At 72.0% G+C, this 55573-nt stretch carries 55 protein-coding genes (1 of these 55 cut by a window edge); 37 read left to right on the top strand and 18 right to left on the bottom strand.

Going from position 1 to position 55573, the window contains the following annotated elements:
* The 3 genes from ACWC5C_RS34855 to ACWC5C_RS34845 form a co-directional block, all read left to right on the top strand.
* Positions 1-102 carry the 3' portion of an SseB family protein gene (locus ACWC5C_RS34855; protein ID WP_450882104.1) on the top strand. 297 nt of this gene lie to the left of the window's left edge, so the window shows 102 of its 399 coding nt (coding positions 298-399); its start codon lies off the left edge, out of view; its stop codon occupies positions 100-102.
* A 91-nt stretch (positions 103-193) separates the two neighbouring features.
* The gene (locus tag ACWC5C_RS34850; protein WP_450882102.1) at positions 194-595 is read left to right on the top strand and encodes a DUF3662 domain-containing protein; all 402 of its coding nucleotides are present in this window, start codon (positions 194-196) and stop codon (positions 593-595) included.
* Between the two features lie 152 nt (positions 596-747).
* A complete protein-coding gene (locus ACWC5C_RS34845) occupies positions 748-1596 on the top strand; it encodes a DUF4142 domain-containing protein (protein WP_385441548.1) in 849 nt (282 codons plus the stop codon).
* Between the two features lie 9 nt (positions 1597-1605).
* Here ACWC5C_RS34845 and ACWC5C_RS34840 read toward each other — a convergent pair whose 3' ends face one another.
* Positions 1606-1824: a ferredoxin gene (locus ACWC5C_RS34840; protein WP_450882100.1), complete on the bottom strand. Its 219-nt coding sequence runs from the start codon at positions 1822-1824 to the stop codon at positions 1606-1608.
* Between the two features lie 5 nt (positions 1825-1829).
* On the bottom strand, positions 1830-3020 hold the full coding sequence (locus tag ACWC5C_RS34835) for a cytochrome P450 (protein ID WP_450882098.1): 1191 nt from the start codon (positions 3018-3020) through the stop codon (positions 1830-1832).
* A gap of 166 nt (positions 3021-3186) precedes the next feature.
* Here ACWC5C_RS34835 and ACWC5C_RS34830 point away from each other — a divergent pair, with 166 nt between their 5' ends.
* The 14 genes from ACWC5C_RS34830 (at position 3187) to ACWC5C_RS34765 (ending at position 13119) form a co-directional block, all read left to right on the top strand.
* Complete coding sequence (locus ACWC5C_RS34830; protein WP_450882096.1) at positions 3187-3495, top strand: gas vesicle protein GvpO; 309 nt, start codon at positions 3187-3189, stop codon at positions 3493-3495.
* Positions 3496-3669: 174 nt separating this feature from the next.
* On the top strand, positions 3670-4050 hold the full coding sequence (locus tag ACWC5C_RS34825) for a gas vesicle structural protein GvpA (RefSeq protein WP_450882094.1): 381 nt from the start codon (positions 3670-3672) through the stop codon (positions 4048-4050).
* Between the two features lie 2 nt (positions 4051-4052).
* Positions 4053-4769, top strand: a complete 717-nt coding sequence (locus ACWC5C_RS34820) for a GvpL/GvpF family gas vesicle protein (RefSeq protein ID WP_450882092.1) — start codon at positions 4053-4055, stop codon at positions 4767-4769.
* A 12-nt stretch (positions 4770-4781) separates the two neighbouring features.
* Positions 4782-5036: a gas vesicle protein GvpG gene (locus tag ACWC5C_RS34815; protein ID WP_450882090.1), complete on the top strand. Its 255-nt coding sequence runs from the start codon at positions 4782-4784 to the stop codon at positions 5034-5036.
* A 2-nt stretch (positions 5037-5038) separates the two neighbouring features.
* A complete protein-coding gene (locus ACWC5C_RS34810; protein WP_450882088.1) occupies positions 5039-5410 on the top strand; it encodes a gas vesicle protein in 372 nt (123 codons plus the stop codon).
* On the top strand, positions 5407-6222 hold the full coding sequence (locus ACWC5C_RS34805; protein WP_450882086.1) for a GvpL/GvpF family gas vesicle protein: 816 nt from the start codon (positions 5407-5409) through the stop codon (positions 6220-6222). Before ACWC5C_RS34810 ends, ACWC5C_RS34805 begins: the two co-directional genes overlap by 4 nt.
* Complete coding sequence (locus ACWC5C_RS34800) at positions 6219-6428, top strand: gas vesicle protein (RefSeq protein WP_385441568.1); 210 nt, start codon at positions 6219-6221, stop codon at positions 6426-6428. The genes ACWC5C_RS34805 and ACWC5C_RS34800 overlap by 4 nt, the downstream gene beginning before the upstream one ends.
* 51 nt (positions 6429-6479) lie before the next feature.
* A complete protein-coding gene (locus ACWC5C_RS34795; protein WP_450882084.1) occupies positions 6480-6791 on the top strand; it encodes a gas vesicle protein K in 312 nt (103 codons plus the stop codon).
* A gap of 127 nt (positions 6792-6918) precedes the next feature.
* Entirely contained in the window at positions 6919-7782 is an 864-nt protein-coding gene (locus ACWC5C_RS34790; RefSeq protein WP_450882083.1) for an isocitrate lyase/PEP mutase family protein, read from the top strand.
* A gap of 17 nt (positions 7783-7799) precedes the next feature.
* A complete protein-coding gene (locus tag ACWC5C_RS34785) occupies positions 7800-8192 on the top strand; it encodes a hypothetical protein (RefSeq protein WP_450882081.1) in 393 nt (130 codons plus the stop codon).
* A gap of 1 nt (position 8193) precedes the next feature.
* A complete protein-coding gene (locus ACWC5C_RS34780) occupies positions 8194-9225 on the top strand; it encodes a bile acid:sodium symporter family protein (RefSeq protein WP_450882228.1) in 1032 nt (343 codons plus the stop codon).
* Positions 9226-9308: 83 nt separating this feature from the next.
* Positions 9309-11069 carry an NAD-dependent malic enzyme gene (locus tag ACWC5C_RS34775; RefSeq protein WP_450882079.1) on the top strand — a complete coding sequence of 587 codons (1761 nt, stop codon included), beginning with the start codon at positions 9309-9311 and terminating at the stop codon, positions 11067-11069.
* 36 nt (positions 11070-11105) lie between these two features.
* Complete coding sequence (locus tag ACWC5C_RS34770; protein WP_450882077.1) at positions 11106-12158, top strand: AEC family transporter; 1053 nt, start codon at positions 11106-11108, stop codon at positions 12156-12158.
* Positions 12159-12282: 124 nt separating this feature from the next.
* The gene (locus ACWC5C_RS34765; protein WP_450882075.1) at positions 12283-13119 is read left to right on the top strand and encodes an undecaprenyl-diphosphate phosphatase; all 837 of its coding nucleotides are present in this window, start codon (positions 12283-12285) and stop codon (positions 13117-13119) included.
* A gap of 54 nt (positions 13120-13173) precedes the next feature.
* Here ACWC5C_RS34765 and ACWC5C_RS34760 read toward each other — a convergent pair whose 3' ends face one another.
* On the bottom strand, positions 13174-14757 hold the full coding sequence (locus ACWC5C_RS34760) for an AbgT family transporter (RefSeq protein ID WP_450882073.1): 1584 nt from the start codon (positions 14755-14757) through the stop codon (positions 13174-13176).
* Complete coding sequence (locus ACWC5C_RS34755) at positions 14757-16052, bottom strand: amidohydrolase family protein (protein WP_450882071.1); 1296 nt, start codon at positions 16050-16052, stop codon at positions 14757-14759. Before ACWC5C_RS34755 ends, ACWC5C_RS34760 begins: the two co-directional genes overlap by 1 nt.
* 124 nt (positions 16053-16176) lie before the next feature.
* Here ACWC5C_RS34755 and ACWC5C_RS34750 point away from each other — a divergent pair, with 124 nt between their 5' ends.
* The 6 genes from ACWC5C_RS34750 (at position 16177) to ACWC5C_RS34725 (ending at position 20525) form a co-directional block, all read left to right on the top strand.
* On the top strand, positions 16177-17247 hold the full coding sequence (locus ACWC5C_RS34750) for an Lrp/AsnC family transcriptional regulator (protein ID WP_450882069.1): 1071 nt from the start codon (positions 16177-16179) through the stop codon (positions 17245-17247).
* Positions 17248-17718: 471 nt separating this feature from the next.
* Positions 17719-18162 (top strand): hypothetical protein, encoded by a 444-nt coding sequence (locus ACWC5C_RS34745; protein WP_450882067.1) that lies wholly within the window; start codon positions 17719-17721, stop codon positions 18160-18162.
* On the top strand, positions 18162-18929 hold the full coding sequence (locus ACWC5C_RS34740; RefSeq protein ID WP_450882065.1) for a transcriptional regulator: 768 nt from the start codon (positions 18162-18164) through the stop codon (positions 18927-18929). The genes ACWC5C_RS34745 and ACWC5C_RS34740 overlap by 1 nt, the downstream gene beginning before the upstream one ends.
* Before the next feature lie 130 nt (positions 18930-19059).
* Positions 19060-19452: a roadblock/LC7 domain-containing protein gene (locus ACWC5C_RS34735; RefSeq protein WP_450882226.1), complete on the top strand. Its 393-nt coding sequence runs from the start codon at positions 19060-19062 to the stop codon at positions 19450-19452.
* Positions 19453-19510: 58 nt separating this feature from the next.
* Positions 19511-19885, top strand: coding sequence for a hypothetical protein (locus ACWC5C_RS34730; RefSeq protein WP_450882063.1), 375 nt, complete (start codon positions 19511-19513; stop codon positions 19883-19885).
* 103 nt (positions 19886-19988) lie between these two features.
* On the top strand, positions 19989-20525 hold the full coding sequence (locus ACWC5C_RS34725) for a hypothetical protein (RefSeq protein WP_450882061.1): 537 nt from the start codon (positions 19989-19991) through the stop codon (positions 20523-20525).
* A 12-nt stretch (positions 20526-20537) separates the two neighbouring features.
* Here ACWC5C_RS34725 and ACWC5C_RS34720 read toward each other — a convergent pair whose 3' ends face one another.
* Complete coding sequence (locus tag ACWC5C_RS34720) at positions 20538-21668, bottom strand: DUF5954 family protein (protein ID WP_450882059.1); 1131 nt, start codon at positions 21666-21668, stop codon at positions 20538-20540.
* Positions 21669-21857: 189 nt separating this feature from the next.
* Here ACWC5C_RS34720 and ACWC5C_RS34715 point away from each other — a divergent pair, with 189 nt between their 5' ends.
* From ACWC5C_RS34715 to ACWC5C_RS34700, 4 genes are all read left to right on the top strand, one after another.
* On the top strand, positions 21858-23195 hold the full coding sequence (locus ACWC5C_RS34715) for a gluconate:H+ symporter (protein WP_385441600.1): 1338 nt from the start codon (positions 21858-21860) through the stop codon (positions 23193-23195).
* Positions 23196-23261: 66 nt separating this feature from the next.
* Entirely contained in the window at positions 23262-24395 is a 1134-nt protein-coding gene (locus ACWC5C_RS34710; protein WP_450882057.1) for a PP2C family protein-serine/threonine phosphatase, read from the top strand.
* A 57-nt stretch (positions 24396-24452) separates the two neighbouring features.
* Complete coding sequence (locus tag ACWC5C_RS34705) at positions 24453-25679, top strand: cytochrome P450 (protein ID WP_450882055.1); 1227 nt, start codon at positions 24453-24455, stop codon at positions 25677-25679.
* A gap of 52 nt (positions 25680-25731) precedes the next feature.
* Entirely contained in the window at positions 25732-26853 is a 1122-nt protein-coding gene (locus ACWC5C_RS34700; RefSeq protein ID WP_450882053.1) for a PP2C family protein-serine/threonine phosphatase, read from the top strand.
* A gap of 23 nt (positions 26854-26876) precedes the next feature.
* On the opposite strand, the gene ACWC5C_RS34695 is transcribed toward ACWC5C_RS34700, so the two are convergent.
* Positions 26877-27311, bottom strand: a complete 435-nt coding sequence (locus ACWC5C_RS34695) for an ATP-binding protein (RefSeq protein ID WP_450882051.1) — start codon at positions 27309-27311, stop codon at positions 26877-26879.
* Between the two features lie 153 nt (positions 27312-27464).
* On the opposite strand from ACWC5C_RS34695, the gene ACWC5C_RS34690 reads away from it, so the two are divergent.
* Entirely contained in the window at positions 27465-28232 is a 768-nt protein-coding gene (locus ACWC5C_RS34690; RefSeq protein WP_385441610.1) for an IclR family transcriptional regulator, read from the top strand.
* Between the two features lie 64 nt (positions 28233-28296).
* On the top strand, positions 28297-29796 hold the full coding sequence (gene glpK / locus ACWC5C_RS34685; protein ID WP_450882048.1) for a glycerol kinase GlpK: 1500 nt from the start codon (positions 28297-28299) through the stop codon (positions 29794-29796).
* Positions 29797-29802: 6 nt separating this feature from the next.
* Here glpK and ACWC5C_RS34680 read toward each other — a convergent pair whose 3' ends face one another.
* Genes ACWC5C_RS34680 through ACWC5C_RS34670 form a run of 3 tightly spaced genes read right to left on the bottom strand, consistent with a single transcriptional unit; the run spans position 29803 to position 32634 of the window.
* Positions 29803-30636 (bottom strand): class I SAM-dependent methyltransferase, encoded by an 834-nt coding sequence (locus ACWC5C_RS34680; protein WP_450882046.1) that lies wholly within the window; start codon positions 30634-30636, stop codon positions 29803-29805.
* A 25-nt stretch (positions 30637-30661) separates the two neighbouring features.
* A complete protein-coding gene (menC, locus tag ACWC5C_RS34675; RefSeq protein ID WP_450882044.1) occupies positions 30662-31771 on the bottom strand; it encodes an o-succinylbenzoate synthase in 1110 nt (369 codons plus the stop codon).
* Entirely contained in the window at positions 31768-32634 is an 867-nt protein-coding gene (locus tag ACWC5C_RS34670; RefSeq protein WP_450882042.1) for a chorismate synthase, read from the bottom strand. Before ACWC5C_RS34670 ends, menC begins: the two co-directional genes overlap by 4 nt.
* Before the next feature lie 82 nt (positions 32635-32716).
* Between ACWC5C_RS34670 and ACWC5C_RS34665 the strand changes: the two genes are divergently transcribed.
* Positions 32717-34309, top strand: a complete 1593-nt coding sequence (locus ACWC5C_RS34665; RefSeq protein ID WP_450882040.1) for a PucR family transcriptional regulator — start codon at positions 32717-32719, stop codon at positions 34307-34309.
* A 13-nt stretch (positions 34310-34322) separates the two neighbouring features.
* Here the strand turns inward: ACWC5C_RS34665 and dapE are convergent, their stop codons facing one another.
* Positions 34323-35399 (bottom strand): succinyl-diaminopimelate desuccinylase, encoded by a 1077-nt coding sequence (gene dapE / locus ACWC5C_RS34660; protein WP_450882038.1) that lies wholly within the window; start codon positions 35397-35399, stop codon positions 34323-34325.
* On the bottom strand, positions 35396-36877 hold the full coding sequence (locus ACWC5C_RS34655; protein WP_450882224.1) for an amino acid permease: 1482 nt from the start codon (positions 36875-36877) through the stop codon (positions 35396-35398). The genes dapE and ACWC5C_RS34655 overlap by 4 nt, the downstream gene beginning before the upstream one ends.
* A 553-nt stretch (positions 36878-37430) precedes the next feature.
* On the opposite strand from ACWC5C_RS34655, the gene ACWC5C_RS34650 reads away from it, so the two are divergent.
* The 3 genes from ACWC5C_RS34650 (at position 37431) to ACWC5C_RS34640 (ending at position 43823) form a co-directional block, all read left to right on the top strand.
* Positions 37431-41381: a Pls/PosA family non-ribosomal peptide synthetase gene (locus ACWC5C_RS34650; RefSeq protein ID WP_450882036.1), complete on the top strand. Its 3951-nt coding sequence runs from the start codon at positions 37431-37433 to the stop codon at positions 41379-41381.
* Complete coding sequence (locus tag ACWC5C_RS34645; protein ID WP_450882034.1) at positions 41378-42778, top strand: M1 family metallopeptidase; 1401 nt, start codon at positions 41378-41380, stop codon at positions 42776-42778. Before ACWC5C_RS34650 ends, ACWC5C_RS34645 begins: the two co-directional genes overlap by 4 nt.
* A gap of 133 nt (positions 42779-42911) precedes the next feature.
* Positions 42912-43823, top strand: a complete 912-nt coding sequence (locus ACWC5C_RS34640) for an endonuclease/exonuclease/phosphatase family protein (RefSeq protein WP_450882032.1) — start codon at positions 42912-42914, stop codon at positions 43821-43823.
* Positions 43824-43847: 24 nt separating this feature from the next.
* Here ACWC5C_RS34640 and ACWC5C_RS34635 read toward each other — a convergent pair whose 3' ends face one another.
* The 6 genes from ACWC5C_RS34635 to ACWC5C_RS34610 all read right to left on the bottom strand — a co-directional run bounded on the left by ACWC5C_RS34635 (position 43848) and on the right by ACWC5C_RS34610 (position 50672).
* Entirely contained in the window at positions 43848-45170 is a 1323-nt protein-coding gene (locus tag ACWC5C_RS34635; protein WP_450882222.1) for an alpha-L-fucosidase, read from the bottom strand.
* Positions 45167-46021: a carbohydrate ABC transporter permease gene (locus ACWC5C_RS34630; protein ID WP_385441633.1), complete on the bottom strand. Its 855-nt coding sequence runs from the start codon at positions 46019-46021 to the stop codon at positions 45167-45169. The genes ACWC5C_RS34635 and ACWC5C_RS34630 overlap by 4 nt, the downstream gene beginning before the upstream one ends.
* Positions 46014-47021: a carbohydrate ABC transporter permease gene (locus ACWC5C_RS34625; protein WP_450882030.1), complete on the bottom strand. Its 1008-nt coding sequence runs from the start codon at positions 47019-47021 to the stop codon at positions 46014-46016. Before ACWC5C_RS34625 ends, ACWC5C_RS34630 begins: the two co-directional genes overlap by 8 nt.
* A gap of 53 nt (positions 47022-47074) precedes the next feature.
* A complete protein-coding gene (locus ACWC5C_RS34620; RefSeq protein ID WP_450882028.1) occupies positions 47075-48295 on the bottom strand; it encodes an ABC transporter substrate-binding protein in 1221 nt (406 codons plus the stop codon).
* A 434-nt stretch (positions 48296-48729) separates the two neighbouring features.
* The gene (locus tag ACWC5C_RS34615) at positions 48730-49410 is read right to left on the bottom strand and encodes a response regulator (protein WP_450882026.1); all 681 of its coding nucleotides are present in this window, start codon (positions 49408-49410) and stop codon (positions 48730-48732) included.
* A 35-nt stretch (positions 49411-49445) separates the two neighbouring features.
* Positions 49446-50672, bottom strand: a complete 1227-nt coding sequence (locus tag ACWC5C_RS34610; RefSeq protein WP_450882024.1) for a sensor histidine kinase — start codon at positions 50670-50672, stop codon at positions 49446-49448.
* A 220-nt stretch (positions 50673-50892) separates the two neighbouring features.
* On the opposite strand from ACWC5C_RS34610, the gene ACWC5C_RS34605 reads away from it, so the two are divergent.
* The 3 genes from ACWC5C_RS34605 to ACWC5C_RS34595 all read left to right on the top strand — a co-directional run bounded on the left by ACWC5C_RS34605 (position 50893) and on the right by ACWC5C_RS34595 (position 53667).
* On the top strand, positions 50893-51669 hold the full coding sequence (locus ACWC5C_RS34605; RefSeq protein ID WP_450882022.1) for a class I SAM-dependent methyltransferase: 777 nt from the start codon (positions 50893-50895) through the stop codon (positions 51667-51669).
* A 62-nt stretch (positions 51670-51731) separates the two neighbouring features.
* Positions 51732-52100, top strand: a complete 369-nt coding sequence (locus ACWC5C_RS34600; RefSeq protein WP_450882020.1) for a CATRA system-associated protein — start codon at positions 51732-51734, stop codon at positions 52098-52100.
* On the top strand, positions 52045-53667 hold the full coding sequence (locus ACWC5C_RS34595) for a CATRA conflict system CASPASE/TPR repeat-associated protein (protein ID WP_450882018.1): 1623 nt from the start codon (positions 52045-52047) through the stop codon (positions 53665-53667). The genes ACWC5C_RS34600 and ACWC5C_RS34595 overlap by 56 nt, the downstream gene beginning before the upstream one ends.
* On the opposite strand, the gene ACWC5C_RS34590 is transcribed toward ACWC5C_RS34595, so the two are convergent.
* Positions 53624-54748, bottom strand: coding sequence for a DUF3533 domain-containing protein (locus ACWC5C_RS34590; RefSeq protein WP_450882016.1), 1125 nt, complete (start codon positions 54746-54748; stop codon positions 53624-53626). The genes ACWC5C_RS34595 and ACWC5C_RS34590 overlap by 44 nt on opposite strands.
* Positions 54749-54830: 82 nt before the next feature.
* On the opposite strand from ACWC5C_RS34590, the gene ACWC5C_RS34585 reads away from it, so the two are divergent.
* The gene (locus ACWC5C_RS34585; protein ID WP_450882014.1) at positions 54831-55496 is read left to right on the top strand and encodes a TetR/AcrR family transcriptional regulator; all 666 of its coding nucleotides are present in this window, start codon (positions 54831-54833) and stop codon (positions 55494-55496) included.
* Positions 55497-55573 lie beyond the last annotated feature (77 nt).

Genomic DNA, 55573 nt, shown 5'->3' with positions numbered 1-55573 from the left:
CCCTCCGAGGAGCTTTCGCTGACCATCGACGCGGGCGCCCCGGAAGCGGTCACGCTGACGGCCACCGGGGTCAAGACCCTGCTCAGCCGCGCCGCCGGCTGAGCACTTACTCCATGTTCACCCAAGAAGCGGGTGTATGTGCGGACCGTAGTCGCGCACATACACCCGCTTCTTTTCGGGCACACGTCCGCGCATGGACACGCTGACCCGGATCGAACGAGCCATAGAGCGCTTCGAGGACGCACTGCTCGCCAAGGTGTTCCCCACCGAGCCGGTGGAACTGCTGGGCGCCCTGCGGGAGGAATGTGACAGCCAGGCGGTGGTGTGCAGCTCCCGTCGGGTGGTCGTGCCCAACGCCTATGACGTCGAGTTGTCCGACGAGGTGTACGAGGAGCTGTCCCGGCACGGCAAGCAGGCGGGCCAGACGCTCACGGACGCTCTGATGCGGCACGCGGAGGAGCACGGGTACGAGTGGGCGGGTCCGCTCACCGTCCGTGTCACCAAGTCGAGCCAGGTACCCAACGGCCGGTACCGGGTGGCCGCCACCCCGCTGCCCCACATCCGCGCGGACGCCTTCGCCGGTAACCCCAGGTAACCGACCTCCGCCCAAGTGCGGGTAAAAAACCGCGAGATGTTTGAGCGACGGAAGTGAACGGTCCGTATTCACTGGTGTCAGCCATCATCTGACATCAGCTCGACGCGACACCTGCTCCGTACAACGACAAGCGGTCCCCGCCAGGAGGCTCCATGCGATCACGGTACTTTGTGACAGGCACCTCACTGCTCATCGGCTCGGTAGTGGTCACCCTCGCCGTGATCGTCTCCCCCGTGATGACGGGGTTGACGCAGGAATCCGCCACGAATCTCAGCAAGATGCAGGACAACCAGTTCGGGCCGCTCAGCGGGGCCGACAAGGACTTCGTGGTCAAGGTGCGGCTGGCCGGGCTGTGGGAGTACCCGGCCGGGAAGATCGGGCTCGAGAAGGGGACGACGGAGCAGATCAAGACCGCCGGCAAGCACCTGCTCGACGGCCATCAGCTGCTGGACGCCATCAGCCGCGAGATCGCCCCCAAGCTCGGCATCACCCTGCCCAACAAGCCAACGCCACAACAGCAGAGCTTCGTGGACACGATGAACGCGAAGACCGGCAAGGACTTCGACACCTACTACGCGAACATCCTGCGCGTGACCCACGGCCAGATCTTCAGCTCCATCGCCAAGATCCGGCAGACCAGCAAGAACTCGCTGGTGCGCAAGCTCGCTTCGCAGGCGAACAACACCGTGCTCGACCACATCACCCAGATGGAGAAGACGGGGATGGTGAACTTCGACTCCGCCGTCGCGGACATCACCACCACCCCGACCCAGGGCCCGGAGTACACCAAGCCGCCCCAGCCCGCCCCGGGCGAGCCCACGTTCATCGTCGGCACGTCCAAGCCCACCCCTCCGCCGAACGCCGTCAGCACGGCGGACAACGGCGGCGAGCAGAGCCTCGACCCGAACGTGGTCAACGGTGCCGGGGTGGGGGCCGCGAGCGGGGAGGGCGGAGTCACCACGCCGCCCGCGGTGTCCTCCGCGCCGCCCGTCGTTCCGTAACACCGCCGGTCAGGGACGTGGTCCGACCACCGTCGCATCCCCGTCGACGATGGTGATGGCCATCGCCGGGCAGGAGTCCGCCACGTCCAGCACCCGCTCCTCCGCCGGAACCTCCTCGCTCAGCGGACGCGCCCGCTCATCGTCAAGGACGAACAGATCGGGCGCGATCCCGGCGCACATCCCGGACGCCATGCACCGGCCGCCGTCGACCTCGGCCTTCCAGGTCACCCGGCTCACCACCCCACCGGCATGACCCGCGGCCCCCGAACCAGCATCTGGTCCTTCCACACCACGTCCCCGGCCAGACGCAGGTTCGGGAAGCGGCCGACGAGCGCGCCGAGCGCCTCCTGCAGCTCCAGCCTGGCCAGCGACGCGCCCAGGCAGTGGTGCACCCCGTGGCCGAAGCCCAGGTGCTGGGTGGCGGGGCGGGCCACGTTCAGCCTGCCGGGTTCGTCGAAGCGCAGCGCGTCGCGGTTGGCCGAGCCGACGGCCACCAGGACGGGCTCCCCGGCCCGTACCAGGGTGCCGCCCACCTCGATGTCCTCGGTGGCGTAGCGGGCCTGGGAGGCGCCGACGCCGAGCGGCACGAACCGCATCAGCTCCTCGACGGAGCCCTTGAGCAGCTCGGGCTCCTCGCGCAGCCGTCGCAGCTCATCGGGGTGGTCGAGCAGCACCATCACGAAGTTGGGGATCTGGGTGGCCGTGGTCTCGTGTCCGGCGACGAGGATGCCGACGCACAGATCGACGAGTTCCAGCTCGGAGAGCCGGTCGCCCTCGTCCCGCGCCTCGATCAGCGAGGTCATGATGTCGTCGCGCGGGGCTTCCCGGTGTTCCCGCACCAACCGGGCCATGTACGCGCGCAGTTCCTCGCGGTTGCTCTCCCACTCGGCCGCGGTCAGGGAGCTGGTGGACAGGGCGGCGTCGCTCCACACCCGGAACTTCGGCCGGTCCTCCTCCGGCACCCCGAGCAACCGGCAGATGACGGCGACCGGGATGGGCAGCGCGTAGCGGTCCACGAGGTCGGCGGGCGGCCCGGCGGCCTCCAGCTCGTCCAGCAGCTGGTGGGTCAACTCCCTTACGTACGGCCGGAGTTTTTCCACCTGGTGGACGGTGAACGCCTTGGCCACGAGGGTGCGCAGCCGGGTGTGGTCGGGCGGGTCCATGCTCAGGATGCCGCCCTCCGCGCGCCCCTCGCCCTGCCGTGGCGTATCCCGGTTCAGGGCCTCCGCGCGGCTGAAGCGCCGGTCGCCGAGGACCAGCCGGGCATCGGCGTACCGCGTGGCCAGCCACGCGGGTTCGCCGTACCGCAGGCGCACCCGGAGCAGTCCTGAGCGGTGGCGCGCTTCCTCATAGGCCTCGGACAGCTCCAGGCCGTCGGGGTGGTTGAAGGGATAGGCGATGGGTGTCGTCTCCGCTGTGGTCACCGTTGACCTCCCTGGCGTAAGCACGTGCTGACAAAGCTAGGCGGGTCCCCTTGATGCGGGCAACGGCGCCTCGACGGCCTCGGTCTCATGCGCGTGGAGGATCCGCCGGTCATGAGCTTTGGCGATCCGTACACCACGGGCTCCGCCGACTTGGCACGGTAGGACCATGACGAGCAATGATCCGGACACCCCGGAGACGAACGACCGGCCTCGGCGGGTGCCCGCGGCCCAGGCCATGCGTGGCGCGGCGCAGCAGCTCGGCGAGTTGCTGGGCACCGCGCCGGAGTCCGTCTCCGCGCTGCAGCCGACCCAGGACGGATGGCTGGCCGATGTGGAGGTGGTGGAGCTGGAGCGGGTGCCGGACACCATGACGATCATGGCCTCGTACCGGGTGACCCTGGACTTCGAGGGAATGCTCCTGGGTTACGAGAGGCTGCGCCGTTACGCACGCGGCCAGCTCGATCGCGGCCGCTAGCCACTTTTTCCCGCTGTTCCTGTCCGCCCGCGCCCCGCGCCGCTGTGTCCCAGTGGCGCGGGGCGCTTGTCGTTGTGCGGCACATGTGTTTCCCCCGGATCAAGAGTGAACACCGGTGCCCTCCCGCCCGTACCAGCAGTCGGGCAGACCGAGCGAGCGAGAGGACGACCACACGTGACCGTCATGACGCAGACCGGCGGAGTACCAGCCACGACCGCGACCGGTTCAGGGACCGGAAGCCTTTTCGACATCCTCGAACTCATCCTGGACCGCGGCCTCGTCATCGATGTCTTCATCCGGGTGTCCCTCGTGGGCATCGAGATCCTGAAGATCGACATACGCATCGTGATCGCCAGCGTGGACACGTATCTGCGCTTCGCCGAGGCGTGCAACCGCCTCGACCTGGAATCCGGCCGCAAGGCCCCGGACAAGCTCAGCGACATCGTCGGCACCATCGTCGAGGGCGGCGCCCGGGGCAAGACCGAGGGCGCGCTCAGCGGTGCCATCGACGCCATCGGCAATGTGTTCGGCGGCGACGATGACAAGGACAAGTGAGCATGCATCTCTACCTCTACGCGATCACCCGCTCCGACCATCCGCTGCGGCTGGAGGGGCTGCGCGCGGTGGGCGGCGTGTCCGGCGTGCCGCGCGCGGTGGCCAGTGGCCCGCTGACGGGTGTGGTGAGCCCGGCGCCGGAGACCCTGCGCCCCAAGCGCCGCGACCTCGCCGCCCACCAGGAGGTCCAGGAGCGGCTGATGGCGGACGGGGCGGTGCTGCCGATGCGGTTCGGGCTGCTCGCCCCCGACGAGGCCGCGGTCAGGTCGGCGCTGGACGCCAAGCGCGCCGAGTACGTACGCGGCCTCGATGAGCTGGACGCCACCGCGGAGTTCAACCTGAAGGCGGCGCGCTCCCAGGACGATCTGCTGCGGGAGGTGCTTGCCGAGTCCGACGACGCGCGGCGGCTCAACGAGCGCACCCGCGACGGCCGGGGTTCGTACGAGGACCGGGTGGCCCTCGGCGAGCTGATCGCCCGCCAGCTGGGGGCGCGGCAGCGCAGACTCGCCGAGCAGGTCGTCGGCAGCCTGTCCGGGATGGCCCGTGGCCAGGTGGTGTCGTCCCCGGCCGGGGACGACTTCGTCAACGCCTCGTTCCTGGTGGAGCGGGGGCGCGCCGACGAGTTCTCCCGCGCGGCGGAGCGGTTGGCCCAGGGCTTCGGGGACGGCTACGACTTCCGGCTGCGCGGCCCGCTGCCCCCGTACAGCTTCGTGGCCTGAGGGCGGGGCGCCGTGGGACTGCTGACCGGGCTGCTCACCTTTCCGCTCGCGCCGGTGCGCGCGACCGTCTGGGTGGCCGAGCAGGTGCTCGAGGCCGCCGAGCGCGAGGCTTACGACCCGGCGCCGGTCCGGCGCGCCCTCACCGAGCTGGAGCAGGAGCTGCTGGCCGGGCGGATCGGCGAGGACGAATACGACCGCCGCGAAGACGAGTTGCTGGACCGGCTGGAAGAGCTGGAACGGTACAACGAGCAGAGACGAGCCCCCTGACGATGACAGAACCGGTAGCGAGCAGGCTGGGCCCGCCGCGCCTGCCCGCCGCGTATGACCAGCGGGACGCCCCGTCGCTGGCCGACATCCTGGAACGGGTGCTGGACAAGGGCGTGGTGATCGCGGGCGACATCCGGATCAACCTGCTCGACATCGAACTGCTCACCATCAAACTCCGGCTGCTCGTCGCCTCCGTCGACAAGGCGAAGGAGATGGGCATCGACTGGTGGGAGCACGATCCGTCGCTGTCCTCGCGCGCCCGGCCCCCCGCCGTGGAAGGCGGCCTCAGTGAGGAGAACGCGCGGCTGCGCGCCGAGATCGAGGCGCTGAAGGCACAAACCCAAGACAGGGGCGACAGGAGCGTGGACGGGTGACCGATTTCGCACAGCACATGGTGTACGCCTACGCGGTGCTCCGCCCCACCCCCGAGGCCGCGCGGGCGGTCGCCGCGCTGCGCGGGGTGGCCGGTGAGCAGGTGGGTCTCGTGGAGACCGGGGACCTCGCCGCGGCGGTCGGCCCGGTTCCGGCCGAGGAGTTCGGGGAAGCGCCGCTCAAGGCGCGCCTGGAGGAGCTGACCCGGCTGGAGTCGCTGGCCCGGGGGCACCACGGGGTGGTGTCCGCGCTGGCCCCGCTGGGCGCCGTGCTGCCGCTGCGGCTGGCCACCGTCTACCGGGACGAGGACCGGGTGCGGCAGACGCTCCAGGAGCGCCGGAACGAGTTCCTGCCGCTGCTGGAGCGGCTCACCGGGCGCGTCGAATGGGGCGTCAAGGTCTATACGGCCGCCGGTGGGGAGACGGCGGACGCGCCGGAGAGCGACGCGGGGGACGCCGGGCTCAGCCCGGGCCGGGCCTATCTCGCCGCGCGCCGCAAGCGGCGGCGCGGTGCCGAGGACGCCTGGCAGGCCGCGGTGCGGACGGCCGCGCGCATCGCCGACGAGGCCGGGGAGATCGCCGTGGAGCGGGTCGCCCACCGGCCGCAGCGCGGCGAGCTGGCGAAGGCGGAGGGCGGCGAGAACATCGCCAACGACGCGTATCTGGTGCCCGCCGACCGCGCCGCGGACTTCCGCGCCCGCGTCCTGGCCGCCGCCGAGGGCCAGGAAGGGGTGCGGGTCGAGGTGACCGGCCCCTGGGCGCCATACTCGTTCGCCCTGCCGCCCGCCCCGGCCGCCCACCGGGAGTCCGCGTGAGCACCGCGCTGGACGAGGAGGACGCCCGGGCCCTCGCGGGCCGCGAGGTCGCCCTGATCGACATCCTCGACCGGCTGCTCCAGGGCGGGGTCGTGCTGACCGGGGACCTCGTGCTGTCCATCGCGGACGTCGATCTCATACGGATCGACCTCCGCGCGGTCATCGCCCCCGTCGACGCCGAACACCCGGCTCCGCCACTGCTCTGATCCGGCGCTGCTCTGATCCGCCGCTGCTCCGACCGGAAGGAACCCTGCCGTATGTCGGCCACTCCCGCCGCCTCCCGTCCCGCCCAGCGCCTGCGCACCGATCCGGACTCGGTGGAACGCGATCTGGCCCAGCTCGTGCTGACCGTGGTCGAGCTGCTGCGCCAGCTGATGGAGCGCCAGGCGCTGCACCGGGTCGACAAGGGGGACCTGACGGAGGAGCAGGAGGAGCGGATCGGGATGACGCTGATGCTCCTCCAGCAGCGCATGGAGGAGATGTGCGACCGGCACGGGCTGCGGATGGAGGACCTCAACCTCGACCTCGGCCCGCTGGGCAGCCTGCTGTCCCCGGCGGGCCCGGCGTAGGGCGGGGCGGCGGGCGGCGTCTCATCCGCACCGCCAGCACCTCAAGGTACCCTCCACCGCCCCACAAGGCCGTCCCGGCAAATTCTTCCCTGGACCAAAATAGGTCCCGAAACCGAAAGGGAAGATCATGCTGTATGGCCATGCCTTGCGAGAAGATATCGGATCTCCTCGCACCACACCTCTCATCGGCATCTACGACATGTACTCCGCGTCGATCGCGGCCCGCCACTACAACGGCTTCTTCGTCTCCGGTTTCGGATTCGCCGCCTCGTATTACGGGCTGCCCGACATCGGATTCATCGCCTGGCCGGACATGGTGAACTTCGCGGAGCGGCTGCGGCTGGCGTTCCCCGAGCACCATCTGCTCGTGGACATCGACGACGGCTATGTGGACCCCGAGGTCGCCTGCCATGTGGTGCAGCGGCTGGAGCGCGGCGGCGCGTCCGGGGTGATCCTGGAGGACCAGAAGCGGCCGCGCAGGTGCGGACATGCGGACGGCAAGCTGGTGCTGCCGCTCGAGGAGTACCTGGAGAAGCTCAACCTGGTGCTGAGCAGCAGGAAGGACATGCTCGTGGTGGCGCGCACGGACGCCACCGACGAGGCGGAGATCCTGCGGCGGGCCGCCGCGCTGGCGGAGACCGACGCGGATGTGGTGCTCGTCGACGGGGTGCGCAGCGTCGAGTGGATCCGCCGGATCCGTACGGTCGTCGGTGACAAGCCGCTGCTGTTCAATCAGATCGCGGGCGGGAAATCACCCCGGCTTTCACTTTCCGAGCTGACGGATCTCGGCGTCGATATCGCGATCTACAGCACCCCGTGTCTTTTCGCCGCGCACGGCGCGATCGAGGGTGCGCTGGTCGATCTGAAAATGGCGGACGGCCGGCTGCCGGATACCCGGGAGACCGACTTCATCGGCGTGCGGGGATCCACGGAACTGCTGGAGGGAAACATCAGCAGGCATCACCGCGACCACCACCCGGCCACGGTATGACCCGCGGATTCCGTTCCGTGGCGTCCTCGTCTTTCCCGTCCCCGTCTTTCCCGCCCCTGCCTTTCCGGTCCGGTACCGGCCGTCACCGAAAGCCGGGAAAGCCGGGAAAGGAGACCGGCTTCACCCGGGCGTCCGCCACGGGAATCGTCCTCGCGGCCACCGCGGGCGTGCTGTGCGGCGACCAGACCGCGTGGGCCGCCACACCCGCCGTATCCGCTCCGTGCCCGGGCACGCCCGGCGACGAGCCGGAGGAGCCCACCCCGGTCACCGGGGCGAACATCGGCCTGGTGGTCATCGACAACTCCTTCGCGGACTCCTGGCTGGAGATCGACCGCACCCTGAACACCCTGCTCCTCAGCGCGGGCACGGCAGGCAGTGATCACGAGAGCGAAAGCGAAAGCGGTGATTGACGTGACGTCGCTGTCCTGGCCATGGCGGTGGTCATGGCCGGGCCGGCTGAGGAAGGCGGTCGACCCGTACGTCGCCGCCCTCCTCGGCACGGTCGCGCTCGCGGCGCTGCTGCCCGCCTCCGGGCGGGCGGCCGGGGCGGTCGGGGGCGCCGCGGACCTCGCCATCGGGCTGCTCTTCTTCCTGTACGGCGCCCGGCTGTCGACCCGGGAGGCGGTGCACGGCCTGCGGCAGTGGAAGCTCCACCTCGTGGTGGGGGCGAGCACCTTCGTCCTGTTCCCGCTGTTGGGGCTGGCGGCGGGCGGGCTGGCCCCGTTCCTGCTCACCGACCGGCTCTACACCGGCGTGCTCTTCCTCTGTGTCGTCCCCTCGACCGTCCAGTCCTCCATCGCCCTCACCTCCACGGCCCGGGGGAACGTCCCGGCCGCCATCTGCGCCGGTACGTACTCCAGCCTGGCCGGGATGGCTCTCACACCGCTGCTGGCGGCCTGGCTCATCGGCTCCTCCGCGGGTTTCTCGGCCGACGGCCTGCTGAACATCGCCACCCAGCTGCTGCTGCCCTTCGCCGCCGGGCAGTGTCTGCGCCGCTGGATCGGGGGGTTCACCGTCCGTCACCGGCGGGCGCTCGGTCTGCTGGACCGCGGCGCGATCCTGCTCGTCGTCTACACGGCGTTCAGCCGGGGGATGACGGAGGGCGTCTGGCGGCAGATCACTCCGCTGCGGCTGCTCGCCCTGCTGAGCCTGGCCGCGGCGCTGCTGGCGGTGGCCCTCGTCACGACGTCCTGGGCCGCGCGGCGGCTCGGGTTCAGCCGGGACGACCGGGTCACGATCGTCTTCTGCGGCTCCAACAAGAGTCTCGCCACCGGGCTGCCGATGGCGGCGGTGCTGTTCGGGGAATCGGCGGGTCCGGTGATCCTTCCGCTGATGCTCTTCCACCAGCTGCAATTGTTGGTATGTACACTCATCGCGGCCCGGTGGGCCCGCCGCCACCCCGGGTCAACGCCCCTGACCAGCACACATACCGCCACCCCCTAAAGGTCCGCGTTTCAACCTCTTGGTACCGTGATTTTTAGCGGTGTTACCCGCCGCGCAGCACGACCAGTGAGGAAGCAGTACCCATGAAGAGTGATCTACCCGAAGCGGAGGCGTCCGATCCGGCGTCTTCCGCAGCCGCGGCGACCCGGTGGAGCCCGACCGGCCACACCTGGGAAACCACCTCGCGGGGGCGCGCCATCCTCAGCGACCCGCGGCTCAACCGGGGCACGGCGTTCACCGAGTCCGAGCGCGACGCCCTCGGACTGACCGGCCTGATCCCCGCCCAGGTCATGACCCTGGAGCAGCAGGCCACCCGCGCCTACGCCCAGTACCGGGCCAAGGCCACCGACCTGGACAAGAATGTGTACCTGCGGTCCCTCCAGGACCGCAACGAGGTGCTGTTCTACCACCTGCTCGGCGAGCATCTCAGCGAGATGCTGCCGATCGTCTACACCCCCACCGTCGGCACCGCGATCCAGCGCTACAGCCATGAGTACCGCCGCTCCCGCGGCGTCTACCTCTCCGTCGACGCCCCGCACGACATCGAGCGCTCGCTGCGCGCCAGCGGCCTCGGCCCCGAGGACGTGGACCTGCTCGTCGCCACCGACGGCGAGGCCATCCTCGGCATCGGCGACTGGGGCGTCGGCGGCATGGACATCTGCATCGGCAAGCTCGCCGTCTACACCGCCGCCGCCGGAATCGACCCGGCCCGCGCGCTCCCGGTCGTCCTGGACGCCGGTACCAACCGCCAGGAACTCCTGGACGACCCGCTCTACCTGGGCAACCGTCATCCGCGTGTGGACCGCGAGAAGTACGACGCCTTCATCGCCGAGTACATCGCCGCCGTCGGCCGGGTCTTCCCCGACGCGCTGCTGCACTGGGAGGACTTCGGGTCCGGCAACGCCCGGCGCATCATCGACCAGTACGGCGACAAGGCGCTGACCTTCAACGACGACATCCAGGGCACCGGCGCCGTCAACCTGGCCGCCGTCCTGTCCGGCGCCCGGGTGACCGGTACGCCGCTGCGCGACCACCGCATCGTGATCTTCGGCGCGGGCTCGGCCGGGCTCGGCATCGCCGACCAGCTGCGCGACGCCCTGATCGCCGACGGGCTCGACCCGCAGGAGGCCTCCGACCGGTTCTGGTGCATCGACCGGTACGGCCTGATCACCGATGACGCCGAGGGGCTCGACCACCACCGGCGGCGCTACGCCCGCCGGGCGGCCGACGTCGCCGACTGGCAGCGGGACGAGCAGGTCGGCGGCATCGCGCTCGCCGAGGTGGTCCGCCGCGCACAGCCGACCATCCTCATCGGCACCTCGGGCCAGGGCGGCGCCTTCACCGAGGAGATCGTCCGGGAGATGGCAGCCCACACCGAACGGCCCGTCATCCTCCCGATGTCCAACCCGACTCCGCTGGCCGAGGCCAAGCCCGAGGACCTGGTCCGGTGGACCGGCGGACGGGCCCTGATCGCCACCGGCAGCCCCTTCGCGCCGGTGCCCCACGACGGGGTCACCCACGTCATCGGGCAGGCCAACAACGCCCTGGTCTTCCCGGGTCTCGGCCTCGGCGCGATCGTCGCGCACGCCACCCGGATCACCGACGGCATGCTGCTCGCCGCCGCCGAGCGGATCGCCGAGATGATCGACCCCGGCACCCCCGGAGCCCCGATCCTCCCGCTGGTCGACCAGCTGCGCGAGACCTCCGCCGCGGTCGCCGCGGCCGTCGCCCGCGCCGCCGCGCACGACGGTGTGGCCCGTACGCCCATCGCCGATGATCAGCTCGAGCGCACGGTCCACGAGGCCATGTGGAGCCCGGTCTACCGCCCGATCCAGCCGGTCTGACGACTCGTACACACCGGCTGAGCAAGGGACAAGACCATGACCTTTTCGCACATTTTCACCATCGTCGTGCCCGTCTTCCTCGTCATCGCCCTCGGTTACGGGGCCGGGCGGCGCGCGTCGTTCGGCGGCGGGGGCGCGGACGCGCTCCGGGTGCTCACGATGGAGTTCGCCCTCCCGGCGTCCCTCTTCCTGGGCATCGCGAACACCCCGCGCCACATCCTGCTGAGCCAGGGCCCGCTGGTGGGGATGCTCGCCCTCGGGCTGCTCGGCCTGTTCGGGCTGATCCTGCTGGGCCTGCGCACCATCGGGCGGCTGTCGCTGCGGCGGGCGTCGATCCTGGCGCTCGCCTCCGTCCAGCCGCAGTACGCCTTCATGGGCGTGTCGATCCTGGGCAACCTGTTCGGCGAGGCCGAGGCCGCGATCCCGATCGCCATCGCGGGCATCCTCGTCAACGTCATCCTCGATCCCCTCGTGCTGATCCTGCTCAACCTCGGCCACCCGAACGCCACGGAAGCCACCGCGTCGGCGTCCGCGCCGTCCCGCGTCCTGGTGTCCGCGGGCGGCGGGCCGGCCGCGGCCGAGGAGGAGCGGGACGGCGACAGCGGGTCCGCACCGACGACGGCCAAGCCCGTCCCCACCTGGGTGAAGGTCCTGCAGCCGCTGCGCAAGCCGTTCGCCTGGGCCCCGCTGCTCGGGCTGATCATCGCGCTGATCGGGACGCGTCCGCCCGAGATGGTCGAAAGCTCGCTGACGCTGGTGGGCCAGGCCGCCTCGGGTGTGGCGCTGCTGTCGGTGGGCGTCACCCTCGCCCGCGTCGGCATGCCGCAGCTGAGCCCGGGGTCCATCGCGATCGCGCTGACCAGCGTGGTCGTGCTGCCGCTCAGCACCTACGGCATCGGCCTGCTGCTGACCAGCCACGAGGTCGCCGCGCAGACGGCCCTGATCCTGGCGTTCCCCGTCTCCCCGGTGCCGATGATGCTCGCGTCACAGCACGTCAAGGACGAGGAGCACCGCATCGCCTCGTCGGTGATCATCAGCATCGTGCTGGCGTTCGTCTCGCTGCCGCTGATCATCAACCTGACCAACTAGCGGGACCTGCCCCCGGACGGCTCATGGCCCGCCGGTGCGCGCTCGGAGCGTGTACCGGCGGGCCTTGCCATAACGTCCAGCGTGCTACAAAAAGGGACATGTCTCCGGCACAGGGATGGCTCCATTGAGCACGATCAGCATCGGCCAGGCCGTGGTCCTCGGCGTCGTCGAGGGGGTGACCGAGTTCCTGCCCGTCTCCTCCACCGGCCACCTCAAGATCACCGAGGGGCTGATGGACATCCCGGTGGACGACAAGGCCGTCGTCGCCTTCACCGCGGTCATCCAGGTCGGCGCCATCGCCGCGGTGCTGCTCTACTTCTTCAAGGACATCGTCCGCTTCGCGCGCGCCTGGGGCCGGGGCATCGCCGACCGGGAGCTGCGCCAGCGGCACGACTACAAGTTCGCCTGGTGGGTCATCTACGCCACCCTCCCCGTGGTGGCCGTCGGCCTCGCCGCCAAGCCGCTCATCGAGGGTCCGCTGGCGTCCCTGTGGGTGGTGGCCGGATCGCTGATCGTGGGCAGCGGGCTGATGTGGGCGGCCGACCGGCTGGGCCGCCACAAGCGCGGCGAGGACGACACCTCGCTCAAGGACGCCATGCTGGTCGGCGGCTCGCAGATCCTCGCCCTGCTCTTCCCCGGCTTCTCCCGCTCCGGCGCGACGATGTCCACCGGGCTGATCCTGGACCTGGACCGGCTGGCCGCCACCCGGCTGTCGTTCTTCCTCGGTATCCCCGCGCTCACGGGTGCGGGGCTGTACGAACTGAAGGACGCGCTCGGCGGCGGTGTCGCGGCGGGGCCGCTGGCGGTGGGCACGGTGGTGTCGTTCGTCGTGGCGTACGCGTCGATCGCCTGGCTGCTCAGGTTCGTCGCCAAGCACTCGTTCAACGCCTTCGTGATCTACCGCGTCGCCGTGGGCGTCCTGCTGTTCGGCCTGCTGGGGACGGGCGTCCTCACCCCCTGACCGCCACCGTGCGCGAAGGCCCCGGGCCGTTGCCCGGGGCCTTCGCGGTTCACGTCACTTCAGGCCGATGGAGGCGCCGGGGCCCAGCGGCAGGTCGAATCCGTAGAAGATCCCCAGGATGGCCAGCCACACCGCCATGAAGGGCACGACGAAGATGGCGAGCCGGGAGATGAGGGTGCCGAGCCGGGCTTCCGGTTCGTACTGGCGGACCATCGCGAGGATGAGGAAGAGGTACGGGTTCATCGGCGTGATGACCCCGGTGGCGGAGTCGCCGATACGGAACGCGGCCTGGCTGAGCGCCGGGCTCATGCCCATCAGCATGAACGCCGGGAGGAAGACGGGTGCCACCAGGGACCACAGGGCGGACCCGGAGAGGATGAAGAGGTTGAGGAGCGAGGCCAGCAGGACGAACGCGATGATCGCCCAGAAGCCCGTCACCCCCGTGGCCTTGAACAGCGCGGCGGCCTTCACCGCCAGCAGCACCCCCACATTGGACCAGGTGAACAGCGCGATGACCTGGGCGGCGAAGAACATCATGACGATGTAGCCGGACATGTTCTTCACCGAGTCGGTCATGGCGGTGACCACGTCCTCCGCCCCGGTGAGCTTCCGGACCGTGAAGCCGTAGGTGACCCCGGCCAGCAGGAACGCGAAGAAGAGCACCGGGACGATCCCGTTGAGCACGGGCGAGGGCACGAAGGCCCCGCCCTCGCCGCGCAGCGGGGCCCCGGGCGGCAGCCAGAGCGCGAGGACCACGGCCAGATAGCCGACGACGACGAGTGCGGTGGCCAGCAGGCCGCGGCGCTGGACCGGGGTGAGGGTCAGATCCTCCTGCCCGGACTCCCCGTCGGCGGGCTCGTAGGTGCCCTGGTACGGGCCGAGGCGCGGTTCCAGGACGCGGCTGATGAGGAATCCGCCGAGCAGCGCGAGCACGATGCTGCTGGAGGCGGTGAAGAAGTAGTTGATGAGCAGGTGGATGTGGAGCCCCTCGGCGGCGGGCAGCACCGCGGCCGCCTGCTGGGTGATGCCCACGTACAGGGCGTCGAGGGAACCGATGGTGAACCCGGCCGCGTAGCCCGCGGTGACGCAGGCGAAACCGCCGATGAGACCCGCCACGGGGTGGCGTCCGGCGCTCCTGAAGACCAGGGCGGCCAGCGGTGGGAGCACGATGGCCCCGACGTCGCTCATCATGTGCGCCTGGCTGGCGATGAGCGCCACCGCGTACGGGAGGGCGGCGCGCGGTATGCGGGCCAGGGTGGCCCGCATCACCGTCTCCAGCAGGCCGGTCTTCTCCGCGAGCCCGACCACCATGATCAGGACCACCACGGCGCCGATGGGCGGGAACGTGGCGAAGTTGGGGATCAGGTTCTCCAGCAGCCAGCGCAGCCCGGTGCCGGTGAGCAGTCCCTCGATGTTCTTGGTGTCGTCGGTGCCGGGGACCTTCACCGAGACGCTCGCGGCGGAGAGCGCGGTGGAGACGACGGCCAGCAGCGCGAAGAGCCCGGCGAACAGGACCACGGGGTTGGGCAGGGCGTTGCCCGCCCGCTCGATGAAGGAGAGCACCCGGTCGAGCCCGCGGGGCTTGCCGTCCTTGGGGGACTTGCCGTTCTGGGCGGAGATTCCGGTCAGCGATGCCATCAGGGTCGTTCTCCCCTCGGGTCTGCTGGAAGCAGGAGGTCCTTCCTGACCGTGCCGTCCTGGACGACGCACACGATATTTGCGGGGTCGCCGAGGACGCCGATGTCGGTGAGCGGATCGCCGTCGCACAGGATCAGGTCGGCGGTGCGGCCGGCGGTCAGGGTGCCGAGCCGGTCGTCCACGCCGAGGAGTTCGGCGGCGGTGCGGGTGCCGGCGACGATGGCGGCCATGGGATCCATGCCCAGGTCCACCAGGTAGCTCAGCTCCATCAGGTTCTGGCCGTGCGGGCACACGGCGGCGTCGGTACCCAGCGCGATGCGGGCGCCCTGCTCGATGGCGCGGGCGATGTTCTCCTTGGTGATGCCGGACCAGCGGACCTTCTTCTGGTAGTGGAACGGCGCCATGGTGTCCTTGTTGATGCCCGCGTACACGGTGGACAGGGTCGGTACGACGAAGGTGCCGCGCTCCCCCGCCATCTCCAGGGCCTGGTCGTTCAGTCCGTAGCCGTGCTCGATGCTGGTGACGCCGCCGCGCAGGGCGTTGAGGATGCCCTCGGTGCCCTGGGCGTGGGCGGCGACGGGCTTGCCGCCGTGGCGGCGGCACTCGTCCACGACGGCCCGGATCTCCTCTTCCAGCAGCCCTTCGTCCTCGGGCTGGTCGTAGGGGCTGCCCATGCCGCCGGTGGCGCAGAGCTTGACCAGGTCGGCGCCCGCGCGCAGCACCTTGCGGACGGCGAGGCGGGATTCGTCCACGGTGTCGGCGATCTCGGACATCTCGCCGCCGCTGAGGTCGGTGCCGTCGGGGAGGCGTACGTCGGCGTGGCCGCCGGTGTGGCTGATGATCCGTACGGCGGTGTGCACCCGAGGTCCTGTGATCCGTCCGGTCTCCACCGCGGTGCGGTAGCCCGCGGAGAGTCCGCCCAGGTCGCGGGCGCTGGTGATCCCCGCGTCCAGGGTCTGCCGCATGCGCGTGGCGGTGTCGAACGTGACCAGCACCGGGTCGAGTTCGCCGCGGCGGCCGGGCGGGGAGGAGTGCGCGTAGGCGAGGTGGGTGTGGCAGTCGAAGAAGCCGGGGAGGACGGTGCGCCCCCCGGCGTCGATGACGCGGTACCCGGCGGGGTCGCCACCGGGCGCGGGAGGCGCTTCCGCGGCGGGTCCGGCGTAGGTGAGGGTGCCCTCGGCGTCGCTGATCACGACGGCGTCGGCCACGGGGGACGCCCCGGTGCCGTCGATGAGGGTCGCGTTCTCGATGCGCAGCGCGGTCCGGACGGTCTCAGGTGCCAGCTGATCCTTCATGGGATCGGATTCACTCCTCGCATGCGGAAACAGGTAGGAGCAGTGTTGGGCTGGTGTGTCAGCCGCGTGCTACGGTGCAGCATTCCATCGAGAATCGGCCACAACGCGCAGGAATCAGCCGCCCATGGACACGCAGTTTTCCGCCGGGCACCCGCCGGACGAGCTGGACGAACTGGACCGGGGTGTGGTGCACGCCCTGCAGATCCACCCCAGGGCGCCATGGACCCTGGTCGGCGATGTCCTCGGGGTGAACCCGGTGACGGCCGCGCGGCGCTGGCACCGGCTGGAGGACGCGGGCCTGGCCTGGGTGACCGCCTATCCACGGCTGTCCGACGCGCGCATCGTGGTGACCGCCGTGGTGGAGATCGACACCGAGCCCGGGGTCGGCGAGGAGGTGGCCGAGGCGCTGGCGGCCGACCCGTCGGTGGCGAACGTCAAGCTCACGGCGGGCAGCCGGGACCTGGTGGCCGCCGTACAGGCCGCGGACCTGGGCGAACTGGCGCACCTGAGCACGGTGCTGTTCCGGGGGCAGCCGGGAGTGCGGGCCACCCGTACCCATGTGGCGACGGCCGTACCGACCGAGGGCAGCCGGTGGCGGCTGCGCAGCCTGGACGCGGTGCAGTGCGCCCGGCTGGAGGCGGCGGCCTGCCCCACGCCCGAACCGGCCCGCGGCGCCCCGGGCCCGGACGCGCTGGACGCGCGGCTGCTGGAGTTGCTGAGCACCGACGGCCGGATGTCCATCCGGGACCTGGCGGCGGCCTCCGACGCGGGCCTCACCACGGTGCGGCGGCGGCTCGGGGTACTGCTGGCCTCCTGGGTGAGCCTGCGCTGCGACCTGGCCCGGCCGCTGTCCGGCTGGCCGCTGTCCGCGGTGTACTTCGCGTCCGTACCGGCGCGGCATCTGCGGGAGACCACCGGGGTGCTGGCCGGGATGCGGGAGGTGCGGTCGTGCTCGATCACGGCCGGTCCGCACAACGTGGTGATCGATGTCTGGCTGCGCGCGATGAGCGATGTGCACGGTTTCGAGGCGCATGTGGCGCGGCAGGTGCCCCATCTGACCATCGACGACCGCTCGGTGGTGCTGCGCACGGTGAAGCACATGGGACGGCTGCTGAACCGGGACGGACGCTGTGTGGGCGTCGTCCCGCTGCGCCAGCCGCAAGCGTCGCGCCGCGTGGAGCGCGACGAGAACTGAGCGTCGGGATTCGGTCAGCTCGGCGAGCGGGAAGCGCCCGGCGCCTATCCATCTGTCATATGCCTGCGTAGGACGATCGTATGAGGCGTCTCCCTCGCGGTAACCCAGAAGAGCCCGTTCCCGCTACGCCCGGCCCGGCGCCACGATGATCCGTCGCGGTCGCGGCACCGGACGGCACAGCGGTCGCACAGGCCCGGGGCACGTGCGTACGAACGACCTCGGCATGGCGCGAACAGCCTGGTCCGGGGCGGTGCGCCGGGCAGTGCCGCACACCCGGGCCACTCCCCCGCCGCGCCGCCACCGAGGGCCATGGAGCCGCAGGAGTCCGAGAGGGCCGCGGACCTTACTACACGGCCTGTGCGGCTGCGGCCCAACGACAGATTTGACCCCCATCCACTGAACCGTGCGTAACCTCTCCGTCACTGGCGTAGCCCCCGGGCGCGCCACGGGCAACGCAGGAGGGGAGACCGCATGCCCGGAATCGACGAATGCCTGCTCGACGCCATGACGGTGAACGGCGCGCGCGGCGCGGCCGTGATCGAGTGGACCAGTGGGCTCGCGCTCGGCATGGTCGGCGAGACCCGCCACGGCGACCCCGAGGCCACCGCGGCGGAGACGGCCGAATTGGCGCGCATGGCCGCTGAGCAGTCCGCGTTCGCGCCGCTCGAAACGCACGGTGCGAGCCACGGCGGCGGTGCCGGTGCGGGTGAGGGAAACGAGGACGGCGGGGCGCCCGGGGAGGCGCCCGTGGAGGACGTCATCGTCACCACCCGCACCTGCTACCACCTGCTGCGCTTCGTCGACACCGCCTTCGACAGCGGGGTCTTCTTCTATCTGTGGCTCGACCGCCGCGAGGGCAACCTGGCGCTCGCCCGGATGCGGCTGCGCGACCTGTCGCAGCGGCTGGCGCTCTGATGAGACCCGGCCGCGCGCCCCGTCTCACCGACCTGGCCGCCGAGCGGGCCAGCGGCGCCCTGCTGTGCGACGCGGGCACCGTCTATCTCGCGGACGGTCAGGTCGTGCACGCGGAGAGCCCGAAAGCCCCGGGCCTGGACGTACTGCTCACCACCGGCGGGCGGCTGACCGCCGACAGCTGGCGGGAGGCGGTCGACCGCACCGCCGCCGCCGGGCGGGTCGGCCGGTTCCTCGTGGACAGCGGACGGCTGACCGACGCGGAGCTGGAGATCTGCCATCTGGGCGCGCTGTTCGACGCGGCCTGGTTCGCGCTCGGCCCGGGCAGCGGGCCGCGCGGCTTCCAGCGGGGCGCGACGCACTGGCTCGGCCCGGTGCGCCCGGTGGGCGCGGTCGCCGTCGAGCGGGAGATCCGGCGGCGCGGCAAACTGCTCGACAGCGTATGGCCGTATCCGCTGGTGGACACCGAGCCCGTGGTGCTGCGCCGCCCGGACGGTCACCTTCCGCCGGTCACCCGCCGTCAGCGCGCGGTGCTGGCGCTCGCCGACGGGGTCCGTACCCCCGCCGGGATCGCCCGGGCGCTGGGCCGCCCCGCCTTCCACACGCTGCTCGACGTACGGCGGCTGGCGGCCGCCGGATACCTCGAGACGCCCCGGCCCGGCGCCCCTGTGCCGCCGCTCCCGCACCTCGGCCCGGCCGCGGTCGACTTCGCCGAACCCGACGCCCCGCTGCTGCGCCGGCTCCGTGACGCCTTGGAGGCACACCTGTGATTCCCCCGACCGCCCCCGCCGCCCCGGGTGTCCCGTCGTGAGACGCGCCCTGCGGCAGCGCACGGACCCGCGGCAGCGCGCCGACCCGCGTCGGCCCGCCGAACCGCGACAGCGTGCGGAGAGGAGAGAGCTGTTGGCCGCCGAAGCCGAAGTCCTGGACGAGTTGCGCCGATTGCGGGCCCGCGTCATCCATGTGACCGGCGCCCTGGTCGCCACCAGCGACGGTCTCGTGCTGGCCCACGACACGGCCGCCATCGAGCCCGAGGGCGTGGCCGCGCTGACCGCCGCGGCTCTCGGGGTGACCCAGTCCCTGGCCCACGCCACCGGCCGGGGCGCCTTCCGTGAACTGCTGGTCCGCGGCGAGGAGGGCTACGTCGCCACCTATGCCGCGGGCCCCGCCGCCGTCCTGACCGTGCTGGCCGACGGGCGTACCAACGTGGGCCGTCTGCACATGGAGGCCCGCCGGTCCGGCGCCCGCGTCGCCGAGCTGGTGGGCGACGCGCTCGGCAAGGCCGGGCAGTGAGCCACACCGTCCCATCGAACCACCCAACGCACCAACCATCGAAAGGAACTGCCAGATCATGGCGAACACCCAGACCGCGCTCAAAGAGGCGATGACGTCCATCGAGGGCACGATCGGCGTCGCGCTGGTCGACTACTCCAGCGGCATGGCCCTGGGCACCCTGGGCGGCGGCAAGGAACTCGACCTGACGGTGGCGGCCGCGGGCAACACCGATGTGGTCCGCGCCAAGGTCCGCACCATGGAGCAGCTCGGCATCAAGGACGGCATCGAGGACATCCTGATCACCCTCGGCTCCCAGTACCACCTGATCCGGCTGCTGAAGGGCCGGAACAGCCAGGGGCTCTTCCTCTATCTGGCGCTGGACAAGAACAGGGCCAACCTGGCGATGGCCCGCCACCAGTTGCGCAGGATAGAGGCCGACCTGGAGGTCTGACCCTCCCGGCCGACCCGGCATCCGGTGCGGGGCGACGGGTCGCCCCGCACCCAGATCTATTTAGGCTAGGCAAACCTAACCGTCGATTCTATGCTGATCGGCCATGAGCTGGTCGGAAGTGATGACGGTGAGCCTCGGGTACGCGCTCGTCCTGACGGCGCTGTTCACCTCGGTGATCGTGGGCGGGTTACTGGTGGCGCGGGACGCGCTGCTCGACGACTATCCGCCCGCGATCCGGGAGCGCCACGGCCCGCAGAGCGCCCGGGGCAAGCGCACGGCCACCGTGATGGGGCTGCTCAACGCGCTGCTGTTCGTCGCCGTCCCGGTCGTGGGCGTTGTTGACCTGCACGGCCGGGCCGAGGGCACCCTCGGCTTCTGGCCCGGCTTCGTCTTCGGCGGCGTGGCGTTCCTCGTTCTCGTCCTCGCCGATCTGCTGATTCTGGACTGGTGGCTGTTCTGCACGGTCCAGCCGCGCTTCATGGTGCTGCCGGGGACGGACGGGATGCCCGAGTACCGGGATTACGCGTTCCACTGGCGGGTGCTCGCGCCCGCGCCCGTTCCCTGGCCGCTGCTCGCCGTCCCCGGTTACGGGGTGGCCGTCGGCGCCGTCTCCGCGGTGGCCGAGGCCGTCGTCAGCTGACGCCGGCGGCGCTCAGCACCCCTCCTGGCGCGCCTTGCGGCGGGCCTCCTCCTCGTTGAACAGCTCGGCCAGCTTCCGGGTGTGGGCGTCGAGTTCGAGTTCGCCGTCCTCGTCGTCGTCCTCGTCATCGTCATCGTCGGTGAGCAGGCCCTGGTCGCGGAGTTGCTGGTCGTGCAGCTTCACCGGCGGCTGCGGGTCCCAGTCGGAGGGCCGGGGGCCCTCGGGGCCGTCCGGCCCGATCCGTACCAGGCGCTCGACGCGGACGATCCTGAACAGCCGCCCCAGCACCTCCAGTTCATCGCCCCGCTCGGCGTCCAGCCGGTCCGCCGCGGCCATGTACGGCGCGCGCTCGGCGGGTTCGAGGCCGAGCTTCCAGGGGATGAGGACACGCATCTCCAGCGCCAGGGTGTCCCGTGCGCCCTGGGGTGTGGTGGACATCCCCGCACAGTCGGAGCGCCACTCCCCGGCGGCCTTCTCGACCGTCATGAACGTCGGCGGCAGGAGCACGCCTCCCGGGTGGGTGTCCGCCGCGCGCAGGCAGTCGTCGCGCACCTCCTGCGGGACGCTGCCGCGCTTGGGGAGCATCGACAGCAGTTCGAGTTTCAGGATGCCGTCGGACACCCCGGTGGCGGTCACCGGATCGATGACGAACCCCGTGGTGGGGTCGGGCGCCCGGTGCGCCTCCCCCGGCGGCGCCGGGTCCAGGTCGGTGATCCGCGGCGGCTCGGGCCCCACCGGGCCGGAGCGGAGGAAGCGCTCGGCCCGGACCACCCGGAACCGGCCGCCGAGGACCGTCATCTCGTCGATGACCTCCCAGTCCATCCGCTCCGCGGCTGCCAGGCACTCCTTCTGGGCCGCCCGGTCACCGGCGGCCTCCGCCTCCTGCGCCATCTTGCGGAACTGGCAGCCCATGCCCTCGCGGGCGTCCTGCGGCGCCAGCCCCGAGAACGGCGACACCAGCTCCCAGCCGCCCTGTTCACACTCCCGCACCACCCCGAACACCGGGCCGCCGGCCGAAAGGATCTCCGGATACACCTCCCGCGACCGCCATGCCTCCACATCCGCCACCGCCGCCACCGGCGCCTCCGGCGCGGCCACCCGGACCGTCCGATAGGCGGGGACGTTCTCGCCCTCTTCCGTCATGGGGCCAGCATGAGCACATACAAGCCGCTTGCGCGACAGATCGGCTGAAAGTCCATCCGACCGTGGGATGAGCCCTTGCGGAGTCCCCAACAACAAGGTGGCGCACGCTTATTGACCCGTCGTCCGGCGCCAACTTAGCCTCCATCTCCATACGTAGACCGTGTACGCATATGTGGAGTCGGGGTTCGCATGCCTCTTGTCGTCGTCGGGATCAGCGTCCTGAGCCTGCTGTTCCTCATGACCAAGCTGAAGCTCAACGGCTTCATCGCGCTGATGCTGGTGGCGGTCGGCGTCGCACTGGTGCAGGGGGTGTCGCTGGAGAAGATCCCGGACGTCCTGGCGGGCGGCATCGGGGACCAGATCGGCGACACGATGATCGTCATCGGGCTCGGCGCCATGGTCGGCCGGGTCATGGGCGACTGCGGCGCCGCGCAGCGCATCGCGGACAAGATGGTCGGCACCTTCGGGCAGCGCTGGGTGCAGGTGGCCATGGTGGTGACCGCGATGCTGATCGGCGTGACGATGTTCTACGAGGTGGCGTTCGTCATCATCGTGCCCATCGCGTTCACCATCGTCCGCGTCACCCGCGCGAACCTGCTGTGGGTCGGGCTGCCGATGTCCATCGCCCTGTCCACCATGCACAGCTTCCTGCCGCCGCACCCCGGACCCACCGCGGTGGCCGCGTCGTTCGACGCGTCGGTCGGACTGACCCTGTTCTACGGCCTCTTCTTCGCCGTACCGTTCGGCGCGCTGATCGCCCTGGTGTGGCCGCGGCTCCCGTTCATCCGGCGGATGAACCCCGAGATCCCCCAGGGCCTGGTCACCGAGCGCACCTTCAGCGACGAGGAGATGCCCGGCCTGGGCTGGTCGCTGTCGGTGGCGCTGTTCCCGGTGGTCCTGATCGCCGGGGCGGCGGTGTACGACATGGCCGTACCCGACTCCGATCCGGCGCTGCCGCTGGTCACCTTCATCGGCTCGGCGCCGATCGCCCTGCTCCTCACCCTGCTGCTGGCCCTGTGGGCGTTCGGCCCGCGGATCGGGCGGGGGCTCGCGGAGGTCAGCAAGTCGTGCAACTCGGCGGCCCAGGCGATGGCGATGATCCTGCTGGTGATCGGGGCGGGCGGCGCCTTCAAGGGTGTTCTGGTGGAGGGCGGGATATCCGACTACATCAAGGATCTGACGGACGGCTGGCCGGTGTCCCCGATCTTCCTGGCCTGGCTCATCGCGGTCATCCTCCGGATCGCCCTCGGCTCGGCCACGGTCGCCGTCGTCACCGCCGCCGGGGTGGTGCAGCCGCTGCTCGACGGCAGCGGGGTCCACCCCGAACTCATGGTGCTCGCGGTCTCCTGCGGTTCCATCGCCTTCTCGCACGTCAACGACCCGGGCTTCTGGATGTTCAAGGAGTACTTCAACCTCTCCGTCATCGACGCCATCAAGGCGCGCACCACGTACACCACGGTGCTCGCGGTGCTCGGCCTCGGCGGTGTCCTGGCGGTCGAGGCGAGCCTGGACGCCCTCGGCCTGTAGCCGGGCCCCGCCGGAGGGGCGGGCGAGGGCAGGGCGTCGCGGGGGCAACGGGTGTAAGCAGGAGATATGCGCTTTCGGCACGCCCCCGCCCGGCCCGCCAGGGCATCGTGGTCGAGCCCGGCGCTGCTCTTCTTTCCGCTGGCCATCATCCTGACGATCACGCTGATCGACATCCAGTCCCCGCAGGCCGTCCGTCTCGGCCCCTTTCTGGCCGTGGCGCCCGCCGTCACCGCCTCGTTCGCGGGGCCGCTGGCCACCGGGGCGGTCGGGGTGCTGGCCGTGGTGGCGCAGGTGATCATCGGGCAGCTGCACGGGGGCCTGATGACCGCCCACCAGCAGGCCCAGCTCGGCACCCTGGTGGTGATCTCGGTGCTGGTGACCGCGTTCCGGTATGTGACCGACCGGCGGGAGCGGCGGCTGTCGCAGGTGCGGTCGGTGGCGGTGGCGGCGCAGGAGGTGCTGTTGCGGCCGCTCCCCGACCGGGTCGGGCAGCTGCGGATCGCCGCCGTCTATCTGGCCGCCGAGGAGGAGGCCCAGATCGGCGGCGATCTGTACGCGGCGGTCCGTACCGAGGGCGCGACCCGGCTGCTCATCGGCGACGTGCGCGGCAAGGGGCTGGCCGCCATCGGGGACGCGGCGGTGCTGATCGGCGCGTTCCGCGGATCCGCCTACCGCGATCTGACGCTGCCGGGCATCGCCGCCCACCTGGGCAACGCGGTGCGCTGGAACTGGGTGCACACCGCCGTGGAGGAGGGCGCCGCCCAGGAGTCGTTCGTCACCGCTCTGGTGGTGGACGTGTACGACGACCGCGCGGTCGCCGGAATGGTGAACTGCGGCCATCCGCCGCCCCTGCTGGTGCACCGGGGCGCGGTACGGACGCTGGAGCTGGGCGAGCCAGCGCTGCCGCTGGGGCTGGACATGGCACCGGGGGACGGCTGCGTGGTCGAGACGTTCGGCTTTGAGGACGAGGATCTGCTGGTCCTGCACACCGACGGGGTGATCGAGGCCCGCGACGCGGAGGGCGCCTTCTTCCCGCTGGCCGACCGCGTCGCGGCCTGGCACGGCGACAGCCCGGAGTCCCTGGCGGGCCACCTCCGGGACAGCCTGCTCCAGCACACGGGCGGTGAGGTGGGCGATGACGCGGCCATCGTCGTCGCCGCCCGCTGTCCCCTGCCGCCCGCCACCGGCCACGCCGAGTAGTCCCGCTTTATACCGATTACGCTCGAATGTGAAGGGCTGGTGGAAGGGAGCGCATCCGTGTCCGTCACCTCATCCGGGCCGTCCCCGGTCTCCTTGCCCCGGCATCGCGGCTGCCCGTTCGACCCGCCCGGTGCGTACGGGGCGCTCCGCGCCCGGCGAAGCGCCGCCCGGCTGGCCTTTCCGGACGGGAAGACGGGCTGGCTGCTCACCGGTTACGACGATGTCCGCGATCTGCTCGCGGACGACCGGTTCAGCTCGGACCGGGTCCGGGCCTCGTCGCCGATCCGGGCGTTTCCGATGCGGGAGGACGATGAGCGCCGACTCGGCTCGTTCATCGGCATGGACCCTCCCGAGCACACCCGCTACCGGCGGCTGATCTCCCGGTGGTTCACGCCTCGGCGGACGCGGGAGCTGCTGCCGCGCGTCGAGGGGATCGTCACGGATCATCTGGACGCGATGGAGCACACCGGACCCCCGGCCGATCTGGTGCGGTCGTTCGCCCAGCCCATCCCGTCCCTGGTGATCTGCGAGCTGCTGGGGGTTCCGTACGCCGACCGGGCCGCCTTCCAGGGGTGGTCGGCCACCTTGTTCCGGATCGACGAGGACGAGGAGAAGATCTTCGCGGCCCGGGACGCGGTGTGGGACTACATGCGGGAGCTGGTGGCGGCCAAGCGGCGGCGGCCGGACGGGGCGCTGCTGTCCCGGCTGGTGCACGACGCGGACGCGGACGCGTCATTCTCGGACGCGGAGCTGACCGGGGTGGGGCTGCTGCTGCTCATCGCCGGTCATGAGACGACGGCGAACATGCTGGCCCTGGGCACCTTCGCGCTGCTGAGCCACCCCGAGCAGGCGCGGCTGGTGCGCGAGCGTCCCGAGCGGGCCGATGACGCGGTCGAGGAGCTGCTGCGCTATCTGACCATCGTCCAGTTCGGCACGGTCCGGGTGGCGCGGGAGGACGTGGAGATCGCCGGGGCGCGGGTGCGGGCCGGGGAGACCGTGGTCGCCTCGATCGCCGCCGCCAACCGGGACCCCGCCCGGTTCCCGGACCCCGACGGCCTGGACGTCACCCGTGACGCCACCGAGCACATCGCCTTCGGCCACGGCGTCCACCAGTGCCTGGGCCAGCACCTGGCCCGGATGGAGATGCGGACCGGCTATCCGGCGCTGCTCCGGCGGTTCCCCACGCTGCGGCTGGCGGTACCGCCCGGGGAGGTGCCGCTGCGCGACGACATGCTGGTCTACGGAGTGCACCGGCTCCCCGTCACCTGGGATGGGGCAGCGTGATACGCGTCGGGCCGGGCAAGGGCTGAGCGTGCGCTCCAAGGCGCCCAGGAGCGTGACGCCACCGGCCTCGGACACGCTGCGGGGCGTGCCCGCTCCCCCGGCCTGGCTGCGCTGGCTGCCGGTCCTCTATGTGGCGGCGATCCTGGCGATCGAGCCCATCACCCCCGTCCAGTGGCCGGTGAGCTTCCTGCTCATCGCCCTGCCGGTGGTGGCCGCGTTCACGCTCGGCCCGGCCGGGGTCGCCGGGGTCACGCTGTTCACCGTGGTCTTCGAGGGGGTGCTGGCCGGGACCCCGTGCTGCGCGGGCCGCAGCGTCGGCTACCTCTTCGAGCGCCACTACGTCGCCTCGTACCTCTCCACCGCCCTGGTCGGCGCCCTCGGCACCGCGCTGGCCGCCCACCGCAAGCGCCAGGAGAAGCAGTTGGTGCACGCGGCCACGGTGACCGAGGCCCTGATGCGCACGCTGCTGCGGCCGCTGCCGCACGAGGTCGGCCATGTGCTGACGGCCGGGCTCTACCGTCCCGCCGAGGCCGGGACCATGATCGGCGGTGATCTCTTCGACATCCGCGCCACCCGGACCGGTGAGCGGGCCATCATCGGCGATGTCCGGGGGAAGGGGCTGCAGGCGGTCCGTACCGTCGCCGATGTGCTCGGCGGCTTCCGCCAGGCCGTCTACGAACCGGGGGATCTGGGGCAGGTCTGTGCCCGGCTGGAGAGCCGGATGGCGCGGGAGGCCGCGGAGATCCCGGACGACGAGCTGTTCGTCACCGCCGCGCTGATCGAGTACGACCCGCTCGCGCACCGGCTGACGGTGATCAACCACGGGCATATCGAGCCCGTCCTGATCTCCCGGGGCGAGGTGATGACGCTGAGCGGGCCGCCGTCCCTGCCGCTGGGCCTGGGCTCGCTGGCGAAGGAGAGCCCGGTCCCCGTCCATCACCGCTTCCTGCGCGGCGATGTGCTGCTGCTGTGCACCGACGGGCTGATCGAGGCCCGCGATGTGACGGGGGCCTTCTACCCCCTCCTGGAGCGGCTGCGCGACCGGTTCGCCGGGGCACCGCCCCCGGAACCCATCGACGTCATCGAGTTCCTCAACACGGATCTCCCGGCTCACGCCCGCGCGCTCCACGACGACGTCGCCGTCCTCGCCATCTCCCCGCACGAGCGCACATGAACCGGCCCGCCGCCCCACACCGGTCAGCCGACGGGCAGCTCCGCCCACCGGGTGACGATTCCCCCGTAGCCCGGGGCGGTGCCGTGCCGGGCCGAGAGCGCGGTGACGATGCCCAGCCCGCGCCCGTGCTCATCGGGCTCGGCCTCCTCGGTCGGGTCCGCGCCCCGGGGCGCCGGTCCGCCGTCGGTGACCGCGATGTGCAGGGTGCCGCATTCCTTGGTCTCGCTCCAGCGCAGCCGCAGAACGGCCGGGGGCAGGGCGTGCAGAACCGCGTTGGTGATCAGCTCGGAGACCACCAGCAGCGCGTCCTCCAGGGTCTCGGCGGCCAGCCCCCAATCGGCCAGCAGCGCATGCGCCCGCCGCCGCACACCGGCGACGGCCTCGTGGAGATGCGGCACCGGAAAGTGATGATCGACGTACGCTCCGCCGGTCCACGGCATGGTCAGCTGATCCGCCATATCTCCTCCTTCCGGATACTCCGCCGGTCGTGTTCCTCATGTCCTGTTACGGACGCTATGGGCGACGACCGGCGGGGTCAACGAATCCTGGTCGGCATTACCGAACGTTCCCGTGCGGGGGTGAACGCATGCCCGAAGAGCTACGATCACGTCATGGCCGGCCCGGTGCAGTCCATCGAGCGGGCAGCGGCGATCCTGCGGCTGCTCGCCCAGGGTTCCGGTCGGCTCGGACTGGGCGAGGTGGCCGCCTCGCTGGGTCTGGCGAAGGGCACCGCGCACGGAATCCTGCGCACGCTGCAGAGCGTCGACTTCGTCGAACAGGACCGGGCCACCGGCAAATACCAGCTCGGCGCGGCGCTGCTGCACCTCGGAACCAGCTACCTCGACATCAACGAGCTGCGGTCCCGCTCCCTCAACTGGGCCGACGCGCTCGCCGCCCGCAGCGGGGAGGCGGTCCGCATCGGGGTGCCGCTGGAGGGCAAGGTGCTCATCGTCCACCATGTCTTCCGGCCCGACGACACCTTCCAGACCCTGGACGTCGGCTCGCTGCTGCCGCTCCACGCCAGCGCCCTGGGCAAGGTCCTGCTGGCGTTCGGGGCGACGCCGGTGGAACCGGTGCTGGAGGCGGAGCCGGAGACCTATACGCGGCACACGCTGGCCTCCCCGGCCGCGCTGAACCAGGCGCTGGGCGAGATCCGGGAGGCCGGATGGGCGGCCGCGGTCCAGGAAACCGTCATGGGTGAGGCTGATATCGCGGCGCCGATCCGCGGCCAGGGCGGCCTGGTCGTGGGCGCCGTCGGGGTGTCCGGCACCGTGGAGCGCGTCTGCGACAGCAAGGGCGGGCCCCAGCCGTCGCTGGTCGGCCTGACCCGGGACGCCGCACGGGCCATCTCCCGCGACCTCGGCGCGGCCCGCTGGTGAGCCGCCATGCCGTGCGCGTACCGCTCGTACCCGACGCCGCACCCGCCCGAAGGCAGGCCAGGCCATGGTTGAACGCTATGTGATGTCCATCGACCAGGGCACCATGTCCACCCGGTGCATCCTCTTCGACCACCAGGGGCGGCTGGCCTCCGTCGCCCAGCGCGAGCACCGGCAGCACTACGCCAAGCCCGGCTGGGTGGAGCACGACCCCGCCGAGATCTGGTCCAATCTGCGGCGGGTGGTGCCCCGGGCGCTGCGCGACGCGGACGCCGGGCCCGAGCAGATCGCGGCCATCGGCATCGCCAATCAGCGCGAGACCACCGTGGTGTGGGAGCGCGATACGGGCCATCCCGTGGGCAACGCGATCATCTGGCAGGACACCCGCACCGACGCGCTCGTCCAGGAGCTGCGGCGCGCTACCGGCGACGACTTCTTCCTGGACCGCTGCGGGCTCTCCCCCGCCACCTACTTCTCCGCGCCCCGCATCCGCTGGCTGTTCGACCACGTCCAGGGGTTGCGGGAGCGGGCGGAGCGCGGCGAGGTGCTGTTCGGCACGATGGAGAGCTGGCTGATCTGGAACCTCACCGGCGGTCCTTCCGGGGGCTTGCACATCACCGACGCCACCAACGCCAGCCGCACGATGCTCATGAACATCCGCACCCTCACCTGGGACGACGAGCTGCTGTCGTACTTCGGGATACCCCGGGCGATGCTGCCCGAGATCCGCCCCTCCGCCGAGGGCTACGGCGTGGCGCGGGAGGTGCTGCCGGGCGTACGGATCGGCGCCGCCCTCGGTGACCAGCAGGCGGCGCTGTTCGGGCAGACCTGCTTCGCGCCCGGCGAGGCCAAGTGCACGTACGGCACCGGCAGCTTCCTGCTGCTCAACACCGGCACCAACCTGGTCCGCTCCCGGCACGGGCTGCTCACCACCGTGGGCTACAAGGTCGGCGACGAGCCGCCCGTCTACGCCCTGGAGGGGCCGATCGCGGTCACCGGCTCGCTGGTGCAGTGGTTCCGCGACCGGCTGGGGCTGATCCACAGCGCACCGGAGATCGAGACCCTGGCCCGCAGCGTCGAGGACAACGGCGGCTGCTACATCGTGCCCGCCTTCTCGGGCCTGTTCGCCCCGCACTGGCGCAGCGACGCGCGTGGCGTCATCGTCGGCCTCACCTCGTACATCACCAAGGGCCATCTCGCCCGCGCGGTGCTGGAGGCCACCGGCTGGCAGACCCGCGAGGTCGTGGACGCCATGAACGCCGACTCGCCCGAGCCGCTGCGGGAGCTGAAGGTCGACGGCGGGATGACGGCCAACAATCTGCTGATGCAGTTCCTGGCCGATGTGCTCGATGTGCCGGTGGTGCGGCCGATGGTCTCGGAGACCGTGTCGCTGGGTGCCGCGTACGCCGCGGGGCTGGCCGTGGGCTACTGGCCGGACCTGGAGGGGCTGCGCCGGAACTGGCACCGGGCCGGGCAGTGGATGCCCACGATGGATCCGGCGCGGCGGCAGGCGGAGTACGAGAACTGGCAGCGGGCGGTGGAGCTGTCGTTCGGCTGGATCAGATGAGGCTGTTCAGGGGCGGCGCGCCCAGGCGGAGATCATGGGGGCGGTGGCCAGGTCGAGGCGCCCGGTGGCCACGTTCGCCAGATGCTGGTCGATCTCCTCGTCGGTGGCCAGGCCCGCGGCCACCAGCCGGGCGCGGATCTGCCGCACGGTGGCGGTCTCCAGGACCGTGCAGGCCGGTGAGGCCACGGGGAAGTACGCGTCGGCGCACACGTCTTCGAGACCGGCCTCGCGCAGCAGCCGGGGCAGGGTGCGCCCGTACGCGAGGTCCGCGCCGCGCCGGGCCATCAGCTCGCGGAAACCGGAGCGCAACCGGTTGGCGAGGCGCTGCTGCGGGCCGGACTCGTCCGGGCACAGCAGCGGCTGAAGCCCCGGGTCGGCGTCCTCCAGGAGCAGCCATCCGCCGGGCCGCAGCGCCTCGATCATGCGGCGCAGGGCCTGCGCCCGGTCGGGGACGTGCACCAGGACGAGGCGGGCGTGCACCAGGTCGAACGGGCCGGGCGGCGGCGGGTCGGCGGCCACGTCGTGGCGCAGCACCTCGATCACCCGGTCCGCTCCGGTGGCCGTGGTGCGGGTCCAGGACACGTCGATGTCGGTGGCGATCACCTGCCCGGTGGGCCCGACCCGTTCCGCAAGACCCTCGGGGACGGAGGGGCCACCGGCGCCCACCTCCCAGCAGCGCATGCCCGGTCCGATGCCGAGCCGGTCGACGTGGCGGAAGGTGCTCGGGTCGAACAGCTCGGCCAGGGCGCCGAACCGGATGCCCGCCTCGGTCTGCCGGTTGTCCAGCAGATAGCCCTGATCGTCGTCGGTCCTGCCCGCCCCGCCGTGTGCGCTGTCCATGCCGTCGATCATGGCAGAACCCGGTTCACCCGCCGTACAGCACCCGGGTGGCGGTGGTGAACCGGGCGAGGGCGTCCGGCAGCGGGGTGACGCCGATGCCGGGCGTGGTGGGCACCGGCAGATGGCCGTCCGCCAAGACGAACGGCTCGGTGATGTCCTCGGCGAAGTACCGCCTGGACGCCGAGGTGTCGCCGGGCAGGGTGAATCCGGGGAGGGCGGCGAGGGCCAGGTTGGGGGCCCGGCCGATACCGGTCTCCAGCATGCCGCCGCACCACACCGGGACGCCGTGGGCGGTGGCGAGGTCATGGATGCGGCGGGCCTCCGCATAGCCGCCGACCCGGGCCGGTTTGACGTTGATGACCCGGCAGGCGTCCATGGCGATCGCGGAGGCGGCGTCGCTCGCGGTGTGGATGGACTCGTCCAGGCAGACCGGGGTGGTGATCCGGCGCTGCAGCTGGGCGTGGGCGTGGAGGTTGTTCTCGGCCAGCGGCTCCTCGATGAGCAGCAGGTCGAAGGCGTCCAGTTTCCGCAGGTGAGGGGCGTCGGCGAGGGTGTACGCGGTGTTGGCGTCGACCTGCAGGGGCAGCGCGTCGCCGAACCGTTCGCGTACGGCGCGCACCGGCTCCAGGTCCCAGCCCGGCTCGATCTTGAGCTTGATGCGGACGTACCCCTCCTCCAGGTACTGCTCGACGTCGTCGAGCAGTTCGGGGAGGGAGTTCTTGATGCCGACGGAGACGCCCGCGGGCACCCGGTCGCGGACCGAGCCGAGGAAGGTGGCGATGGGCATGCCGTAGGCGCGGAGTTCGGCGTCCAGCAGGGCCGTCTCCAGGGCCGCCTTGGCGAGTTCGTGGCCCTTGACGGCGGCCATGGCGGGCGCGAGGGCCGCCGTCGTCGGCTCGGGGAGGGCGGCGACGCGCGGCAGCAGGAAGTCGCGGATCACGGTCTCGGCACCGGCGACGAACTCGGAGCAGTACAGCGGCTCCGGGTCGGCGGCGAACTCGGACCAGCCCTCGGCCGCGTCCGTGACGACCCGCAGCAGGAAAGTGTCCTTGCTGGTCATGGTCCCGAAGGAGGTCCGGAAGGGGGTGACGAGCGGGATGGCGACATGGAGCAGTTCGACGCGTTCGAGCCTCATGCGCGCGGCTCCTCATCGGTGTCGGGCCCCTCGGCAGGGCTGGGGGTGAGCAGATACCAGCCGTCGCGGGACATCGACGTGGCGCGCAGCCCCTCGGCGTACGCGTCGGTGAACACCTCCCGTACGGCGTGCCGCCAGCGCAGCGCCAGGGCGGGGTCGGCGGCGCGCAGCGCGACGATGTCCTCGGGCACCCGGCACCACAGCCGCCGGTCGTCCCGTACGGCGAGCGGGCCGCCGTCCGGGGCGGGGCGGACCGCCGTGGCGCGTGCCCGGGCCTCGTCGGCTTCGGCTTCGTCGGTGGTGTGGGCCGTACCGGGGTCGAGGTCCCAGGCGGCGGTGAGCCGGTCGCTCTCGTCGCCGTCGTTCACCCCGTCGTTCATCGGCCCGTACAGGTCGACCAGGTACTCGGACCCGACGGCGCCCAGCTTGACCAGGTTGAACCGGGCGTTGCGGCCCACCAGCGGGTCGAAGGTCCAGCGCATGGTGCGGGCGCCGCGCTCCAGCGCCCAGACCCGCTGGGCCTGCTTGATCGCGAAGCCGACGCCCCGGTCGGAGGCGGTGGCCGCGGCCACGAACGAGTACGCGCTGCGGTCGGCGGGCGGTCCGAAGACGGCGACGGCCGCCCCCGCCAGCCGTTCGCCGGTCCCGTACGCGGCGTGCACCGCGCCGCCCGCGTGCACGAGGCTGTGCAGCACCTCGCTGGGATAGGGCGGATTGGTGTGCGGCAGCTGCCATACGTCGGCGAGGAAGTCGGCCACCGCCTGGATACCGGCCACATCGTCCACGGTGCGGACGCCGACCCCGGCGGTGTGGGCGGCGGCGGACGCGAGCGCACCGGCGTCCATCGTCACTGCTGGTGTCATGGCACCGAGTCTCCCGGGCCGGACCCGGGCGTCTCTTGTCCTGCTGTACAAAGGCGGCCTAGGGTCCTGTGACGATCGGCCAATGGCCACGAAGAAAGGCCCGGACACCGCACCCATGGACGCCCGCACCCTCGGGGACCTCCTCGCCGTTCTCGGCGAGCCCACCCTGCGCCCGCTCAGCCCCGCCCCGGCCGGACTCGGCGCGCCCGTCACCGAGGTGCTGCTGTACGACGCCCACGCGCCGCTGCCGTCCCGGGCGCCCGGCGCCCTGCTGCTGGCGGTCGGGGTGCGGGCGGAGGCCGCCGGTCCGCTGGTGCGGGAGGCGGCCGCCGCCGGTATGGCCGGGGTGGTGGTGCGCGGCCCGGCCGGGCCGGTCGCCGAGGCGGCGGAGTGCGGTACGGCCCTGCTCGCCGTGGATGAGGACGCCGCCTGGCACCACGTCCATCTGCTGCTCGCCCAGGCGATCGGGGCGCGGCCGTCCCCGGCGGGCAACGGGGCCGCGCTCGGCGATCTGTTCTCGCTGGCGGGCGCGGTGGCGGCGGCGGTGGGCGGCGCCACCGTCATCGAGGATCCGCGGCAGAGCGTCCTCGCGTACTCGACCGTGCCCGGGCAGCCGGTCGACGAGGCCCGGCGGCAGGGCATCCTCGGCCGTCAGGTGCCGGACAGCCCGGAGAACACCGAGCAGTACCGGGTGCTGTTCGCCGCCCAGGGCCCGGTCCGGCTCGCCGCCCTCGGCGAGGGCGAGCTGCCACGGCTGGCCGTCGCCGTGCGGGCGGGCGGCGAGACGCTCGGCTCGCTGTGGGTCGTGGACGACGGGACGCTCGCCCCCGACGCCGAGGCGCAGCTCGCCCAGGGCGCGTCCACGGCCGCGCTGCTTCTGCTGCGGGCGCGGGCGGCGGCCGAGCTGTCCCGGCATCTGACCGGCGATCTGCTGCGCCGCCTGCTGGACGGCACCACCGAATCGGCCACCGCCGCCCAGCGCCTGGGCCTCACCCCCGGCACCCCGCTGCGGGTGGCCGCGTTCGCCCTGGATCCGGCGGCCTCCGCGCCGGATGGCGAGCAGGCCGCGCTGCGGCTGCTGGACCTCGTACGGCTGCAGTGCGAGGCCCGCTACGGGCGGCAGGCGTGCGTCCTGGTCGACGGGGTGGTGTACGCGCTGCTGCCCGTGAGCGGGGAGCGCGCCGGGGAGCGGCAACGGCGGTTCGCGGAGGACATCGTGCGGCGCGCCGGGCAGGCGCTGCGGGCGCCGGTACGGGCCGGGCTCGGCGAGGCGGTGCCGGACCCGGCGGAGATCCCCGGCTCGCGGGAGGACGCCGATCTGGTGCTGCGGGTGCTCCGGCCGGACGAGACGGTCGCGGCGGTGCACGAGGTACGGGCCCGGGCCGTCCTGTTCCGGCTGGCCGGGCTCCTCGGCGAGCGGCGGGAGCTGGCGGCCGGGGCGTGGCGGGAGGTGCTGGCGTACGACGCCGACCACGGTACGGACTACGCCCGCACCCTGGTGTGCTGGCTGGACGCGGGCTGCGACATGGCCCGGGCGGCGAAGCTGCTGGCCGTGCACCCCAACACCTGCCGCTACCGGCTCCGCCAGGTGCGGTCGCAACTCGGCGTCGACCTGGACGACCCGGACGAGCGGCTGGTGCTGTGGCTTCAGCTGCGCACCCTGGCGGGCCTCTAAGCGCCCTGCGCCCCTAGGCGCCCTGGAGCCAGTCCGCGAGCCGCGTCTCGCAGGCGCGCAGCTGGGCCAGGGGTACGTACTCGCCCGGGGTGTGGGCCAGGGACGGGTCGCCCGGGCCGTAGTTGAGGGCCGGGGTGCCGAGCGCGGTGAAGCGGGCGACGTCGGTCCAGCCCAGCTTGGGGCGGGGCTCCGCGCCCACCGCGGCCACGAACGAGGCGGCTTCGGGGCGGTCGAGGCCGGGGAGGGCGCCGGGGGTGGCCTCGGTGATCTCCACCTCGTACTCCGGGAAGAGGTCCCGCACATATCGCTCGGCCTGCTCGGGCGAACGGCTGGGCGCGAAGCGCAGATTGACGGTGATCACGCAGCTGTCGGGGACGACGTTCTCGGCCACCCCCGCGCGTACGGCGACGGCGCTCAGCCCCTCGCGGTACTCCAGGCCGTCGATGGCGACGCGCTCGGCGGTGTGGTCGTCCAGACGCTTGAGGACTTCGGCGGCCCGGTGGGCGGCGTTGACGCCCTGCCAGGCGCGGGCGGTGTGCGCGCGGGCGCCGCGTACGGTGATGTCGGCCATCAGCATGCCCTGGCAGCCCGCCTCGACTCCGGCGTCGGAGGGTTCCATGAGGATCGCGAGGTCGGCGTGGAGCAGTTCGGGGCGCTCGGTGGCGATCTGGGCGAGGCCGTTGCGGTCGCCGGAGACCTCTTCGCAGGCGTAGAAGACGTAGGTCACGTCGTGGACCGGCGCGGTGAGGGTGGCCGCGAGCCGCAGGGAGACCGCGACGCCGCCCTTCATGTCGCAGGCGCCGAGCCCGTGGAGCGCTTCGGCGTCGAGGCGGGCGGGCAGGTTTCCGGCGGCCGGGACGGTGTCCAGATGGCCCGCGACGATCACGCGCCGCTCGCGGCCCAGCCCGGTGCGGGCCACCACCGAGTCGCCGATCCGCTCGACCGTCAGGTGCGGCAGGGCGCGCAGCGCGGTCTCGACGGCGTCGGCGAGCGCGGCCTCCTCGCCGCTCTCGGAGGGGATGTCGACCAGGGCGCGGGTGAGCGCGACGACATCGGTGGCCGGGTCGAGCACAGGCGTGGGGGTGGTCATGGCGTGGTCTCCTGAACGGTCTTCTCGGGGGTGGCGGCGCGGCCCAGCGCGGAGTGGCGGATGCCGTAGAGCCCGTAGACGGCCAGCCCCGCCGCCATCCAGGCGCCGAACGCGATCCAGGTGTCGGCGCCGAGCCCGTACATCACATAGACGCACGCGGCCACGCCGAGCAGCGGTGTCACCGGCGCGAACGGCACCCGGAAGCCGCGGGGCGCCTCCGGGCTGCGCCGCCGCAGGATCAGCACCGCCAGGTTGACCAGGGCGAAGGCGAAGAGGGTGCCGATGCTGGTGGCGTCCGCGAGGGCGCCGAGCGGAATGAGCGCGGCCAGGACCGTGACGAAGGCGGTGACGATGACCGTGCCCGCGCGCGGCACCCCGGTCCGCGCGTGGACCCGGGAGAAGAGCGGCGGGATGAGCCCGTCGCGGGACATCGCGAAGAGGATGCGGATCTGGCCGTACTGCACGGTCAGGACGACGCTCGTGGTGGCGATGACCGCGCCGATGGACAGCAGCACGGGCCACAGATCGCCACCGCCGACGGAACGCACCAGCACCTGGCTCAGCGTGGCCTCGGTGCCCGCGAACCGCTGCCAGGGCATCGCCCCGACCGCCGCCAGCGCGACCGCGCAGTACAGGGCGGTGACGAGGGCGAGCGAGAAGATGATGGCGCGCGGCAGATCGCGCTGCGGGTTCTTCGCTTCCTCACCGGCCGTGGACGCGGCGTCGAAGCCGATGTACGAGAAGAACAGCGAGGCCGCGCCCGCGGTCATCCCGGCAGTGCCGAGCGGGAAGAGCGGGCGGAAGTTCCCGGCGTGGAAGGCGGTGAAGGCGACCGCGCAGAACATCACCAGCACGACGACCTTCACCGTCACCATGACGGCGTTGGCGACCGCGCTCTGCCGCGCCCCGCGCAGCAGCACCACCATGGCGAGGAGGACGATCACGGCGGCGGGCACGTTCAGCACCCCGCCCTCCCCCGGCGGCGCGGCGAGCGAATCGGGCAGCGTCCAGCCGATGGTGAGGTGGAGCAGTTCGTTGACGTACTGCCCCCAGCCGACCGCGACCGCGGCCACCGACACGCCGTACTCCAGGATCAGACACCAGCCGCAGACCCAGGCCACCAGCTCGCCGAGGGTGGCGTACGCGTAGCTGTACGAGGACCCGGCGCCCGGGATCATGCCCGCCAGCTCGGCGTACGAGAGCGCCGAGAACAGCGCGGTGAGCCCGGCGAGTACGAACGAGACCACCACCGCAGGACCGGCCTCGGGCACCGCCTCGCCCAGCACCACGAAGATCCCGGTGCCGAGGGTGGCGCCCACGCTGAGCAGTGTGAGCTGGCTCAGCCCCATGGTGCGCCGCAGCGGGCCGCCGCTCGCGTCGGCGACCAGTCCCGCCACGCTCCGGCGCCTTGTCAGCTTGTTCTCACCTTGCACCGACCCGCTCCTTCCGCTGCCGCATGGCGTCTGATGATGCGGCAGCGGGGTGGGCGCGGGGTTGCGCGCATCGGCCAAGATGACCCGGATCGCTTTGCACGATCGGCCAAGCGCCGCCCGGCCGGAGGCCCTGGTCGGACAGGGCCCGCCCTGACCAGGGCTCCTGTGAGTCCGGACACAGGATGATCAGCCGCTTCTGAGGGGTGCGGCGACCCCCGGGAAACCAGCCCCCACCAGGCATGATGTGCGACTGGCGGGAGCGTGCGCGAGGGGCGGGCCGATGGGCGGCGTGGCCCCCGCCCGGGGCGCGGGCATCCCGTAACACGAGCGGTTCCTGTTAACGCTGGGTAAACTGCCTGTTCGGCGTGTGCGGCGTCGGTTCGGTTGGGGGGCGGAACAAGCCCTTCCGGCCATCGGTGGCCGCGGATTCGGGGCGGCCGCTGAAGGCCGCCCCGAGTGTTCGCCCTCGCGGCATCCCTCAGCCGCGAGCGGGTGTTCGGGACCCGGCTCAGTGTGGAGCCGGTATGGCAGAGGCCGATGGTCCGGTGGTCCGGACGGTGTCGCCGAACTCTCGGTCCACCGAAGCCGGAGAGGCCGGATGACTGTAGTAGACGAGTCCCAGACGCTGACCGAACCGCTGCCCGCGCCCGTCGCGGAGCCCGTGGCACCGCCCGCCCTGTTCCCGGGGCGCGGCACCCACGCCGAGCGCACCCTCATGGACGTCCTCGGCGCGACCGCCCGCCGCCACCCGAACGCCCCCGCCGTCGACGACGGCAAGGCCGCGCTGAGCTACCGGGCGCTGCTGGCCGAGGTGGAGCGGGTGCGGCGGCGGCTGGCCGGGGCGGGCGTCGGCGTCGGCGACCGGGTCGGCATCCGCGTCCCCTCCGGCACCGCCGATCTGTACGTCGGGATCCTGGCCGTGCTGGCCGCGGGCGCCGCGTATGTGCCGGTGGACGCGGAGGACCCGGACGAGCGGGCCGAGCTGGTCTTCTCCGAGGCCGAGGTGAGCGTGGTGCTCGGCGCCGGTCTGGAGATGACGGTGCGCGCCGAGCCGCACGGCGGCCCCGGCCGCCCGGGGCCCGGCGACGACGCGTGGATCATATTCACCTCCGGATCGACGGGGAAGCCCAAGGGCGTCGCCGTCACCCACCGCAGCGCGGCCGCGTTCGTGGACGCCGAGGCCGGGCTGTTCCTGGCCGATGAGCCCATGGGGCCGGGCGACCGGGTGCTGGCCGGTCTGTCGGTGGCCTTCGACGCGTCCTGTGAGGAGATGTGGCTCGCGTGGCGCAGCGGCGCCTGTCTGGTGCCCGCGCCCCGGTCGCTGGTGCGCACGGGTGTGGACCTGGGCCCCTGGCTGGTCGAGCAGGAGATCACCGTGGTCTCCACGGTTCCCACGCTGGCCGCGCTGTGGCCGGTGGAGGCGCTGGACGACGTACGGCTGCTGATCTTCGGCGGCGAGGCGTGCCCGCCGGAGCTGGCCGAGCGGATGGCGGTCGAGGACCGTGAGGTGTGGAACACCTACGGGCCGACCGAGGCCACCGTCGTCGCGTGCGCGGCCCAGCTGACCGGCGAGGGTCCGGTGCGGATCGGGCTGCCGCTCGACGGCTGGGAGCTGGCCGTCGTGGATTCCCGGGGCGAGGTCGTGCCCATGGGCGAGGTCGGCGAGCTGGTGATCGGCGGGGTCGGTCTGGCCCGCTATCTCGACCCGGCGAAGGACGCCGAGAAGTACGCCCCGCTCCCGGCCCTGGGCTGGTCGCGCGCGTACCGCAGCGGTGACCTGGTGCGCGCCGAGGAGGAGGGGCTGCTGTTCGTCGGCCGGGCCGATGAACAGGTCAAGCTGGGCGGCCGCCGGATCGAGCTGGGCGAGGTGGACGCCGCGCTGCAGGCGCTGCCGGGCGTGGCGGGCGCCGCGGCCGCGGTACGGACGACGAAGGCGGGCCACCAGCTGCTGGTGGGCTACGTCGTGCCCGAAGGACCCGAAGAAGACGACGGCTTCGACCAGGCGGACGCGCTGGACCGGCTGCGGGAGGTGCTGCCCGCCGCGCTGGTGCCGCTGCTCGCGGTGGTCGGCACGCTGCCGACCCGTACGTCCGGCAAGGTGGACCGGGCCGCGCTGCCCTGGCCGCTGCCGGGCGTCGGCACGGCCCAGGCCCCGGACGCGCTGACCGGGACCGAGAGCTGGCTGGCCGAGCTGTGGGGCGAGGTACTGGGCACCCCCGCGAGCGGGCCGGACGCCGACTTCTTCGCGGCGGGCGGGGGCAGCCTCGCCGCCGCCCAGCTCGTCTCGCGCATCCGGGACCGCTATCCCAGCGGGTCGGTCAGCGACATCTACCAGAACCCGCGGCTGGGCGCGCTCGCCCGGACGCTGGACGCGATGGGCTGCGAGGCGACGGCTTCGCGCACCGTGCGGCCCGTCCCCCGGCGCACCGGCCTCGCGCAGACGCTGCTGACGCTGCCGCTGCTGACGGTCGCCGGGCTGCGCTGGGGCGTGGCCGCGGCCGCCGTCCTCAATACGCTGCGTCTGCTCGGTTCCGCGCCCTGGGCGCCCACCGTCTCCTGGTGGTGGATCGCGCTCGGCTGGCTGCTCTTCGTATCGCCGCCGGGCCGGATCGCGATCGCCGCGGGCGGTGCCCGCCTGCTGCTGCGGGGGCTCAAGCCGGGGACGTATCCGCGCGGCGGCGGCGTCCATCTGCGGCTGTGGACGGCCGAGAAGCTGGCCGAACTGAGCGGTGCCACCGGTCTGTCGGGCAGCTGGCTCACCCACTACGCGCGGGCGCTGGGCGTGCGGATCGGCCCGGATGTCGATCTGCACGCGCTGCCGCCGGTGACCGGGATGCTCAAGCTCGGCAGGGGCAGCGCGGTCGAGCCCGAGGTCGATCTGTCCGGCCACTGGCTGGACGGCGACCGGCTGCGGATCGGCCGCATCCGGATCGGCGCGGGCGCCACGGTCGGCGCGCGCAGCACGCTCTTCCCCGGCGCCCGGATCGGCAAGCGCGCCGAGATCGCCCCGGGGTCCGGGGTGACCGGCGCGGTGCCCGCAGGGCGCCGCTGGGCGGGCGTACCGGCCGCCAAGTCCGGCAAGGCGGCGCAGCACCGGCCCGAGGACCGGCCGGAGCGCACCCGCCGCTGGGCCGTGGTGTACGGGCTCACCTCGCTGGCGCTGACCCTGCTGCCCGCGCTGGCGCTGCTGCCCGCGCTCGCCGTCCTGGCGCTGTTCGTCCGGGGCACCCATGAGCCGGTCCCGGCGCTGCTCCACGCGCTGGCCGCGGTGCCGCTGGCGACCGTGGCCGGGATGGTCTGCTACGCGCTGCTCATCCTGGCCGGGGTACGGGCGCTCGGCATCGGCCTGCGCGCGGGCCAGCACCCCGTGCACGGGCGCGTCGCCTGGCAGGCGTGGGCCACCGAACGGCTGATGGACATGGCGCGGGTGCATCTGTTCCCGCTGTACGCGAGCCTGTTCACCCCGGTGTGGCTGCGGGCGCTCGGGATGAAGGTGGGGCGCGGGGTCGAGGCGTCCACCGTGCTGGCGCTGCCGTCGATGACGACGGTCGGCGACGGCGCGTTCCTCGCCGACGACACCATGGTGGCGTCGTACGAACTGGGCGGCGGACGGCTGCGGATCGCCGAGTCGCGGGTCGGCAAGATGGCGTTCCTCGGCAACTCCGGTATGGCCGCGGGCGGCAGCTCGGTCCCCAAGCGCGGTCTGGTCGGTGTGCTGTCCGCGGCGCCCAAGGGCGCCAAGGCGGGCAGCTCGTGGCTCGGGATGCCGCCGATGAAGCTGCCGAGGGCGGCCGAGGAGGGCGACCAGAGCCGTACGTACCGTCCGGCGCGGCGGCTGAAGTGGGCGCGTGGCGCCGTCGAACTGTGCCGGATCGTGCCCGTCATGGGCAGCACGGCGCTCGCGGTGCTGGTGCTGGCCGCCTTCGGGGCGGTCGCCGGACGGTTCGGCTTCCCGGCCGCGCTGGCGGCGGGCGGCGTGCTGCTCATCGCGGGCGGTCTGGTGGCGTGCGTCGTGGCGGTGCTGGCCAAGTGGCTGCTGGTGGGCCGGTTCCGGGCCACCGAACGGCCGCTGTGGAGTTCGTTCGTCTGGCGCACCGAGCTGGCGGACACCTTCGTGGAGGTGCTGGCCGTGCCGTGGCTGGCCGGGGCCGTGTCCGGTACGCCGCTGATGAACTGGTGGCTGCGGGGGCTGGGCGCGCGCATCGGGCGCGGCGCCTGGTGCGAGACGTACTGGCTGCCCGAGGCCGACCTGGTGCGGATCGGTGCCGGGGCGAGCGTGAACCGGGGCTGCGTGGTGCAGACCCATCTCTTCCACGACCGGATCATGCGCATGGACGAGGTCGTCCTGGAGGAGGGCGCGACCCTGGGCCCGCACGGCATCGTGCTGCCGGGCGCCACGGTCGGCGCGTGTGCCACGGTGGGTCCGGCGTCGCTGGTGATGCGCGGCGAGGCACTGCCCGCGGGGACCCGGTGGCTGGGCAACCCGATCGCGGCGTGGCAGCCGGAGAAGGAGCGGGACATGCGGAAGACGGAGGGTACGGCGAAGTGAGCAGGGGCAAGGGCGGCCGCCGGACGCAGGCGGCGCCCGGCGGCGCGGCCGGGGCGGTCGGCACGGTCGGCGCGGACAAGTCCGGGGACTCGTATCTGCCCGGGCACGGCAACGGCGGCTACCGGGTGACCCATTACGACCTGGAGCTGAACTGCCGCCCCAGCACCGGGCGGCTCTCGGGCCGGGCCCGGATCTCGGCGGTCGCCGAGCCGGGCGCGACGGGCGAGCCGCTGTCCGGGTTCAGCCTCGACCTGGGCGCGTTCCGGGTGGACGGGGTGCTGGTCGACGGGGTCCGCGCGGCCCGCTACACCCACCGGGCGGACAAGCTGCGCGTCCGCCCGGCCCGCCCGCTGCCCGCCGGGACGCCGTTCACCGTCGAGGTGCGGTACGTCGGGGTGCCCCGGCCGGTGAAGACCCGGCACTGGGGCGACCTGGGCTGGGAGCAGCTGGAGGACGGGGCGCTGGTGGCGGGCCAGCCGATCGGCGCGCCGTCCTGGTTCCCGTGCGACGACCACCCGGCCGGCAAGGCGTCGTACCGGATCGCGGTGACCGCGCCGTCGCCGTACACGGTGGTCGCCGCGGGCACCCTGGAGTCGTGCACGGTCAGCGCCTCCACCACGACCTGGGTGTACGAGCACCCGGCGCCGATGTCCACGTATCTCGCCACCGTCCAGATCGGCCTGTACGACCTGGTCGAGCTGACGGACCCGGCGGTGAGCCGGGTGCCCCAGCGGGCGGCCGTACCGCCGCGGCTGCGCGACCGCTTCGACCACGACTTCGCCCGCCAGCCCCGGATGATGGCCGCCTTCGAGGACCTCTTCGGCCCGTATCCGTTCGACGAGTACGCGGTGGTGGTGACGGACGACGAGCTGGAGGTGCCGGTCGAGGCGCAGACGCTGTCCGTCTTCGGCTCCAACCATGTCGACGGGCAGCGCGGCTGTGAGCGGCTGGTGGCCCATGAGCTGGCCCACCAGTGGTTCGGCAACAGCCTGAGCGTCGCCGACTGGCGCCACATCTGGCTGAACGAGGGCTTCGCCAAGTACGCCGAGTGGCTGTGGTCGGAGGTGTCCGGCGGCGCCACGGCCGCCGTCCACGCCGCCCGGTTCCGGGCCGCGCTGGCCGAGCAGCCGCAGGACCTGCTGGTCGCGGACCCGGGCATGGCGCGGATGTTCGACGACCGGCTCTACCACCGGGGTGCCCTGACGCTGCACGCGCTGCGTACGGTCCTCGGGGACGACGCGTTCTTCGCGGTGCTGCGGGAGTGGACGGCCACCCACCGCCACGCCACCGTCACCACCATGGAGTTCACGGCCCTGGCGCGGCGTCACACGGCGCAGCCCCTGGACGCGCTGCTCACCGCCTGGCTCTACACCCCCCGGCTGCCGGAACTCCCCTGAGGCGGCGTCCGGGTGTGTGCGCCTCGCGTTTCGCATCCGGACGTGTTTCGTTTCAACTCACGGCTCCCGCAGGCCACTTCATTCCTCCCTGTCGGCCTGATACTGGTGTCATCGCCGGACATCTGGAGGAGCCATGCCCGCACCGCTGTTCAGCCGTCGCCACGGTATGCGCGCCGCGGCCGCCGCAGCTCTCGGACTTCCGCTCGCCACCCAGCCGGAGGCCCGGGCCGACACCGCCGGGGACGGCCCGGCCGTCCCCGTGGGCGGCTCACAGCTGCACACCATGACCTTCAACCTGCGCTACGCCAGCGACACCGCGCCCAACACCTGGGCGCAGCGCCGCCCGGTCATGCGGGAGCTGCTGCGCCGCGCCGAGCCGCATCTGCTGGGCACCCAGGAGGGGCTGTACGGCCAGCTGCGCGACATCGCCGCCGATCTCGGGGCGCGCTACGACTGGCTGGGCACGGGCCGGGCGGGTGGCAGCCGCGATGAGTTCATGGCCGTCTTCTACGACACGAGACGGCTGGAGCCGCTGGAGTTCGACCACTTCTGGCTGTCCGACACACCGAATGTGATCGGCTCCAACACCTGGGGTGGGGCCGTGGTGCGCATGGTGACCTGGGCGCGCTTTCACGACCAGGTCACCGGCAAGCAGTTCTACGCCCTCAACACCCATCTGGACCACGTCAGCCAGTACGCCCGGCAGCGGGCCGCCGTCCTGATCAACACCCGGCTGACCGGGCTGGACCCGTCGCTCCCCCGGATCGTCACCGGGGACTTCAACGTGGCCGCCCACGGCAACTCCGTCTACGACACCCTGCTGGACGGCGGCCTGCTCGCCGACTCATGGGACACCGCCGACCGGCGCGGCAAGCTGTACGCGACCTTCCACGGCTACAAGCCGCTGGTGCCGGACGGCGACCGGATCGACTGGATCCTCACCTCGCGGGGCGTACGGACCCGCTACGCGTCGATCGACACCTACTCCTCCGGCGGGCAGTTCCCCAGCGACCATCTGCCGGTGCACGCCGTGCTGGAGCTGTGAGCCAGGCCCGGTGTCGGCCGCCCGTCAGGCGCCCTCCCGCAGGAAGAGTTCCACGACCGGCACCGCGACATCGGGCCGGACCACCGGCAGGGACAGGGTGAGGGTGCCGGGCGGCTGGCCGCCGATGGTGGTGTTCTGGGCGGTGGCCGAGGGGTCGATCTCGCGGTAGTGGATCTCGGACGCGTCGTGCAGCAGCTGCGCGTACTCGACCTTGCCCGCCAGCCCGGGGAGGTGCACATGGGTGAAGGGCCAGGCGAAGAGGTGGAGGTAGAGGCGGTTGCCGCGCTGGGTGTAGCGGGTGTCGACCGGGGCGCGGTGGGCGGAGGGGCCAGCACCGTAGATCGAGCGGTTGTGGCGGGACATCCACTCCCCGATGCCCTCCAGCGTGGCGGCGGCGACCGGGTCCAGCTCGCCGCGCCCGGTGGGCCCGACGTTCAGCAGCATGTTGCCGTTCTTGGCGACGCCGTCGATGAGCATCCGGAGCAGCAGTTCGACGCTCTTGACGTTGAGGTTGTCGCGGTCATAGCCCCAGCTGCCGTTGAGGGTCTGGCACGCCTCCCAGACCACCGGCTCGCCGTCGACCTCCATGGGCTTGTCGGGCTGGTACTGCTCCGGGGTGACGAGGTCACCGGGGATCTCCAGCCGGTCGTTGACGATGATCCCGGGCTGGAGGCGGCGGGTGAGCGCGAGGAGTTCTTCCGAGCCCCACTCGTCGGCACCCTTGGCGTTGAACACCTCGCTGTGCCTGCCGCGCTTGTACGAGAAGTCGTAGAAGAGGTAGTCGATGCGGCCGTAGTCGGTCAGCAGCTCCTCGACCTGGCCGTGGAGGTACGCGCGGTACCGGGCCATGTCGCGGCCCTCGTTGAGCCGCGCGATCTCCTCCGGCGGGTCGTCGCGGCGCGGGTGGAGACCGTCGATGACGAAGTCGGGGTGGTGCCAGTCGATGAGCGAGTGGTAGAAGCCCACGCGCAGCCCCTCGGCGCGCACGGCGTCGACGAACTCCCGGACCAGGTCCTTGCCGATGGGGGTGTGCATCGAGGTGTAGTCCGTCAGCTTCGAGTCCCACAGGCAGAAGCCGTCGTGGTGCTTCGTGGTGAGCACGACGTACTTCATTCCGGCGCGCTTGGCGGACCGCGCCCACTCGCGGGGGTCGTAGAGGTCCGGTTCGAAGTGGCGGAAGTAGCGGTCGTAGTCCTCGTCCGTGATCCGCTCGCGGTTCTTCACCCACTCGTGGCGGGCGGGGAGTGCGTACAGGCCCCAGTGGACGAACATGCCGAAGCGGTCCTCGGTGAACCAGGCGGGGATGGCCATTAAAGCGGATTCCTTTCGGGAAGGGCTGCGGTTCAGCGGCCGCCGAGGCCACTGGTGACGATGCCGCGGATGAGGTGCTTCTGAAGGAGCATCAGGAGGATCACGGTCGGCAGCATCGAAATCACCGACGCCGCCATGACGAGGCTCCACTGGGTCCCCTGCTGGCCGAAGAACGCCTGGAGACCGAGGGGGATGGTCGCGCGGGCGTTCACATCGTTGACGACGACCAGGGGCCACAGGAAGGAGTTCCAGTAGCTGATGAACGTGAAGACGGCCAGCACGGCCAGGGTCGGGCGGGCCAGCGGCAGCATCACGGCGATGAAGGTCCGCACCGTCCCCGCCCCGTCGGCGCGGGCGGCGTCGTCCAGCTCCTGCGGCACGGTCAGGAAGAACTGCCGGAGCAGGAACGCGCCCAGCGCGGTGAACGCCCACGGGATGATGAGCGCCTGGAAGGTGTCCACCCAGCCGAAGTTCTGCATCATCACGTACATCGGGATGATGAGAACGTCCTGCGGGATCATCAGGGTCGCCAGGAAGAGGACGAAGACGACGTTCCTGCCGCGCCAGCGAAGGCGCGAGAAGGCGTATCCGCTGAACGCCGCGACCGCGACGTTGATGGCGGTGCCGACGGCGGCGACGAACACGCCGTTCAGGATGAACCGCTGGAACGGCAGATAGCTGAAGACGTCCGCGAAGTTCTGCCAGCGCAGCTCCGAGCCCCAGAGCGTCGGCGGCGTGGTGAAGGTGTCGGCCTCGGGCTTGAGGCTGGTGGCCACCATGTAGATGAGCGGCGACATGAACGCCAGCGCGATCAGACACAGCAGCAGATAGCCGATGGCCTGGCGGGTCCGTGAAGCGGCCTTCACCGGCCGCGTGTCGCTACTCATAGTGCACCCAACGCTTCTGGCCGAGGAACTGGACCGCCGTGATGCCGAGAATGATCACAAAGAGCACCCAGGCTCCCGCGGAGGCGAGGCCGAGCTGCTGGGTCTGGAAGCCGGTGTTGTAGATGTACTGCACGAGCGTCTCGGTTTCCGTCCCCGGGCCGCCCTTGGTCAGCAGGAACGGCTGGGTGAACACCTGGAACGAGGTGATGAGCGTCATCATCGTCGCGAAGAAGATCGACGGGGAGATTGCCGGGAATTTGATGCGCCAGAAGACCTGCCACGCACTCGCGCCGTCGATCTGGGCGGCCTCGAGCTGGTTTTCCGGCACCGCGTCGAGAGCGGCGGAGAAGATCAGCATGTTGTAGCCGAAACCCGCCCAGACGCTCATCGCGACCACCGCGAGCATGGCCCAGGTGCCTTCCGCGAGGAAATTGGGCGCGTTCACCCCGATCGTCGACTGCATCGTCGCGTCGATGAAGCCATCGGGCTGGTAGAGCATCCGCCACACGACGACATTCGCCACCAGTGGCGTGATCGTCGGAATGAAGAACAGCACCCGGAAGACGTGCCGGTGCCGGATCCGTGGCGTCAGCCAGGCCGCGAGTCCGAGCGAGACCACGAGATTCAGCGGCACATAGAGGACCACGTACTCGACGGTGTTCCGCGCCACGATCCAGAAGGTGTCGTCCGCGAAGAGCTGGCGGTAGTTGTCGAGGCCGGTCCAGGAGTGCTCACCGAGCATCGGCCAGTTCATGAAGCTCACGACGAGGGAGGCGACGATCGGGACCACCGTGAAGATCGCCAGCCCGAGCGAGTGGGGAGTGGCGAACACGGCGCCCCACCACGAGCGCCGCCCGATCTGCCGCCGCCCCGACCGCGCCCCGGGCTCCCGTCCCACCTTCTTGTGTTTCGGCCCCTCCCGTGCCACGACCCCCACGTCGGCGGCACCCGTACCAGCCACCGGCACCGCCGACGCCGCCCCGGGAGGAACAGCGGACATCGACGCGGGCGATGGCTGGGACACCGATTCCGTCATTTCCCGACCTCTCAGGCTCACTTCTGGAGTTGTCCGGCGATCGACTTCATCGTCTGCGCTCCCGACTGCTGCCCGTTCAGGGCCTGGATCCCGTACTGGAAGAAGAGCTGCTGGAGCTGGTCGCTCTGCTTGTTCCCGGGCAGCGGGGTCGACGCCTTCTGCGCCGCCTTGAGGACGGTCTCGACGCCCGCGATGTTCGCGTTGTCGTACCACGCCTGCTGCGCCGCCGTGCGACCAGGGAAGGCCCGTCCCTGCTCGGCCAGCCCCTTCAGCACCTTCTGACTGGTCATCGCCTTGACCGCCTGGAAGGCCTGGTCGGGGTACTTGCACTGCTTGGAGACGCCGAAGCCGGAGCCCGCCGAGTAGGTGGACGGGGTGGCACCGGCCGTGCCGACGGGGATGGTCGTGATCCCGATGTCGAAATCGGCCTTGCCCTTCCGGTCGAGGAGCGACCAGGGGCCGTCGGGGTACATGCCCACCTTCTTGGCCACGAAGTCGTTGGACGCGACCGAGGTGTCCGAACTCGCCTGAGTGGCCCAGCCGTTCTTCACGAGCGAGCCGAGGTAGTCGAAGCCCTTGGCGAACTTCGGGTCCGAGGGGTCGAGCGTGCCGTCTTCCTTGATGACGCGGCCCCCGTTGTAGCCGAGGATCATCGACTCGAGGTTCATGTCCCCGATCGCCGAGCCGAATATCTTCTTCCCCGCGGCCTTGAACTTCGCCGCGGCGGCCTCGAACTCCTTCACCGTCCAGCCCGGCTCCGGTGCCTTCGCGCCCACCTGCTTGAAGAGGTCCTTGTTGTAGAACAGCAGCATGGGGCCGGTGTCGTACGGCAGGGCGTAGATCTTTCCGTCGACCTTCAGCGCGTCGAGCGCGGTGGTGTCGAACTGCGACAGGTCGACGCCCTGCTTCTTCGCGAGGGAGTCGAGCGGCAGCAGGACGTCCGTGTAGTTCGCCGCGCGGAGGCTCTGCATGCTGACGATGCACGGCGCGCTTCCCGCGCTGAGCTGGGTGCGGAGCTTGGTGAAGTAATCCTCGAACGGCGCCCCCTGAATGGTGACCTTCGCGCCGCCGTCCTCCTTGACCGCGTCGGCGACCTTCTGCCAGGCCGCCTTGTCCGCCGAACCGGCGATCCACATCGACCAGGTGAGCTTGTCCTTCGACTGGCCCGACGTGCCGCCGCCGGAGGAGCATCCCGACAACGTGAGACCCAGTGCGGCGGCAGCCGCGGTAGCACTCACGAGGAGTCGTCTTTTCATAGCAGTGTCCACTTCAATTTGCGTGCTCACATGGACGTACTCCGGCAGCACGGAATGAACGCACGTGCGGATGCTGGAGAGAAGCCGCGATCGCGGCGAGGGCGTGACGGGATGAGAGGGGGAACGTCAGATGCGGGGTAAGGCGTTGATCCGACCCACGGCGGCTCCATTCGGCCGGTCCCATTTACCAGGACGCATCGGCATCAGAACATCCGATGTATTGGGGTGTCAAGGCGTCGTACGGCCCCAATTCCGCGACAATCGTCCCCCTGCCGCGCGACCATAGTTGGGATGTCTCTTCGCGCTCGTCGCGGGCGCTCCCGCAGGCCGGGGGCCGGGTGCCGTACCCCTGCCGGGCGGGCTCGGCGAAGGCCACCCCGCGCGGGAGCGGAACATCCGATGTGTGGACGTAACGATCAGCCCAGCAGCCGCCGCTCGGTGGCGACGGCGACCGCGCCCGCCCGGGTGTCCACGCCCAGCTTGCCGTAGATCCGCCCCAGGTGGGTCTTCACCGTGGCCTCGCTGATGAACAGGGCCCGGGCGATCTCCCGGTTCCCCAGCCCCCGGGCGAGCTGCTGCAGGATGTCCCGCTCCCGCTCGGAGAGGGCGGGGCGGGGCGTGCGCAGCTGGGCCATCAGCCGGTCGGCGACCGGCGCCGAGAGCGCGGTGCGCCCGGCCGCCGCGTTCCGTATCGCCGCGAACAGCTCCTCCGGCCGCTCAGCCTTGAGCAGATAGCCGGTGGCGCCCGCCTCGATGGCCCGGGCGATGTCGGCGTCGGTGTCGAACATGGTGAGCACCAGCACCCGCGGGGCCGGTTCCTCCGCCGCCGCCCCCGCGCCGGTGGCGAGTGGGCCGGTGGCGAGTCGGCGGGTGGCCTCCACCCCGTCCATGCCGTCGCCGAGCTGGAGGTCCATGAGCACCACGTCGGGGCGTACGCGCGCGGCCATGGCCAGCGCTTCTTCGCCACTGCCCGCCTCGCCGACCACCTCGATCCCCGCGGTGCTGGACAGCAGCGCGAGCAGCCCGGCGCGCACCACGGCGTGGTCGTCGCACAGCAGCAGCCGGATGGGCGGGGTGGCGTCGGGCGGGGTGGTCATGGTGCGGCGGTCCTCCGTGTGATGCGGGTGCGACGTCAGGGGGTGGCGAGGGGGACGGCCGCCGATACGACGGTGCCCTCGCCCCGGGTGGATTCGACGGTGAGCGTGCCCCCGAGCTGGCGGACCCGCACCCGCATGGCGGGCAGCCCGTGGCCCCGCTCCCGGCCGGTGTCCGCCGCCCGGGGGCGCTCGGGGTCGAAGCCACGGCCGTTGTCGGCGATGTCCAGGGAGATCTGGTCGTCCAGCCAGGTCAGAGTGAGGGCGGCCCGGGTCGCCCAGGCGTGTTCCCGCACGTTGGCCAGGGCGCCCTGCGCGATGCGCAGCAGCGCGGCCTCGACCCGCTCCGGCACCGGGCCCGGTGCGCCGTCGAGCCGGAAGCCGACGGTCAGCCCCTCGCCGCACTCGCGGTCGGCCAGCGCGCTCAGCGCCTCGGCGAGGGTGCGGTCGGCGAGGTCGGCGGGGGCCAGGTCCTGGACGAACCGGCGGGCCTCGGCGAGGCCGCGCGAGGCGATCCCGGCCGCGTCCCGCATATGGCGGCGCGCCGCGTCGGGGTCCGTCTCCCAGGTGCGGTCGGCGGCCTGGAGCAGCATCCCCTGGCTGGACAGACCCTGCGCGAGGGTGTCGTGGATCTCACTGGCCAGCCGCTGCCGCTCCGCGAGGATGCCCGCCCGCCGCTCGGTGGCGGCCAGATCGCGGCGGGTGCGGACCAGGTCGTCGATCAGGACGCGCTGCCGGGCCGCCTGGCGCTGCAGATGGACCAGCACGGCGGTGGCGACGGCGCTGATGGCCACGGGGGCGACCACCACATTCGGGTTGAGCCCTTGGTGGGAGAGCCGCAGCTCGGTGGCGACGACCGCCACGGTGAGCACGGCCGCCAGCGGCACCGCGATGCGTACGGGCAGCGTCTGCAGCCCGGTGAACAGCAGCGGCATGGCACACCACGTGGCGCTCGGGGCGAGGGCGAGCAGCCCGGCCCAGACCACCGACACCGCCCCCAGCCAGGCCAGATGCCGCGTGCTCGGCCGGGCGCCGGGGCGTGGCGCGGGGGCCAGCAGCCGCCCGAGCACGTACAGCAGCCCGAAGGCGACGAACAGGGCGACGGCGTATCCGGTGTGCGTCCGGCTCTGATCGCGGGTCAGGAAGCGGATCAGTGACGAGCCGAGCAGCAGCAGGAACGCCCCGTCCAGGACCACCCGCAGCCACCGGCCGTCCGGATCGGCCCACTCGCCCTCGCGAGCCTCCGCCGCCGGACCGCTCCGCATCGCCGCACCCCTTCACTGTCTCGTCCGTCCCCGTCCCGTCCCCGTCACCAGTCCTAGTACGGGCCACAGCCCTCCGCATCATCCGATCGGTTGACCCCGCCGTCGCCCGAACCGCCTCCGGCCGGTGGCCGGTCTGCCGACGCCGACGGCCGTCACCCGCACGGAGGCTGAAGTCCGGGGCCCACGACACACACCCCGCCTCCCGTGGAAAGGATTCTTCATGCCTGCCAAGAACGTCACCGTCAACCGTGCCAGCCTCGGCCACCGTGTCTCCTACGTGCTCCGTCACCCCGAACGCGTACCGCGCCACCTGGTGCGGGCCACCCGGGACGCCTGGCTGCGCTACCGCTGGCCGGACCACGTCGACTACTACCGCGCCGTGATGCGTTCCGACACCCGTGCCAGCGCCGACGCGGCGGTCGGCGGCCGTACCCGGGAGCGGTGGCTGGCGCTGGGCGCGATGCAGTTCGACTACCTGGTCAAGCACGGTCTGCGCCCCGAGCACCGCATGCTGGAGATCGGCTGCGGCAATCTGCGCGCGGGGTGGCGCTTCATCCGCCACCTCGAACCCGGCCACTACTACGGCGTCGACATCTCCCCCGACATCCTGGTCGCCGCACAGGACACCCTGGTCCACACCGAGCTGCAGGACCGGCTTCCCAACCTCACCCCCGTCCGCGACCTCACCCTGCGCTTTCTGCCCGAGGCCCACTTCGACGTCGTCCACGCCCACAGCGTGTTCTCCCACTCCCCGCTGCCGGTCATCGACGAGTGCCTGGCCAACGTGGGCCGTGTGCTGGCGCCGGGCGGCTGGTTCGACTTCACCTTCGACCGTACCGAGGGCAAGGAGCACCAGGTCCTGCGGGAGGACTTCTACTACCGCACCGAAACCCTCATCGACCTCGCCGGGAAACACGGCCTGGCGGCCCGTTTCATGGAGGACTGGGAGGAGCTTCCGCACGGCCAGTCCAAGATCCGCGTCACCCACGGCGACTGAGCGCGGCCCGGGTGAATACCTGTACTCATCCCTTTTCACCCCAATGCCGGTAAGTTGGGGCCATGGGAGTGTCGGAGCGGGGCCGGGTCACGGCGGAATTACGTGAGGACGCGCTGGCGGCCCTCGCGGGGGTCGCCGGGCTGGTGCTGCCGCGTGCGGACTGGGCGCATGTGGAGCGCGCGCTGGGGGCGCTGGAGGCGGCGGTGTCGGCCGGGGACGCGCGGGCTCTGGGCGCGGTGACGGGCCGGTTGGAGCTGCTGGGGCCGTCGCGGGTGCGGCTGCGCGCGGGCGAGGAGGGCGACGGGCACGAGCCCGCGTCGCCCGAAACCCTGGACCGGCTGGGCCGCTTGGTGCACGCCCTGCGGAGCGGGGCCGATGACGACGACCTGGACCTCGCGGAGGGCGCACCGGCCGGTGGTGACCCTCACTGATCAGTCGCTCGTCGTCCACCTCTTCGTGGCCACGACCGGGCCGCGCCAGAGCGCGTCGTACCGGCGGCTGCGGGAGGTGTGGGCGGCGTGCGGGCCGCAGCTCGGCATGGTCCGCTCCGCCGCCGCGACGGGGCTGCCCGACACGCTCCCCGAGGAGCTGGGCGGGCTTCCGGCGGCGGGGGCGGTGGCGGCGCGGCGCGACCGCGCGGGGCTGGCGCAGGCGGTGCTGCGGCGCCACCACGATCTGCTGTGTCTGTCGGTGGCGCTGTCGCCCGTCGCGGGTGAGCGGGGGTCCTGGGACACCTGGGACCGGCGGTGGACACGGATCGCGGGGGCGGACGGGGATCCCGAGCGGGAGTGGGTCGTCGGCGAGGCGCGGCTGTTCGTCGCCTATCGCGCCCCGTCCGGCACCGAGCCGGTCGGTGTGCGGGAGGTGGCCGGGGCGATACGGGCCGAACTGCCCCTGCCGCTGGGGCCGGGCGTCGCGCTGGCCCGCCCCGAGGTCACCCTGTGGGAGGCCACCGGCGATTCCGCCACCCGGCCGTCGCGGCGCTTCGTCGCGGTGGCGGACGACGGTGGCGACGGCCCCCGGGACACCGAACTGTGGCTGTGGAGCCAGGGCGGTGGCGCACCGCCACCGTTCGCCCGGTATCTGGCGGACGCGGCGAAGCTGCGGTACGAGACGCGGGTGCACGCCGCGCACGACAGCGATCTCGCCTCCCCGGCGGGGGCGGTCGTGGACGGCGCCCTCGCGGCGCTGGACCGCGCGTCCCCGGACGACGACACCGCCGATGACGGTCAGGCGTACGACCGTGGCGAGGAACTCGCGCGGTGGCGCGCCCGGTTGCTGTCGCTCACCGCGGGCTCCACGGGCCTCACCCAGTGGATCACCAGGCTCAGGGAGATGCGCACCACCGTGCGCATCGCCGAGGCCAACATGCGCGCCCTCGGGGACGCCGCGGGCGTCCCCGAGGGCGGCCACGGCCCATTCGCCGAAGACCTCGCGCTGGCCGCGTGGTTCGTCCAGCGGCTGGGCGACGGCCTGGTCTATCTGGAGGCGGACCGGGAACGGGCCCGGGACGCGCTGACGGCCCTGACGGTCGAGGCGGAACACGCCCTCCAGCGCCGCCGGGAGCTGACGCAGCGTCAGGAAGTGGCCGCGCAGCAGCGGCAGAGCAAGGTCAATCTGCTGCAGAGCGCGTTCCTCGGCGCGGTCCTCATGGTGCTCGCCGCGATCCAGAGTTTCGCGTACGAGGTCCCGTTCCTGCCGCCTCCCGCGGTGCCCGCGCTCATCGCCCTGCTCGGCGCGCTCGCCCTCCTGCTGGCCACGCTGGTGCTGTGGCTCGCCACCCCGCCGGAGAGCCGGGCACCGGCCCGGCTCGGCTCGCTGCTCGCCGGGTTGGTGGGCGCCACGGCCGGGTGGCTGGCCAGCACGGTGGCCGTGCACACGGCCACCGGCAGCGCCGCGCCGGATGCGCTGACCTGGGCGGTAGCGCTTCCGGCGTTCGGCTGCGGATGGCTGGTCATGCGGCGGCGACTGCTGCGCGCCGACGGCGGATCAGGGTGACGCCGAGGACACTGACCAGCGCGCCGCCGAGGGCGTAGGCGGCCAGCACCGCCAGGTTGGCGGCGATGCCGTGGCCGGAGAAGTACATGATGTGGCGCACGGCGTGGGTGGCGGCGCCGTTGGGCAGCGCGGGGCTCAGCGCCCGCCAGAACGGGGGCAGCAGCTCGGGGCCGTACGCGCCACCGGCGCTGGGGTTGCCGAGGACCACGAACAGCAGGATCGTGACGCCGATACCCAGGACGCCGAAGAGCACCTGGAAGGCGATGGTCATGGCGGCGGCGCCGAAGACGACCAGCGCCCCGATCGCCGACAGCGCGAGGAAGTGGCCGTTCAACGCGCCGAGCAGCGGGCCCACGATCGCCGCGCCGCCCAGCCCGGACAGCACCGCGTACGGAACGGCCGCCAGCAGCCGCCGCCCGGCGCCGCGCGCGGTGGCGGGGCGGGCGCCGAGCGACATGCCCAGCAGCGCGGCGAACAGATAGCCGCCCACCGTCCAGCCCACCACCAGGTAGAAGCTGCTCAACCCCCGGGCGTCGCCCGCCTGCGCGGGGAAGGCGTCCACGACGGACGCGGTGCGGCCTTGCGCCTTCTCGGCCTTCGCGATCACCGTTTCCAGCGCGGTGGCCGTGGAGGCGCCACCGGCACCGGCGGTCAGGAGGGTGTCGGTGCGGGAGCCGGGCTTCACGATGAGCGCCCCGCTGATCTCCCCCGTACGCAGCCGCTCGCGGGCCGTGGCCTCATCGGTGGCGGTGGCCTTCAGCGGCTGGCCGGGTATCCCGTTGAGCTTCCGCACCGCGTCCGGGGCCACCCGTTCCGGTGCCGCGACCGCGATCGGGATGCGGTGCGGCTCGGGGTGGTGGAACGCGCCCACGTACGACAGGACGAATCCCAGCTGCAGCAGCAGCGCGCCGACGAGCATCGCCGCGACGCGCGCCGGGAACGCGCCACGCAGCCTGGTCCACCACCCCCGGGGCGCCGCCCCCTCGCCTCCCGGCTGGTCCGCGTCCGACTCCGGCCGCGACTCCGGCTTCGCGCTCCGCACCACCGGGGTCTCCGTGTGGTCCGTATCCACCTGGCTCACTGATCCGCACTTCCTCAATCACCGACGAGTTCGATACACGATCGTATCGGATACACGAGTGTATCGAACTAGGATGGAGCGCATGACGGAAGCCAGTAACAGCGCGGTCGACCGCCGGGCGCTGCGCAGCGGACGGCGCGCGGACGGCACCCCCACCCGCGTCACCCGGCGCCGGGCCGAGACCCGGGAACGGCTGCTGGCCGCGGCGCTCACGGTCTTCGCGGAGCGCGGCTTCGGCCGCGCGGGAATCGAGGAGATCTGCGAGGCCGCCGGGTACACGCGCGGCGCCTTCTACTCCAATTTCGACAGCCTGGACGAGCTGTTCTTCGCGCTCTACGAGCGGCAGGCCGCGCTCGTGACGGACCAGGTGCGGGACGCGCTGGACGGCGCCACTCCCGACGAGGGTCTCGCGGTCCTGCTCGACCGGGTGGTGGGCGCGCTGCTCATCGACCGCACCTGGGTCCTCGTACGCACCGACTTCATGCTGTACGCGGCGCGCGACCCGGACACCGCGGCCACCCTGATCCGGCACCGCGAGGCGCTGCGCGAAACGCTGCAGCCCATCGTGACCGCCTTTGTCGACCCCGACACCATGCCGCCCGGGCTGCGCGACCCCGAGTCGCTGACGGCGGCGGTCCTCACGATGCACGACGCGGCGGCCGAACGGCTGCTGCTCGACCCGGATCTCGACGCGCTGCGCGACTGGCTGCGCGACATGCTCACCGCTCTCCTCGCCCCCCGGCGCTGAGGGGGGGACAGGGCCCACGGCAGTACGGCGGCGGTGACCGTGGCCGGGGCCGGGGTGCCGTCCTCGTCCGTGGACTG

Source organism: Streptomyces sp. NPDC001700, from assembly GCF_053596435.1.
The sequence above is the reverse complement of the archived record's forward strand: the minus strand, read 5'-3'. Positions and strand labels throughout refer to the sequence as shown.

Coding starts and splice junctions, on each gene's coding strand:
- ACWC5C_RS34820 (WP_450882092.1), top strand. CDS start 4,053: ATGCATCTCTACCTCTACGCGATCACCCGCTCCGACCATCCGCTGCGG.
- ACWC5C_RS34750 (WP_450882069.1), top strand. CDS start 16,177: ATGGACACGCAGTTTTCCGCCGGGCACCCGCCGGACGAGCTGGACGAA.
- ACWC5C_RS34725 (WP_450882061.1), top strand. CDS start 19,989: ATGAGCTGGTCGGAAGTGATGACGGTGAGCCTCGGGTACGCGCTCGTC.
- ACWC5C_RS34720 (WP_450882059.1), bottom strand. CDS start 21,668: ATGACGGAAGAGGGCGAGAACGTCCCCGCCTATCGGACGGTCCGGGTG.
- ACWC5C_RS34775 (WP_450882079.1), top strand. CDS start 9,309: ATGAAGAGTGATCTACCCGAAGCGGAGGCGTCCGATCCGGCGTCTTCC.
- ACWC5C_RS34755 (WP_450882071.1), bottom strand. CDS start 16,052: ATGAAGGATCAGCTGGCACCTGAGACCGTCCGGACCGCGCTGCGCATC.
- glpK (WP_450882048.1), top strand. CDS start 28,297: ATGGTTGAACGCTATGTGATGTCCATCGACCAGGGCACCATGTCCACC.
- ACWC5C_RS34670 (WP_450882042.1), bottom strand. CDS start 32,634: ATGACACCAGCAGTGACGATGGACGCCGGTGCGCTCGCGTCCGCCGCC.
- ACWC5C_RS34605 (WP_450882022.1), top strand. CDS start 50,893: ATGCCTGCCAAGAACGTCACCGTCAACCGTGCCAGCCTCGGCCACCGT.
- ACWC5C_RS34630 (WP_385441633.1), bottom strand. CDS start 46,021: ATGAGTAGCGACACGCGGCCGGTGAAGGCCGCTTCACGGACCCGCCAG.
- ACWC5C_RS34760 (WP_450882073.1), bottom strand. CDS start 14,757: ATGGCATCGCTGACCGGAATCTCCGCCCAGAACGGCAAGTCCCCCAAG.
- ACWC5C_RS34585 (WP_450882014.1), top strand. CDS start 54,831: ATGACGGAAGCCAGTAACAGCGCGGTCGACCGCCGGGCGCTGCGCAGC.
- ACWC5C_RS34665 (WP_450882040.1), top strand. CDS start 32,717: ATGGCCACGAAGAAAGGCCCGGACACCGCACCCATGGACGCCCGCACC.
- ACWC5C_RS34830 (WP_450882096.1), top strand. CDS start 3,187: ATGACGAGCAATGATCCGGACACCCCGGAGACGAACGACCGGCCTCGG.
- ACWC5C_RS34770 (WP_450882077.1), top strand. CDS start 11,106: ATGACCTTTTCGCACATTTTCACCATCGTCGTGCCCGTCTTCCTCGTC.
- ACWC5C_RS34790 (WP_450882083.1), top strand. CDS start 6,919: ATGCTGTATGGCCATGCCTTGCGAGAAGATATCGGATCTCCTCGCACC.
- ACWC5C_RS34640 (WP_450882032.1), top strand. CDS start 42,912: ATGCCCGCACCGCTGTTCAGCCGTCGCCACGGTATGCGCGCCGCGGCC.
- ACWC5C_RS34680 (WP_450882046.1), bottom strand. CDS start 30,636: ATGGACAGCGCACACGGCGGGGCGGGCAGGACCGACGACGATCAGGGC.
- ACWC5C_RS34710 (WP_450882057.1), top strand. CDS start 23,262: ATGCGCTTTCGGCACGCCCCCGCCCGGCCCGCCAGGGCATCGTGGTCG.
- ACWC5C_RS34810 (WP_450882088.1), top strand. CDS start 5,039: ATGACAGAACCGGTAGCGAGCAGGCTGGGCCCGCCGCGCCTGCCCGCC.
- ACWC5C_RS34740 (WP_450882065.1), top strand. CDS start 18,162: ATGAGACCCGGCCGCGCGCCCCGTCTCACCGACCTGGCCGCCGAGCGG.
- ACWC5C_RS34745 (WP_450882067.1), top strand. CDS start 17,719: ATGCCCGGAATCGACGAATGCCTGCTCGACGCCATGACGGTGAACGGC.
- ACWC5C_RS34625 (WP_450882030.1), bottom strand. CDS start 47,021: ATGTCCGCTGTTCCTCCCGGGGCGGCGTCGGCGGTGCCGGTGGCTGGT.
- ACWC5C_RS34850 (WP_450882102.1), top strand. CDS start 194: ATGGACACGCTGACCCGGATCGAACGAGCCATAGAGCGCTTCGAGGAC.
- menC (WP_450882044.1), bottom strand. CDS start 31,771: ATGAGGCTCGAACGCGTCGAACTGCTCCATGTCGCCATCCCGCTCGTC.
- ACWC5C_RS34600 (WP_450882020.1), top strand. CDS start 51,732: ATGGGAGTGTCGGAGCGGGGCCGGGTCACGGCGGAATTACGTGAGGAC.
- ACWC5C_RS34650 (WP_450882036.1), top strand. CDS start 37,431: ATGACTGTAGTAGACGAGTCCCAGACGCTGACCGAACCGCTGCCCGCG.
- ACWC5C_RS34795 (WP_450882084.1), top strand. CDS start 6,480: ATGTCGGCCACTCCCGCCGCCTCCCGTCCCGCCCAGCGCCTGCGCACC.
- ACWC5C_RS34610 (WP_450882024.1), bottom strand. CDS start 50,672: ATGCGGAGCGGTCCGGCGGCGGAGGCTCGCGAGGGCGAGTGGGCCGAT.
- ACWC5C_RS34615 (WP_450882026.1), bottom strand. CDS start 49,410: ATGACCACCCCGCCCGACGCCACCCCGCCCATCCGGCTGCTGCTGTGC.
- ACWC5C_RS34715 (WP_385441600.1), top strand. CDS start 21,858: ATGCCTCTTGTCGTCGTCGGGATCAGCGTCCTGAGCCTGCTGTTCCTC.
- ACWC5C_RS34690 (WP_385441610.1), top strand. CDS start 27,465: ATGGCCGGCCCGGTGCAGTCCATCGAGCGGGCAGCGGCGATCCTGCGG.
- dapE (WP_450882038.1), bottom strand. CDS start 35,399: ATGACCACCCCCACGCCTGTGCTCGACCCGGCCACCGATGTCGTCGCG.
- ACWC5C_RS34595 (WP_450882018.1), top strand. CDS start 52,045: ATGACGACGACCTGGACCTCGCGGAGGGCGCACCGGCCGGTGGTGACC.
- ACWC5C_RS34730 (WP_450882063.1), top strand. CDS start 19,511: ATGGCGAACACCCAGACCGCGCTCAAAGAGGCGATGACGTCCATCGAG.
- ACWC5C_RS34845 (WP_385441548.1), top strand. CDS start 748: ATGCGATCACGGTACTTTGTGACAGGCACCTCACTGCTCATCGGCTCG.
- ACWC5C_RS34695 (WP_450882051.1), bottom strand. CDS start 27,311: ATGGCGGATCAGCTGACCATGCCGTGGACCGGCGGAGCGTACGTCGAT.